The following is a 57,671-nucleotide window of genomic DNA, read 5'->3' on the forward strand; positions in this document are numbered from 1 at the left end:
GGAGTCCCCCGACGCCCCCGGTGCCACCGGCCCGGACGTGCTCACGGTCAGCTACGGCGGCGCGCTGTCCGCCGGGGCCGTCCCCGGCGGCGGGGGTGCGCCGGACGTGGCCGTCAACGGGCCGCTGGGCGCCCAGTTCCTGGCCTGGGAGTACGCCACGGCGGTGGCCGGCGCGGTGCTCGGGGTGAACCCGTTCGACCAGCCGAACGTCGCCGAGAGCAAGGAGAACACCACCCGGATCCTCGCCTCCGGGGCGCCGTCGCAGACGCCGTCGGCCACCGAGGGCGCGATCGAGGTGTACGCCCCGGCGGGCAGCCCGGGCGACCTGACCGGCGCGCTGCGCCACCTGCTCGACGGCGTCGACGGCGACGGCTACCTCGCGGTGCTGGCGTACCTGGACCGGTTCGCCGACGCCGACACCGCCCGGCTGCGGCCGGTGTTCGCCGCGCTCACCGGCAGGCCGGTCACCTTCGGCTGGGGGCCGCGCTTCCTGCACTCCACCGGGCAGTACCACAAGGGTGGTCCACAGGTGGGCAGCTTCCTTCAGGTGACCGGTACGGTCGACGATGATCTGCCGGTGCCCGGGAAGCCGTACTCCTTCGGGGAGCTTCAGGCCGCCCAGGCCGCCGGCGACCGGAAGGCCCTGACCGGCCGGGGCCGACCGGTGCTGCGGTTGCACCTGACCGACCGGTCAGCAGGGGCTGCCCAGCTGCTCGATACGGCCCGAGACCTGCGGACGTGACGATGGACGATGTGACACCAGCGAACCGAGGTAACACCGTGAGTGCGAGGAGTGAGCCGAACTTGCGAGCCCCGCAGTCGCGAACCGAGGTGACACCGTGAGTGCGAGGAGTGAGCCGAACTTGCGAGCCCCGCAGTCGCGAACCGAGGTGACACCGTGAGTGCGAGGAGTGAGCCGAACTTGCGAGCCCCGCAGTCGCGAACCGAGGTAGTCCGGTGAACCCGCTGCGCGACGCGCAGGACCGACGGCTGCCGCGGATCCCGGAGCCCTGCGCTCTGGTGATCTTCGGAGTGACCGGTGACCTGGCGCGGAAGAAGTTGCTACCGGCGGTCTACGACCTGGCGAACCGGGGGTTACTGCCACCCGGTTTCGTGGTGCTGGGCTTCGCCCGGCGCGACTGGGGCGACGGCGACTTCGAGTCGCTGGCCCACGACGCAGCCAAGCAGCACGCCCGGACACCCTGGCGGGAGGAGGTCTGGGCCCGCCTGTCCGGCAACATCAGGTTCGTCGGCGGCGCGTTCGACGACGACGCCGCCTTCGACCAGCTCAACGCGACGCTGGACGAGCTGCGCGACACCCACGGCATCCACGGCAACGCCGCGTTCTACTTCTCCATCCCCCCGGCGGCGTTCCCCGTGGTGCTCAAGCAGCTCGCCCGCACCGGGATGGCCGACAACGACACCTCCGGCGGCTGGCGCCGGGTGGTGGTGGAGAAGCCGTTCGGCAACGACCTGCCGTCGGCGAAGGCGCTCAACGAGCTGGTCGACGACGTGTTCACCGGGCAGGACGTCTTCCGGATCGACCACTACCTGGGCAAGGAGACGGTCCAGAACATCCTGGCCCTGCGGTTCGCCAACAGCCTGTTCGAGCCGCTGTGGAACTCCAGGTACGTCGACTCGGTGCAGATCACCATGGCCGAGGACGTCGGCATCGGCAGCCGGGCCGCCTTCTACGACTCCGTCGGCACCGCCCGGGACGTCTTCCAGAACCACCTGCTCCAGCTTTTGGCGCTGGTGGCGATGGAGGAGCCGACCAGCTTCGACGCCGACGAGATCCGGGCCGAGAAGCTGAAGGTCCTCAAGGCGATCACCCTGCCGAAGGACGTCTCCCGGGGCACCGTGCGCGGGCAGTACCTCCCGGGCTGGGTCGCCGGACAGCGGGCGGTCGGCTACCTCGACGAGGAGGGTGTGCCGGCGGACTCGACCACGGAGACGTACGTGGCCGTGCAGCTGGGCATCCAGAACCGCCGCTGGGCCGGGGTGCCGTTCTACATCCGGGCCGGCAAGCGGCTGCCCCGACGGGTGACCGAGGTCGCCATCATCTTCAAGAAGGCCCCGCACCTGCCGTTCCAGGCGGCCGACATGGAGATGCTCGGCAACAACCAGCTCGTCATCCGGGTGCAGCCGGACGAGGGCGTGGTGCTGAAGTTCGGCTCGAAGGTGCCGGGCACCACGATGGAGGTCCGCGACATCGCGATGGACTTCCAGTACGGCGAGGCGTTCACCGAGTCCAGCCCCGAGGCGTACGAGCGGCTGGTGTTGGACGTGCTGATCGGCGACCGCACCCTCTTCCCCGACGCCTCCGAGGTCGAGCAGAGCTGGGCGGTGGTGGACCCGTTGGAGCACGCCTGGGAGGGCACGACGCCGCAGCCGTACCGGGCCGGCGAGTGGGGTCCCCGGGCCGCCGACGAGATGCTGGCCCGCGAGGGCCGCTCGTGGCGGCGGGCGTGAGCGGGCACAGCGAGCGAACCAGGAGGTTCCATTGATCGGGCTCTGGGACACCACCGGCAACGAGGTGGTCAAGGCGCTCTCCGCCGAACGACGCAGCGCGGGCGGGGTGGCCAGCGGCATGGCGCTGACCCTGATCGTGGTGGTCGACGAGAAGCGGGTCCGCGAGGCGGAGGCGGCGGCGACCATTGCCGCAGCCGCCCACCCGTGCCGGCTGCTCGTGGTGGTCCGCGCCGACATCGAGCGGGACCGCACCCGGCTGGACGCGGAGATCGTCGTCGGCGGCCGGCTCGGCCCGTGCGAGGCGGTGGTCACCCGGATGTACGGCCGGCTGGCGCTGCACGCCGAGTCGGTGGTGATGCCACTGCTGGTGCCGGACGTGCCGGTGGTGACGTGGTGGCACGGCGAGCCGCCGGCGGAGATCGCCACCGACTTCCTCGGCGTGGTTTCCGACCGGCGGATCACCGACACGGCGCAGGCAGGTGACCCGATCGAGGCGCTGCGCCAGCGGGCCCGGGACTACGCCCCGGGGGACACCGACCTGGCGTGGACCCGGATCACCCCGTGGCGCACCCTGGTGGCGGGCGCGTTCGACACCACGGAGGCCCGGGTCACCGAGGCCCGGGTGGTGGCCCCGCCGAGCGACCCGACGGCCGCGCTGATGTGCGGCTGGCTGGGTAGCCGGCTCGGGATCACCCCGCGCTGGGAGCCCAGCGACGAGTCCCCCCGGATGCGGGAGGTGCAGTTGATCTGCGCCAACGGCGATGTGCTCACCCTCACCCGGGAGGACAGCCTGGCCACGTTCCGGCGTACCGGTCAGCACGACCGGAAGCTGCCGCTGGTCCGCCGGCCGCTCGGCGACGAGCTGGCCGAGGAGCTGCGCCGGCTGGACGCCGACCAGGTCTACGCGGAGGCGTTGGGCGCGATGGCCGGCGTCTCCGGGCTGGACGAGCGGCCCGCCCAGCGGGTGCACGTCTGGAAGGACCCGATGACCGCGAAGCGGGCCGAGGCGGGGGTCACCGCCCACGCCGGCACGAGCGCGACGCCCTGACGACTGCGCCGGCGGGCCGGAAACGGCCCGCCGGCCCGGCCCGACGGGACCGCGCGACGGGAGGCCACCGGCCCCCGGGCTCGACGAACACCGACCGCGCAGGCGGTCCGGAGCGGCTTGGAGGTGGTCAAACGCTATGCCGAGAACCAGCGCAACGCGTAAAGCGGTCCCTTACCTCCCCACGGCTAAAGCCGGGGGTTTCCCGGGACCAATTCGATGAGCGAGGCGAGTGTCGCCGTCCACGCCGATGCCGACCTGCTGGCGCAGGCGGTGGCGGCCCGGTTGCTGGTGAAACTGCTCGACGCGCAGGCGGATCGCGGTCAGGCGTCGGTGGTGCTGACCGGGGGGCGGATCGCCGCCGCCGTGTACCGGGCGGTGGCCGCGCTGCCGGCCCGGGACGCCGTCGACTGGGCACGGGTCGACGTCTGGTGGGGCGACGAGCGGTTCCTGCCCGCCGGCGACCCGGAGCGCAATGAGACGCAGGCCCGGGCGGCGCTGCTGGACGCGGTGCCGCTGGACCCGGCCCGGGTGCACCCCATGCCGGCGTCCGACGGGCCCGCCGGGGCCGACCCGGAGGCCGCCGCCGCCGGGTACGCCGCCGAGCTGGCCCGGGCGGCCCGTCCGGGAAACGCCGAGCTCCCCCACTTCGACGTGCTGATGCTCGGGGTGGGCGAGGACGGGCACGTCGCCTCGGTCTTCCCGGAGCACCCTGTGCACCACGACACCCGCCCGGTCAGCGCCGTGCGGGGCAGCCCCAAGCCGCCCCCGGTGCGTACCACGCTGACCCTCCCGGCGATCAACACCGCCGAGGAGGTCTGGCTGGTGGCCAGCGGGGCGGACAAGGCCCGCTCGGTCAGCATGGCGCTGGCCGGGGCCGGGGCGATGCAGCTTCCGGCGGCCGGGGTGCAGGGCGTCAGCCGTACCCTCTGGCTGCTGGACCGGGCGGCGGCGGCCGACGTCCCGCCCCGCCTGCGCAGCCTCCGCTGAGAGGTAAGGAGGGGCACCCTGTTAAGCCTCTGGTATAGCAGGGTGTCCTTCTTGACGCCCGGAGGCCGCCGAGCCACGTCCGTGGGTGGTCGAGCCCGCCGTGCCCGTGCTGCCCGTGCTGCCGGTGACGGTGCTGTCGGTGACGGGTCGGCGCGGTCGGTCAGGCACGCCCCCGGCGACGGCGCAGGGCGGCCAGGGCCTCGGCGAGCAGGGCCTCGCCCTGCTCCGGGGTACGCCGCTCCTTCACGTACGCCAGGTGTGTCTTGTACGGCTCGGCGCGCGCCCGGCCCGGCGGGTTGCCCGGGTCCTGGCCGGCCGGAACCCCACAGCGGGGGCAGTCCCACAGCGTCGGCGGCGCGGCGTCGGCCGCGATGGGCACGTCGACGTGGTGGTCGTTGCGGCACCAGTAGGTGACCGACCGGCGGGGGGCCGGCACATGCCGCTCGCTGAAGCGTTCCGGGCCGGATCCGGTCCGGGCGCTCCGGATGAAGTTGCCACTCGCCACGGCTGCTCGCTTCTGTCGTCGGAGGGGACCGCAGCTCGGGCGAGCGGCGGGCGACGCGGTGCAGCGGGGAAAACACCTGCGCGCGGCCCGTCGGTGACGGACCGCGCGCAGATTGTACGGCTTGACGGGCTCGCTATCAGGCCCCGCCGTCGAGCTGAAGGCGCAACCAGAGCCCCAGACCGACGATGCAGGCGAACCAGACGATGCCCACCAGCACGGTGTAGCGGTCCAGGTTCTTCTCGGCGACCGAGGAGCCAGCGAGGCTGGAGCTGACCCCACCGCCGAACATGCTCGACATCCCACCACCCTTACCGCGGTGCAGCAGAATGAGCATGGTGAGCATGACGCTCGTGATGACCAGCAACACGATCAACGTGTATGCGAACCAGATCGGCATGGCTGGGGTCAGTCCTCTCGTAGCGATCCTCGCCCGGACAGGTCGGGCACTGCGGCACCGGCCGACGGACGGGCGGAGTCAAGGATAGCGAGCCGTCAGCGGGTGATGTGCTCCGGGAACCGGCAGATCTTGGCGAATTCCTCGCCGTCCAGGCTCGCACCGCCCACCAGGGCCCCGTCCACGTCCGGCTTGGCCATGATCGAGGCGATGTTCGAGGACTTCACCGACCCGCCGTAGAGGATCCGGACCTGGTCCGCGGTGGCCTGGTCGAAGGTCTCGGCCAGCCGCTTGCGGACCTCCCCGCACACCTCCTGGGCGTCCTCGGGGGTGGCCGTCTTGCCCGTCCCGATCGCCCAGACCGGCTCGTACGCCACGACGACCTTGGTGATCTGCTCCGCGGTGAGCCCCCGGAGCGCGCCGTCGAGCTGGTCGCAGCAGTGCGGCACGTGCCGAAGCTGCTCGCGGACCTCCAGGCCCTCACCGATGCAGAGGATCGGGGTGAGCCCGTTGGCCAGCGCGGCGGTCACCTTGTCGTTGACCAGCGCGTCGTCCTCGTGGTGGTACTGCCGCCGCTCGGAGTGGCCGACCGCCACGTAGGTGCAGCCGAGCTTCGCCAGCATCGCCCCGGAGATGTCTCCGGTGTAGGCCCCCGACGGGTACGGCGACAGGTCCTGCGCGCCGTAGCCGATCAGCAGCTTGTCGCCGTCCACGGCCGTCTGCACGGTACGCAGGTCGGTGAAGGGCGGCAGCACGACGCACTCGACGTCGGTGAGCTGCTTCTCGGTGAGGCTCGCGGCCAACTTCTGCACCAGCAGGTTGGCCTCGAAGTGGTTCAGGTTCATCTTCCAGTTGCCGGCCATCAACGGCCGGCGGGTGTTCGTCGCCATCAGTCCTCCAGCGCCGCGATGCCAGGGAGGGTCTTGCCCTCGAGGTATTCCAGGGAGGCGCCGCCGCCGGTGGAGATGTGGCCGAAGGACGACTCGTCCAGCCCGAGCGCGCGCACCGCCGCGGCGGAGTCGCCACCGCCGACCACGCTGAACGCGTCGGCGGAGGTGATCGCCTCGGCGACGCCCCGGGTGCCGCCCGCGAACGCCGGCATCTCGAACACGCCCATCGGCCCGTTCCAGAAGATCGTCTTCGCCTCGGCCAGGGCCGCCGCGAAGCCGGCCACCGTCTCCGGGCCGATGTCCAGGCCCACCCGGTGGCTCGGGATGGCGTCGGCACGGACCGTGTCGTGCGCCGCGTCGGGGGCGAAGGCGTCCGCCGCCACCACGTCGACCGGGAGCAGGATCTTGCCGTCGGCCCGCTCCAGGAGGTTGCGGCAGGTCTCGACCATCTCCTTCTCCAGCAGCGAGGTGCCCACCTCGTGGCCCTGGGCCTTGAGGAAGGTGAAGCACATCCCGCCGCCGATGAGCAGCCGGTCGACCTTCGGCAGCAGCGTCTCGATCACCGCCAGCTTGTCGGAGACCTTGGAGCCACCGAGCACCACCACGTACGGCCGCTCGGGCTCGCCGGCGAGCTTCGCCAGCACCTCCACCTCCCGCAGCACGAGGCGGCCCGCGACGTGCGGCAGCCGGGCCGGCACGTCGAAGACACTGGCGTGCTTGCGGTGCACCGCGCCGAACGCGTCGTCGACGTACGCCTCGCCGAGGGCGGCGAGCTGGTCGGCGAACGCGCCCCGCTCGGCGTCGTCCTTGCTGGTCTCCCCCTTGTTGAAGCGGAGGTTCTCCAGCAGGGCGACGTCGCCGTCGGCGAGCGCCTCGACCGTGGACCGGGCGGAGTCGCCGACGGTGTCCTCGGCGAACCGGACCTCGGCGCCGAGCAGCTCGCCGAGGCGGGCCGCGACCGGGCGGAGGCTGAACTGCGGGTCGGGCGCGCCCTTCGGGCGGCCCAGGTGCGAGAAGACCACGACCTTCGCGCCGGCCCCGGTCAGGGCGGTCAGCGTCGGCAGCACCGCACGAATCCGACCGTCGTCGCCGATGGCGCCGGTCTGCTTGTCGAGCGGGACGTTCAGGTCGGCGCGTACCAGCACGCGCCGACCCGACACCCCCTCGGCGAGCAGGTCGTCGAGGTTGCGGATCGTCACCGAGCTAGCCCTCCGTTCGTGACTGCGGGGCTCGCAAGCTCACTCCTCGCACTCACAGGGACTGACCCACCAGCTTGACCAGGTCGACGAGGCGGTTGGAGTAGCCCCACTCGTTGTCGTACCAGCCGACGACCTTGACCTGGTTGCCCACGACCTTGGTCAGCGGCGCGTCGAAGATGCACGACGCCGGGTCGGTGACGATGTCCGAGGAGACGATCGGGTCCTCGTTGTAGACCAGGATGCCCTTGAGCGGGCCCTCGGCGGCGGCCTTCAGCGCGGCGTTGACCTCCTCCACGGTGGTCTCCCGGTTGACGTTGACCGTGAGGTCGGTGGCCGAGCCGGTCGGGATCGGCACCCGCAGCGCGTACCCGTCGAGCTTGCCCTTCAGCTCCGGCAGCACCAGGCCGATGGCCTTTGCCGCGCCGGTGGAGGTCGGGACGATGTTCAGCGCAGCGGCCCGGGCCCGACGCAGGTCGGAGTGCGGCGCGTCCTGGAGGTTCTGGTCCTGGGTGTACGCGTGGATCGTCGTCATCAGGCCGTGCTGGATGCCGAACGTGTCGTGCAGCACCTTCGCCATCGGAGCGAGACAGTTGGTGGTGCAGGAGGCGTTCGAGATGATCGTGTGCTTGGCCGGGTCGTACTGGTCGTGGTTCACGCCCATGACGACCGTGACGTCCTCGTTCTTCGCCGGGGCGGAGATGATGACCTTCTTGGCCCCGCCGGCGACGTGCGCCTTCGCCTTGTTGGCGTCGGTGAAGAAGCCGGTGGACTCGATGACCACGTCCACGCCGGCCTCGCCCCACGGCAGCTTCGCCGGGTCCTTCTCGGCGTAGGCCTTGATGGCCTTGCCGCCCACGATGATCTCGTCGGCGGTCGCCTTGACCTCGTGCGGCAGGCGACCCAGGATGCTGTCGTACTTGAGCAGGTGGGCGAGCGTCGCGTTGTCGGTCAGGTCGTTGACGGCCACGACCTCGATGTCCGCGCCGGACGCCAGCACGGCCCGGAAGAAGTTGCGGCCGATACGGCCAAAGCCGTTGATGCCAACCCGGATAGTCACAGGTTCCGTCTCCTCAAGTTCTGATCCGCCAGCGTCAGCAGTGGGCCGGCGAGGTGATGTGCGCCGACCGTTGGAGCCGGCCGATTCCAGATGATGTCGGCCACCCCGCCACGGTCTTCAGAGACCTGACCGCCGGAGGCGGTGAGCACGGCGAGGAGCGCCGGTGCCGGCTCCCTTGCCGTACCCAGCGACCCTATCCGAGCGACCGGCGGCACGCTGCGCCGGGTGGTGATCCTCTTCGCGTTCCCGGGCCGCCGCCCACCCCGGCGACACCCGGCGGGGGCGGGACGGCCACTGCTGTGCGCGCTGGGCGTCCCGCCGATCGTCACCGTCCTATCAGACCACGAGCATGTCGGGCGTGACGGCCGCTTCCGTATCCGGGATCCCCAGGTCGCGGGCCCGCTTGTCGGCCAGCGCCAGCAGCCGGCGGATCCGCCCGGCGATGGCATCCTTGGTCAGCGGCGGGTCGGCGAGCGCGCCCAACTCCTCCAGGGACGCCTGCCGGTGCTCCAGGCGCAGCTCGCCGGCGGAGGTGAGGTGGTTGGGGGCGTCCTCGGCGAGGATCTCCAACGCCCGGGTGACCCGGGCGGCGGCGGCCACGGCGGCCCGCGCCGAGCGGCGCAGGTTGGCGTCGTCGAAGTTGGCCAGCCGGTTGGCGGTGGCCCGCACCTCGCGGCGCACCCGGCGTTCCTCCCAGGCCAGCACGCTGGAGTGGGCTCCCACCCGGGTGAGCAGCGCGGCGATCGCGTCGCCGTCCTTGATCACCACCCGGTCCACGCCGCGCACCTCGCGGTTCTTCGCGGTGATGCCGAGCCGGCGGGCCGCCCCGACCAGGGCGAGCGCGGACTCCGGGCCGGGGCAGGTGATCTCCAGAGCGCTGGAGCGGCCCGGCTCGGTCAGCGAGCCGTGCGCTATGAACGCCCCCCGCCAGGCGGAGACCGCACAACAGACATTGGCGGCCACCACGTGCGGCGGCAGGCCGCGCACCGGGCGGCCCCGTACGTCGAGCAGCCCGGTCTGCCGGGCCAGGGCCTCACCGTCCTTGACCACCCGGACGATGAAGTGGCTGCCCTTGCGCAGCCCGCCGGAGGCGAGCACGTGGATCTCGCTGGAGTAGCCGTAGACCTCGGCGACCTCACGGCGCAACCGCCGGGCCGCCGCCCCGGTGTCGAGCTCAGCCTCCACCACCACTCGACCGGAGACGATGTGCAGCCCTCCGGCGAAGCGCAGCAGCGCCGCCATTTCCGCCCGTCGACAACAGGGCTTGGGCACGTCGACCCGGCTCAGCTCGTCCTTGACCGCAGCCGTCATCGCCATTGTGCGCCCCCTCACGGACCGGTTCCGGCGTGTCGCCGGAGATTACGTACGTGCTTAACGATCGGCGCCCAGGACAGGCACCAGGGCAGCGCCCAGGGCAGCCGGATCGTGACGGGGCTCGCCGTCGGTGACGGCGACCGGAGCGAGGACCAGCCGGGCACCAAGCGATTCTGCCGCACGCTCGACCGGCCCGGGATCACCCACCGCCTTGACGTCGGCGAGCACCAGGTCAACCGTCAACTCGGGCAGGTAGTGCCGCAGGGTGGCGACGTGGTCGGCCAGGGAGAGCCCGAGAGTCTCCTTCTCGGACGCCAGGTTGAGCGTGACCAGCCGGCGGGCCGGGCTGGCCACGATCGCGGCGGCCAGCCCCGGCACCAACAGGTGCGGCAGCACACTGGTGTACCAGCTCCCCGGCCCGAAGATCAGCCAGTCCGCCTCGAGGGTCGCCGTCACCGCCTCCGCGCACGCGGCCGGGGCGGTCGGGGTGAGCCGCAGCGACTCCACCCGCCCGCTGATGACCGCTACCTGGTGCTGCCCGCGCACCGTGCGCATCTCGTCCGGGTACGCCGGGTCGGCGCCCCTCACCCGGGCCTCGATGCCGACCGGCTGGCGGGACATGGGCAGCACCCGGCCCACCGCGCCGAGCATCGCCCCGGCGTGCTCCAGGGCGGCGACCGGGTCGCCGAGCAGCTCGGTCAGCCCGCACAACACCAGGTTGCCGACCGCGTGCCCGGCGAGCCCGTCGTCGGTGTCGGTCGGGTCGCCTGCGGTGCCGGCGAAGCGGTGCTGGAACAGCCCGGCGCTGCGCCGGGTGGCCGGGTGGTCCCCGGCGAGGGCCACCAACGCCTGCCGCAGGTCCCCCGGGGGCAGGCCGCCCCGCCGGGCCCGCAGCCGGCCGCTGGAGCCGCCGTCGTCGCCGACGGTGACCACGGCGGTAATGTCCAGATCGAGCTCCGGGGAGCACCGGCGCAGCGCCCGCAGGGACACCGAGAGGCCGTGCCCACCGCCGAAGGCAACCACCCTGGTACGGTGCCCGGCATCCCCACTGCGCAGCGGCGCTGCCGTCGCCGTCATTCCCGCCCCAGGTCGCGGTGCTGGGCGTTGGCGGCAAGGCCGGAGTGGCGCAGCCGGGCGGCCAACTCCTCGGCGATGGCGACGCTGCGGTGCTTGCCGCCGGTGCAGCCGACCGCCACCGTCAGGTACCGCTTGCCCTCCCGCTCGAACCCGGCGGTGGTGGCGTTGACCAGGTCGGCGTACGTGCCGACGAAAGCCTCCGCCCCCTCCTGGCCCAGCACGTACGAGCTGACGGCCTCGTCCCGACCGGTGTTCTCCCGCAGCTCGGGCACCCAGTACGGGTTCGGCAGGAACCGGGCGTCGAGGACGAAGTCGGCGTCCGGGGGGAGGCCATACTTAAAGCCGAAGGAGAGCACGGTGAGCCGCAGCCGGCGGGCGTCCTCGCCGCCGAACAACTCCTCGATCCGGCGACGCAGCTGGTTGACGTTGAGGTGGCTGGTGTCGATGATCACGTCGGCCTGGTCCCGGGCCTCCTCCAGCAGGCCCCGCTCCACGGCGATGCCGTCGGCGAGCCGCCCGTCGCCCTGCAACGGGTGCGAGCGCCGCACGCTCTCGAACCGGCGGATCAGCACCTCGTCGTCGGCGTCGACGAAGACCACCCGGGGGGAGAAACCCCGGTCCTTCAGCTCCCGGATCGCCCCGACCAGGTCGGTGGAGAAGGCGCGCGAGCGAACGTCAAGCACCATCGCGGTACGCCGGGCCGCGCCGCCGGCCTTGGCGGCCAGCTCGGCCATGTCGAGCATCAGTGCCTGGGGCAGGTTGTCGACCACGTAGTAGCCGACGTTCTCCAACGCCCGCGCCACGGTGCTGCGACCACCACCGGACACCCCGGTCACCACCACGAGGGTGGTCTCCGCGGTGCCCTCCGTCGTACCCTCGGACGCTGTCCCCGCCCTGCTCGCCGCCGTACTATCCGCCGCTGTCCCCGCCGCTGTCAGGCCGCCGGAGACCGGCGCCTCGGGCATCCGCGCCTCGTTCACTGCCTACCCCCCACGGGTGACGTCACGGTCGAAGTGACCGAGCATGGCCGATCTGCGACTCTATCCCGCCGACCCCCGTCGATCAGCGCACTCCCGCCCCACCCCACCCGCGCCCCACCCCCGAGCCCCCACCCCACCCCACCCCGCCCCGCTTGCGTCGATCTTGCACTTACGGCCCGGACAGAGGGCGCAAAAGGAACAGGTCAGGGGCCGCAAGTGCAAGATCGCGGGGATAGCGGGGGTTGGGGTGGGTTGGGGTGGGTGGGGTGGGTTGGGGTGGGTGACGTTAGGGGCGGTTCCGGAGCGTCTTGACGCGGTCGTGGCCGAGCACGCCGAGGTAGTCCCACGGCTCGTCGAGGCAGGAGTCGACCTCGGCCGCTTCGATGATCTCGGTCAGCCGCTCCGCCAGCTCGTCGGGATCCGGTTGGACCTGCTCGCAGAGCTGGACGTGGACCGCCCGCAGCACGCCGCCGATCTCGCCCGGCTCCTCCTCGTACGTCTCCCCGGTGTCGAGAAGGGGCGGGACGATGCGGTCCCAGGCGCGGGCGGCCCGCTCGACCACCAGCAGGCTCGCCTCCGTCGCCGGCCGCTCGGCCAGCACCCGCACCTCTTCGACGATCGCCCGGCCCGCCTTCTCGACGTCGTGCAGATCCCAACGCTCACCGCTGGTCGCCTCGTGGGCGAGATCGTCGATGGTGCGGCCGACCGCATCCAGCTCGGCGGTGGTCAGGGGCGCGAGCCGGCCCGCGTACGCCAGCAACCTGGTCTCCAACACCCGATCCGTGACCGCCCACTCGGCGACCAGCAACGCCAGTCGCCGGACGGGGATGCCGCACGCGAGTTCGGCCAGTTCGGCGATCCTGGGATCGCTCTCCGGAGCCGACGCAGAGGTCGCCGCGGCCGAGGACCAGTCGAATCCGTCCTCCACGGCGGCGACGGTGAGGGCCACCGCGTGGGCGCAGAGTTCCGCACTGGAGCGGCAGTCACACTCGGTGGTGAAGCCGTCCGCCGTGATTCCCACCCAGACCTCGTACGGCGGCTGCCCGGCCTCCCGGATCACACCGGATGCTCCCCCGTCAGCCGAAATGATCACCGCCGGCTGCCCGGCCGCCCGAAGCTTTTCTGCCGCGTCACAGGCCACGGCCCCGGCCTCGCCCCGCAGGGCCTCGATGTCGATGCGTACCGCCATCCGGCCATCTAACCGGGCGGGGGCGACCCCGTCGGCATCAGGGCAGAAGCCAACCCGCCGGGCCGCGTCAGGCGCACGGGACACCGAGCCGTACCGGGCATGGTCGAACTTCACGTTCACCGCCGAAACCGGGCATGTCCACGAGGTCGACCTGCTGGTGGCCACCCCCAGCGGGATCTACGGGGCGGTGGTCGGCGATCCCGAGGTCGGGTTGAGGACGGCGGTGATCGCCTCGGCGGTGCGCCGGCCGACGCCGGGAACCTCCATCATCTCCTCCACCGACGCCGCCGCGAGCCGCTTGGGCGAGCCGAAGTGGCGCAGCAGCGCCTTGCGCCGCACCTCGCCGAGACCGGGCACGGTGTCCAGCGCCGATTCGGTCATCCGCTTGGAGCGGCGCTGTCGGTGGAACGTGATGGCGAACCGGTGCGCCTCGTCGCGGACCCGTTGCAGCAGGTAGAGCCCCTCGGAGGTGCGCGGCAGGATGACCGGGAACTCGTCGTCGGGCAGCCACACCTCCTCCAGCCGCTTGGCCAGGCCGCACAGCGCCACGTCGTCGATGCCCAGCTCCGCGAGGGCCTGGGCCGCCGCCGCGACCTGCGGCGCGCCGCCGTCGACCACCACCAACTGCGGCGGGTACGCGAACTTCCGTGGCCGCCCGGTCGTCGGGTCGATGCCCGGCCGGTCCGGGTCGGCGGCGGTCTCCTCCCCCAACTCGCCGGTCTCGGCGCGGACGTCGAGGTAGCGGGCGAAGCGCCGGCGCAGCACCTCCGACATGGCGGAGAGGTCGTCGGTGGCGCCCCGGACGATGAACCGGCGGTACTCGCTCTTGCGGGGCAGACCGTCCTCGAAGACGACCATGCTGGCGACCACGTCGGTGCCCTGGATCTGGGAGATGTCGAAGCACTCGATGCGCAGCGGCGAGGTACGCATGTCGAGGGCGTCGCTGATCTCGTCGAGGGCCTTGCCCCGGGTGGTCAGGTCGCCGGCGCGCTTGAGCTTGTGCCGGGCCAGGCCGTCCTTCGCGTTGCGCTCCACGGTCTCCAGCAGGGAGCGCTTGTCGCCGCGCTGCGGCACCCGCAGGGACACCCGGCTGCCCCGGCGACCCGACAGCCAGTCGGCGAGGGCCTCGGCGTCGGCGGGCAGGGCTGGCACCAGCAGCTCGCGGGGCACGTCGGCCTCGCCCTGCTCCTCGCCGTACACCTGGGTGCAGAAGTGGTGCACCAGGTCGCCGGTGGTGAGGTCCTCGGTCTTCTCCACCACCCAGCCACGCTGGCCCCTGACCCGGCCGTCACGGACGTGGAAGACCTGGACGGCGGCCTCCATGGGGTCGTCGGCGAACGCCACCACGTCGGCGTCGGTGCCGTCGCCGAGCACCACGGTCTGCTTCTCCATGGCCCGGCGCAGCGCCGCCACGTCGTCGCGCAGCCGGGCCGCCTTCTCGAACTCCAACTGCTCGCTGGCGTCGGTCATCTCCCGCTGGAGCCCGCGGACCATGGCATCGGTGTGCCCGCCCATGAAGTCGCAGAAGCCCTCGACGATGTGCCGGTGCCCCTCGGCGGAGACGCTGCCCACGCAGGGGGCGGAGCACTTGCCGATGTAGCCCAGCAGGCAGGGGCGGCCGACCTGACCGGCCCGCTTGAACACCCCGGCCGAGCAGGTCCGCGCGGGGAAGACCCGCAGCAGCAGGTCCAGGGTCTCGCGGATCGCCCAGGCGTGCGAGTACGGCCCGAAGTAGCGCACGCCCTTGCGCTTGGCGCCGCGCATCACCTGGAGGCGGGGGAACTCCTCGCCGACGGTGACCGCGAGGTACGGGTACGACTTGTCGTCGCGGTAGCGGACGTTGAACCGGGGGTCGTACTGCTTGATCCAGGTGTATTCGAGCTGGAGGGCCTCGACCTCGGTGCCGACGGTGACCCAGTCGACCGACTCGGCGGTGGTGACCATCTGTTGGGTGCGCTGGTGCAGCCCCCACAGGTCGGCGAAGTAGGAGTTGAGGCGGCTGCGCAGGTTCTTCGCCTTGCCGACATAGATCACCCGGCCGGTGCCGTCGCGGAACCGGTAGACCCCCGGGGCTTCGGGGATGGTGCCGGACGCGGGACGGTAGGTCGAGGGGTCAGCCACGCTCCGAGACTAGCCGCTGGCCCCGACAGGCCAGATCACCCCGAGCTGGTCCACCTCGCCCCCGGCCCGACCGAAGAAGCCGGCGAGCCGCCCGCCGGGCGGGGCGGTGAAGGTCACCGCCGCCGTGGGTGCGGGTGACGCCGACGGCGTCGAGGCGGGAGCCGCCGCGCAGCGAGACGGTGGTGACCCGGGGCCCGGCGGCGTCCGCGTCGGTGAACGGGGTGCCGTGCGGGCCGCCCCCACGGGGGCCAGCAGGCAGGCGGGTCTCATCCGACGTCCCTTCTCGACAGCGGGACCGGGTCCGGCCGACACCGACTCGGGGGATCGAAGGGTATCGAATGAATCCGGGCGGCTCAACACTCGCGGACAACCGGCGGCCGATCCGCTGATTGACATCTTCCAATATCGAGGCGGGGAGATTACCATCCGGTAACTGAATGTTCTTCATGTAATGATCCCCGCCCGGTCCCACGTCCTGATCCCCACCCTCCGGAGGATCGCCATGCCCCGTTTCGCCACCCCACGCCAGCTGCTGGCCGGCGCGACCGCCGCCATCGGCGTCGCGGCGCTGCTCGTCGCCACGCCGGCCCCATCCCCCGCAGTCGGCGCGCCGGCCACTACCGTCGCCACCAGCGCGTTCACCGCCGAGGACCACTGCCTCGGCGAGTGCGCCGACATCGTGCCGCCCGGCCAGAACGGCAACGCCACCCTCGTCGAGATCCTCGCCCACCAAGCGGCGGGCACCCTGCCCCGGCACTCCGCCGACCAGCTCGGCAAGTACGCCGACCTGGTCTACGGCTACGCCGGGCTGCGCGAGGAGCAGATCGGCAGCTTCTTCAACGACGCCTCCTTCGGCGTCCCCTCCGGACAGGTCGAACGCGACTACTCGCCCCGCTCGGACGTACGGATCGTGCGGGACCGGGCCACCGGCGTCCCGCACGTCACCGGCACCACCCGCGGCGGCACCATGTACGGCGCCGGCTACGCCGGGGCCGAGGACCGACTGTTCACCATGGACCTGCTGCGGCACGTCGGCCGGGGCACCCTCACCCCGTTCGCCGGCGGGTCACCGGGCAACCGGGCCCTCGAGCAGAGCGTCTGGCGCAACGCGCCGTACACCGACGCGGACCTACAGACCCAGGTCGACGCGCTGCGCACCAAGGGGCCGAACGGCGAGCGGCTCTACACCGACGTGCAGGAGTACATCGCCGGCATCAACGCCTACATCGGCACCTGCATGGCCAACCGCAACTGCCCCGGCGAGTACGTGCTGACCGGGCACCTCGACGCGATCACCAACAAGGGCGGCCCGGAGCCGTTCAAGACGACCGACCTGATCGCCATCGCCGGCGTGGTCGGCGGCCTGTTCGGCGGTGGGGGCGGCAACGAGATGCAGTCCGCGCTGGTGCGCATCGCCGCCCGGGCCAAGTACGGCCCGACCGAGGGCGACCGGGTGTGGACGGCCTTCCGCAGCCAGAACGACCCCGAGGCCGTGCTGACCCTGCACGACGGGCAGAGCTTCCCGTACGGCTCCGCCTCCGCCGACGCGGCGAGCGTGGCGCTACCCGACGCCGGCTCCACGAAGGCCGAGCCGGTCTTCACCGACCCGACCGGCTCCGCCACCAGCACGGCCGGCAAGAGCTCCGAGCTGGCCGCAGCGCTGTCCGGGCTGACCATCGACCCGGCGCACCGGGGCATGTCCAACGCGGCCCTCGTCTCCGCCGCCAACTCCGCGACCGGTCACCCGATCGCCGTGTTCGGCCCGCAGACCGGCTACTTCTCCCCGCAGCTGCTGATGATCCAGGAGTTGCAGGGCCCGGGGATCAGTGCCCGGGGCGCCGCGTTCGCCGGCCTGAACCTCTACGTGCTGCTCGGTCGCGGCCAGGACTACGCCTGGAGCGCCACCTCGTCGGTCCAGGACATCACCGACACGTACGCGGTGCCGCTCTGCACCACCGACGGCAGCGCGCCCACCCTGGCCAGCACCAGCTACCTCTACCGCGGTCAGTGCCTGGCGATGGAGCAGCTCGCGCACACCAACAGGTGGAACCCGACGGTTGCCGACACCACCCCCGCCGGGTCGTACAAACTCACCGCCTGGCGGACGAAGCTCGGCCTGATCGCCTGGCGCGGCACCGTCGGCGGTCGGCCGCACGCGTTCACCCAGCTCCGCTCCACCTACCGGCACGAGGCCGACTCCGCGATCGGCTTCCAACTGTTCAACGACCCGGCCCAGATGGGCTCCGCCGACGCCTTCATCAACTCGGCGAACAACGTCGAGTACGCGTTCAACTGGTTCTACGTCAACTCCACCCAGTCGGCGTACTTCAACTCCGGGCTCAACCCGGTGCGGGCCGCCGGGTCCAACCCGAACCTGCCGATGAAGGGTGAGGCCGCCTACGAGTGGCCGGGCTACCAGCCGGCGACGAACACCGCCACGTACGCACCGCTGGCCGCCCACCCCCGCTCGGTGAACCAGGACTACTACATCAGCTGGAACAACAAGCAGGCCAAGGACTTCGGCGCCGCCGACGGCAACTTCAGCTTCGGCGCGGTGCACCGGGGCAACCTGCTGGACCGGCCGCTGAAGGCGGCCATCGCGTCCGGGAAGAAGTTCGACCGGGCGTCGCTGACCAGCCTCGTGGAGCAGGCCGGGCTGACCGACCTGCGCGGGATCGAGGTGCTCGACGAGCTGATCCGGGTGCTGGAGAGCCAGCCCGTCGGCGATGCCACCCTGGCCGCCGAGATCGGCCGGCTGAAGGCGTGGCGGCAGGCCGGCGCGCTGCGGGTGGAAACGGCCAAGGGCTCGAAGGTGTACCAGCACGCCGACGCGATCCGCACCTTCGACGCCTGGTGGCCGCTGCTGGTCCAGGGGATGTTCTCCGCCCCGCTCGGCCCGGACCTGTACCAGTCGCTGGTCAACACCATCCAGATCAACGAGGCCCCCTCCGAGGCCCAGTCGCACAAGGGCTCGTCGTTCCAGCACGGCTGGTGGGGGTACGTCGACAAGGACCTGCGCACGGTGCTCGGCGACCCGGTCTCCGGCGGCCTCGGCCGCACGTACTGCGGCGGCGGCACCCTCGCCGGGTGCCGGCAGATCCTGCTCGACTCGCTACGTACGGCGGCGGCGACCCCGGCCGCCCAGGTCTATCCCGGCGACGCCACCTGCGCCGCCGGCGACCAGTGGTGCGCCGACGCGATCATCCAGTCGCCGCTGGGCGGGATCAAGCACGCCACGATCGCCTGGCAGAACCGGCCCACCTACCAGCAGGTGGTCTCGTTCCCCGCGAAGCGGGGCGACGACCTGACCAACCTCGCCGCCGGTAAGGCGGCGACCGCGTCGAGCACCCAGTTCCTCTACCCCGCCGCCAGGGCCGTCGACGGGAACCTCGGCACCCGGTGGGCCAGCTCCCACAACGACAACCAGACGCTCACCGTCGACCTGGGCTCGGCCCGAACGGTGAGCCGGGTGGTGCTGGCCTGGGAGGCGGCGTACGCGCGGTCGTACCGGATCGAGGTCTCCGCCGACGGGACCACCTGGCGTACGGCCTGGTCGACCACGGCCGGCGACGGTGGCACCGACGTGGCGGCCTTCCCCGCCGGCACCGCCCGCTACGTGCGGATGCGCGGGGAGACCCGGGCCACCGAGTACGGCTTCTCGCTGTGGGAGATGTCGGTGTACGCCCACTGACGCCGCGACCGGCTCAGGCGAGGCTGATCCGGTCGCCGTCGACAGTGATCTCCTTGGCCGCCAGCGGCTTCGTCGCCGGGCCCTGCTTCACCGAGCCGTCGGTGATGGAGAATTTGCTGTTGTGGCAGGTGCAGTTGATCGTGCCGCCGTCGACGTTCGACACCGGGCAGCGCTGGTGGGTGCAGATCGGGTCGAACCCCTTGAAGGTGCCGGCCTCGGGCTGGGTGATCACCACGCCCTTGCTGGCGTACACCGCGCCGCCGCCGACCGGGATGTCCGTGGTCAGGGCGAGCGCGCTGGAGGAGCCCGGGGTGTCGCCCGGGCCGGTCGCGCCCGGGCCGCCGCTGGTCGGGGCGGAGCCGCTGTCGGTGTCGTCGTCGCCACCGCACGCCGACAGGACAACCGCCGCGCCCACCGCCCCGGCACCGGCGAGGAGGGCACGGCGCGTCTGCGCGCCCGGCCCGATCTGCACCTTTTCATCGCTCATATCTGGCCCTTCTCTCGACTGCCGCCGCCCGTCGTGGCCTGCGGCCATACCTACCTGTCCACGGGCCACGGCGCCCAAGGGTTCAACGAATCGACCACCGTGATCGCCTCGGGTCGGCGAGGTGACGGACTCCCGACAACGGGCAGCCGTCGGTCGCCGACCCGGCGTCGGTCGGTCGTTCAGCGCGCCCCGGCCGGGACGTTGCGGGCGGCCCGGGACCGGGTGGTGGCGCCGTTGGCCTTGGCGGCCCGGCCGGTGGCCGCCTTGGCGCCCCTGGCCGGGCCGTCGAGCTTGAGCACGTGGCGCAGGAACTGCCCGGTGTGGCTCTCGGACACCTCGGCGACCTCCTCGGGAGTGCCGGTGGCCAGCACACTGCCGCCCCGGTGACCGCCCTCCGGGCCCATGTCGATCAGCCAGTCGGCCGTCTTGATCACGTCGAGGTTGTGCTCGATGGTGATCACCGTGTTGCCCTTGTCGACCAGGCCTTCCAGGACCATCAGCAGCTTGCGGATGTCCTCGAAGTGCAGGCCGGTGGTCGGCTCGTCCAGCACGTAGACCGTCCGGCCGGTGGAGCGCTTCTGCAGCTCGGAGGCGAGCTTGACCCGCTGCGCCTCACCGCCGGAGAGCGTCGGCGCGGGCTGTCCGAGCCGCACGTAGCCCAGGCCCACGTCGACCAGCGTCTTGAGGTGCCGGTGGATGGGCGGGATGGCGGAGAAGAACTCCGCCGCCTCCTCGATCGGCATCTCCAGCACGTCGGAGACCGTCCGGCCCTTGTAGTGCACCTCCAGGGTCTCCCGGTTGTACCGGGCGCCCTTGCAGACCTCGCACGGGACGTACACGTCGGGGAGGAAGTTCATCTCGATCTTGAGGGTGCCGTCGCCGGAGCACGCCTCGCAGCGGCCACCCTTGACGTTGAACGAGAACCGGCCGGGGCCGTACCCCCGGACCTTGGCCTCGGTGGTCTCGGCGAAGAGCCTGCGGACGTGGTCCCAGACCCCGGTGTAGGTGGCCGGGTTGGAGCGCGGGGTGCGGCCGATCGGCGACTGGTCGACGCCGACGACCTTGTCCACGTGCTCCAGGCCGGTCATCCGGGTGTGCCGGCCCGGCACGTGCCGGGCGCGGTTGAGCTGGTTGGCCAGCACCGCGTGCAGGATGTCGTTGACCAGGGTCGACTTGCCCGAGCCGCTGACCCCGGTGACCGCGATGAGCTGGCCGAGCGGGAACGACACGGTGAGGTTGCGCAGGTTGTGCTCCCGCGCACCGTGCACCACCAGCTCCCGGTCGGGGCTCCGCGGCCGGCGTCGGTCCGGCGTCGGGATCTCCCTGCGCCCCGACAGGTACGCCCCGGTGACCGACTCCGGGTTGGCCAGCAACTCGGACACCGAACCGGAGTGCACGATCTCGCCGCCGTGCTCCCCCGCGCCCGGGCCGATGTCGACGATCCAGTCGGCGGCGCGGATGGTGTCCTCGTCGTGCTCGACCACGATCAGCGTGTTGCCCAGCCCGCGCAGCCGGACCAGGGTCTCGATCAGCCGGTGGTTGTCCCGCTGGTGCAGGCCGATGGACGGCTCGTCGAGCACGTAGAGCACACCGACCAGGCCGGAGCCGATCTGGGTGGCCAGCCGGATGCGCTGGGCCTCGCCGCCGGAGAGGGTGCCGGCCGGCCGGTCCAGGGAGAGGTAGTCCAGCCCGACGTCGAGCAGGAACGTCAACCGGGCGTTGATCTCCTTGAGCACCCGCTCGGCGATCATCTTCTGCCGGTCGGTCAGCTCGATGCCGGCCAGCAGGTCGGCGCACTCCCCCACCGACAGGTTGCACAACTCGGCGATGCTCTTGCCGGCCAGGGTGACCGCGAGCACCTCCGGCTTGAGCCGGGCCCCGCCGCAGGCCGCGCAGGGCACGTCGCGCATGTAGCCCTCGTACTTGTCCCGCGACGACTCCGACTCGGTGTCGGTGTGCCGGCGCTCGATCCACTGCACCACGCCCTCGAAGCCGGTGTAGTAGGAGCGCTCGCGGCCGAACTTGTTGCGGTAGCGCACGTGCACCTGATCGCCGGAACCGTGCAGGATCGTCTTCTGCGCCCGCGACGGCAGGGCCCGCCACGGCGTGTCCACGTCGAAGTGCTCGGTCTCGCCCAACGCCTCCAGCAGGCGCAGGAAGTACTCCAGGTTGTGGCCGTTGGACCAGGGCTGGATCGCGCCCTCACGCAGGCTGCGCTCCGGGTCGGGGACGACCAGCTCCGGGTCGATCTCCTTCTTCGTGCCCAGGCCGGTGCACTCGGGGCAGGCGCCGTACGGGGCGTTGAAGGAGAAGACCCGCGGCTCCAGGTCCTCGATCGCCAGGGGGTGGTCGTTGGGGCAGGCCAGATGCTCCGAGTAGCGCCGCTCCCGGTCCGGGTCACCCTCGGCGAGGTCGACGAAGTCGAGCAGCACCAGGCCGCCGGAGAGGCCGAGCGCCGCCTCGACCGAGTCGGTCAGCCGCTGCTTGGCGCTGGGTTTGACGGTGAGCCGGTCGATCACCACCTCGATGGTGTGCTTCTCCTGCTTCTTGAGCTTCGGCGGCTCGGTCAGCGGGTAGACCACGCCGTCGACCCGGGCCCGCGCGTATCCCTTGCCCTGGAGTTCGGCGAAGAGGTCGACGTACTCGCCCTTGCGGCCGCGTACGACCGGGGCGAGCACCATGAACTTGGTGCCCGCGGCCATCGCGAGGACCCGGTCGACGATCTGCTGCGGGCTCTGCTTCGAGATCCGCTCACCGCAGACCGGGCAGTGCGGCTCGCCCACCCGGGCGAAGAGCAGCCGCAGGTAGTCGTAGACCTCGGTGATCGTGCCGACGGTGGAGCGCGGGTTGCGCGAGGTGGACTTCTGGTCGATGGAGACGGCGGGGCTGAGCCCCTCGATGAAGTCGACGTCCGGCTTGTCCATCTGGCCGAGGAACTGCCGGGCGTACGAGGAGAGCGACTCGACGTAGCGGCGCTGCCCCTCGGCGAAGATCGTGTCGAAGGCCAGGCTCGACTTGCCGGAGCCGGAGAGCCCGGTGAAGACGATCAGGGCGTCCCGGGGCAGGTCGAGACTGACGTCACGCAGGTTGTGCTCGCGCGCGCCACGGATGATCAGTCGATCGGCCACGGTCCGTGTACTCCCGGGTGAAAGAAGGCGAGGATGTTCTGTCCGCTCCGGCGCGGTCCGGGAGGTTCCGGGACGGCCCTGAACGGTGGTGCGGGCGCAGTCCAAGCGCCTCGGCAACTCTAGCTCCGAGGTACGACAACTTCCCGCGCCCGCGCATTCCCCCAGCTCACTCCAGTCGCGCCGGACCGGTTCCCGACCACCGCCGGCCCCATCGACGACGGGGTACCCCGCCGCCGGTGGCCACCCGCGACGCCCGACGACGCGCCCCACCCCGCCGCGGCGACGAGCAACGCCACGACAACGGTGCGTGACGGGAGCGGCACCGGTCACCAACGGGTATCCGCCGGCTACGGACGGGGCCGCACCGGCTACGGACGGGGTGTCCGGCGGCGGGCACTGCGCCAGCCGCTCCGGCGCTCGGCGGCCGACCGGGCCTCCCGACGGCGGGTCTCGAAGGTGACCTCCCGCCCGAGCCTGCGCCAGCTGTCGTACCGGCGGGCGGTCAGTTCCCCGGCGGCGAGAGCGTCGCGGACCGCGCAGCCCGGCTCGGCGTCGTGGGCGCAGTCGGCGTACCGGCAGCCGTCAGCCAACTCGGCGATGTCGGCGAAGGCCCGGTCCAGGCCGGTGGCACCGTCGAACAGGCCGACCGCCCGCACCCCCGGGGTGTCCAGTACCGCGCCGCCGCCGGGAACCGGGACCAGCGCCCGCCAGGTGGTGGTGTGCCGGCCCTTGCCGTCGACCCGGCGGATCGCCTGGGTCGGCATCACCACCGCCCCCGCGAGGGCGTTGACCAGGCTCGACTTGCCGGCCCCGGACGGCCCGAGCAGGGCCAGGGTGCGGCCCGGGGCGACGTGGGCGCGCAGCGGGTCGAGGCCGACACCCCGCTCCGCGCTGATCGGCAGCACCGGCACCCCCGGCGCGGCCCCGGCGAGTTGCCGGGCGATCGCCGCGGGGTCGGCGGCAAGATCGACCTTGGTGAGCACCACCAGCGGGGTGGCGCCTGACTCGTGGGCGAGGGCGAGCAGCCGCTCGATGCGGGCGACGTCCGGCTCCGGGTGCACCGGCTCGACGACGGCAGCGGTGTCCAGGTTGGCGGCGAGGAGCTGGCCGCTGGCATCCTTGCCTGCGGTGCGCCGAACCAGCGCGGTACGCCGGGGCAGCACGCACTCCACGGTGACCGGCCCGTCCGGCCAGGTGCGCAGGAGTACCCAGTCCCCCACGCAGGGCAGCCGGGTCAGATCGCCGGCGGCGGCGGCCAGCATCGCCGGGCCTAGGGTGGCGCGGAGCGGGCCGTCGGCGCCGAACACGGTGCACACGCCGCGGTCGACCCGGGCCACCCGGCCCGGCCGCCGGCCGGGGTGCCTACGTGCGTGGACCGCGCGCTCGGCGTCCCAGCCGAGGGCGGTCAGGTCGATGGTCATGGGAACCTCTCCGGTTTCGGGGTGACTGGTGGCACGACTCGTGTGCTCGACCGGCATGGACACCACCTCCTCCGCCGCCGTCCCGGTGCCGCGTACGACGCCGACGGTAGGGGGCGGGCCGACGCGCCGAAAGCGATTTCCACGGCGACGCCGGGGGTGGGGACCGTTAGGGTCGGGGCGTGACCGCGGATCGCCACCCGCGGCGGCGCCCACCATCACCGGCCCCGCCCCGAGCTCGTGGCCCGGCCGGCCGCGCCGCCGGGTGAACACTCGCCGTCACCCCCGCCGAACCCACCGGAATGGATGTGGAACGACCATGACCTACAGCGGAGACGTCAGCCCCGGCGGCCCACCGGCCGTACGCGAACTCGACGGGCTCACCATCACCAAGGTGTCGGTGGGGCCGATGGACAACAACGCCTACCTGCTGCGGTGCACGGGCACCGGCGAGCAGCTGCTGATCGACGCGGCCAACGAGGCGCCCCGGCTGCTGGAGCTGGTCGGCGACGCCGGCCTGGCCACCGTGGTCACCACCCACCAGCACATGGACCACTGGGTGGCGTTGGAGGAAGTGGTGGCCAAGACCGGTGCCCGGCCGCTGGTCCACGCCGACGACGCCGCCGGCCTGCCGATCGGGGCGGAGTCCCTCGCCGACGGCGACACCGTCACGGTCGGAGACCGCACGCTGGAGGTCATCCACCTGCGCGGGCACACCCCGGGCTCGATCGCCCTGCTCTACCGGGACCCGGCCGGCACCCCGCACCTGTTCACCGGGGACTCGCTATTTCCGGGTGGCATCGGCAACACGGACCGGGACCGGGAGCGGTTCGGGCAGCTCATCGACGACGTGGAGCACCGGCTGTTCGACCAACTGCCGGACGAGACGTGGTTCTACCCGGGTCACGGCGGGGACAGCACGCTGGGCGCGGAACGCCCGTCGCTGCCCCAGTGGCGGGCGCGCGGCTGGTGACCGGATCCGGCGCGCCGCCCCCGGGTCGGCGCGCCGGACGGGCACCGTGAGCGGGGACGCAGCACCTCGACGCCCGGCGCACCGGGCCGGCCCCGTCAGCGGGGACGCAGCACCTCGACGCGGCGCACCGGGGTGTCGACGGCGGGTTCGGTGGTGGGCACCAGATAGCTGGCCACCATGTCCAGCCGGCTGCGCGGCAGGTGGCCGCGGCCGGGGTCGCCGACCAGCACCTGGCTGCCCCGGTCGGCGGCCCGGCGCAGGAACGGCAGCATCCGTGCGGCCAGGCCCTCGTCGTAGAAGACGTCCCCGGCGACCAGCAGGTCCGCGTCACCGGGGTCGGAGTCGAGCAGGTCCTCCCCGGTGGCGGTGACGGTGACCCGGTTCACCTGGGCGTTGAGCGTGACGGACGCCACCGCGTACGGGTCGATGTCGTTGGCGACGACCTGAGACGCGCCGGCCAGCGCGGCGGCGATCGCCACCAGCCCCGAGCCGGCGGCCAGGTCCAGCACTCGCCGGCCGGCGACCAGCTCGGGGTGGTCGAGCAGGTGTCGGGCGAGGGCCTGTCCGCCGGGCCAGACCGACGCCCAGTACGGCGCGGGCAGGGGGTGGCCGGCGGCGGCCTCCAGCCTGGCCCACCAGACGATGGGATCCTCGGCGAGGTGCAGTCGCACCTCGGGGACGAACGGGGTGGAGACCAGCCGGAGCCGGTCCAGCCCGGCACCGGGCGCCTCGATCTCCCGCTTCAGGTCGGTCAGCGCAGCGGCTGCGGGAGTCTTCACCGGGGCAAGCATGCCGTAGCGGCCGACGCTTCGCGTGGCTTTCGGCCCGGTTCGGCGCGCCCCCGCAGGTTTTACCTGAATCCCTACGGCACTTCGCACAGCAGATCGGGGTTTTGCCGGTTACTGTCAAGGAGGTAAAGGGCGATCATCGGCCGGCGGTCGGTGGTCACCCGCATTGAACAGGGAGAAAAGCATGGCTACCGGCACGGTCAAGTGGTTCAACTCGGAAAAGGGCTTCGGCTTCATCGAGCAGGACGGCGGAGGTCCGGACGTGTTCGTCCACTACTCGGCCATCGCGTCGAGCGGCTACCGCGAACTCAACGAGGGCCAGAAGGTCGAGTTCGAGGTAACCCAGGGGCAGAAGGGCCCGCAGGCGGACAACGTCCGTCCGATCTAGTTCCGTGCCGGTGGGGGGGGGGGGGGGGGGCCCCCCCCCCCCCCCGCAACCGCGCACCCCCGGGGGCCGCGCCATGCGCGGCCCCTCTCGCGTTCCCCATGGAGTATCGGCCCATGGAGTGTCAGCCCGCGCCGCCGCGACCCTCTCGTCCGGCCCGCGCCGCCGCGAGTGGGCAGGTCCAGACGCCCCTGGTCGGTGCCGGTCCTTTCTCAGGCGGCTGTCCGCCGGGCGATCTCGCCGACCACCTGCCTGGCCAGTTCGGGCGGCAGCGCGGCGGCGATCTCCTCCGGGGTCAGCGCGGCGAGCACGCCGGCCGGTTCGGTGGCGAGCCCCTTGGTCGACAGGGTGGCGAGCTGGGCGATCACCGCGTCAAGGCGGTACATCGTGTAGTCCAGCTTGGCCACGACGCTGTTGGACTCCGGCGCGGGGCCGGCGCCGTCCGGGTCGACCCGGCGGCCCATGCTGGAGCCGCCGTTGAACATGGCACTGAAAATGCTGTTGATCTGCATCTCGGCCTGGGCGCTCATGTCGTCCTCCTCTTCGATGAGACCGATGGTGGTGAGGTAGCGGCGGAACAGCCCGGTCTGGGCCCGGCCCGCCTTGGTGGAGTCGCGGAAGAAACTGAAGTGGGTGTGCCACAGGTGGCTCGTGTCGCCGGTGGTGCGCCGACCGAGCCGGTCCCAGCGCCGGACACTCGCCCCGTCCGGGGAGTAGATGATCTCCCGGATGTCCTGGGTGTCGGCCGTGCCGGCGACGCACTGCGCGACGCACCAGAGGGAGAACGAGCGCAGGTCATGGGTGCGACCGCCGGACGCGACGGCGAAGCCACCGACGTCCAGGGCGGAGGCGTCGAGGGTCAGCCCCGCCCGGTCCCGGGGGGACTCGACCACGGAGTAGTCGCCGGTCACCACCCGGTCGGAGCCGCAGTGGTAGCCGCCAAGGTGTGCGGCGTCGCCGACGATGCCGACCTCGGCCGGTTCCAGGTCCTGGGGGCGCGAGGTGCGGGGGTCGACGTCGAGGTAGGTCAGTAGAAGGCTTCGGACGGTCAAGAGATTCGCTGGGGCCCGAGTCATCGGGGCCACCCTCTCCTCGCGGGAAGACCAACCAGGGGCAGTCACATCGCGTGATGTATTGCGGTGTTCGGACCAGGCCGGCCAGGTGTGCACGAGAGCGTGCAACTTCCGTGAGCGTAGCGACACTTTCGAGTGTTTTGCCAGCTCAGAGCCCTGCATTTCGGATAGGGCACGCACGGTCGGAACGTACTATCGCATCCGGTTCCGCACTCGATGGAAGGTGTACCCTCTGTCCGCACAACGCAGGGTGATCACCGCCGGTGCCGTAACGACGCTGGTCGGTCACTCCCCGGGGTGCGGCAAGGACTCCGATCCTTCGGCCCGCACGTCGTCGCGGTGCTCGCGCATGGACGTGACCATCGCCGTCATGAACCGGTGGACCACCTCGAGCTCGTCGTCGCCGAAGCCGGCCATCACCTGGTCGGTGCGACGCCCCAGCGGCTGGAAGAACTCCTTGGCCAGCGTGGCGCCCCGGTCGGCGTAGTGCAGGAACACCTTTCGCCGGTCGACGGTGTCGCGGTCCCGGCGGATGTGCCCGGTCCGCTCCAGCCGGTCGACCAGCGCGGTCACCGAACCGGAGGAGAGGTTGAGCTGCTTCCCCAGCCGGCCCGGGGTGATCGGCGCGCCGGCGAGTTCGGCGTCCATGACGGCGATCAGGGCGTGCAGGTCGGTGGCGTTGAGCCCGTGCAGCCCGGCGAAGGCGTGCCCGATGTGCTGGGCGTCGACGGAGTACCGGCGCAGATCGTTGGTGATGTCGGCGACGAGCCGGTCGCGCCGGCTGTCGCGTCGCCGAAACATCCCGTGCGCTGCCACGCCGTCGCTTCCTCCCCCCGGTCCGGTCTCGTTTGCAGCATAGAGGAACGACAGATAATCTCGCTTATCAAGATACTCGACAGCCTGCCATATGTGTCGTCGCGCGGCTCCGCTGAGCTGGCCTTCCACACCTGGGCACCTTCCCGACAACCATGAGGAACCCATGTCTGTGTTCACCCGAGTCGCCCGGGGGCGGCTCGCCGCCTGGCTCACCGTGGTCGCCGCGATCGTCCTCGGTGCGGCCGTCTTCGGGCTCCCCGAGCCGAACAACCCCACCCCGGTGTCGGCCACCGGCCTGTCGGCCGAATGGCAGTCGACCCAGGTCGAGCGGCTCCAGGACGAGCTACCCGAGAGCGATGTCCAACCGGCGATCGTCGTCGTCAGCCGCGCCGACGGCGGGCCGCTCACCGAGTCCGACCGGGCGGCGGTCACCGGCGCCTCGGCCGAGCTCAACCGGTTCGCCGTCGGCGGTCGGGTGAGCCCCCCGCAGACCTCCCCGGACGGGACCGTGGCCCTCATCGCGGTCCCGCTGTCCACCGCCGGCGGTCAGGACGCGGTGTCGACCACGGTGGCCGACCTCCGCACGACCCTGGACGGGCTGCCCGACGGACTCACCGCGGAGGTGACCGGAGCCCCGGCGTTCACCGCCGACCTCACGAAGGTCTTCGACGGCGCCGACATCACGCTACTCGCCGTCACCGCCGGGGTCGTCGCCCTGCTGCTGCTCATCACCTACCGCAGCCCGTTCCTGTGGATCGTGCCGCTCGTCGTCGTCGCGGCCGCCGAACAGCTCACCCTGCGCGCCGTGGACACCATCGTCCCGGCCTTCGGCATCCACCTTCAACAGGGCCAGGTCACCGGCATCGCCAGCGTGCTGGTCTTCGGCGCCGCCACGGACTACGCCCTGCTGCTCATCGCCCGCTACCGGGAGGAACTGCGCCGCGAGGAGGACCGCTTCGCCGCGATGCGCGCCGCCCTGCGCCGCACCGCCGAACCCATCCTCGCCAGCGGCGGCACCGTCGTCCTCGGCGTTCTCACCCTGCTGCTCTCGGAGCAGGAGACCAACCGGGCCCTCGCCGTGGCGTGCGCCACCGGCGTGATCTTCGCCATGCTGTCGGCGCTGTTCGTCCTGCCCGCCGTGCTGGTGCTCTTCGGCCGAGGGCTGTTCTGGCCGTTCGTGCCCCGGGTCGGCGGCCCCGTCCGCGAGGGCCGGCTCTGGGGCCGGCTCGGCGCCGCCGTCGTACGCCACCCCGCGCCCGTCGCGGTGCTCTCGACGCTGCTGCTCGCCGGCCTCGCCCTGGGCGGGCTCGGCATCCGCACCGGCCTGTCGGAGACCGAGCAGTTCCGGGTCAAGCCCGAGGCCGTGGCCGGCGCGGAGACCCTCGCCAAGGCCTTCCCCGCCGGTACGACGCAACCGGTCGCCGTGCTCACCACCCCTGCCGCCGTGACGGCCGTCATCGACGCCGCCAAGGGCACCCCCGGTGTCGCTTCCGCCCGGCCGGGGGACGCGGGCGGAGGAGTCGCCCAGGTCAACGTGGTGCTGGAGGCCGAACCGGGCACCGCCGCCTCGGACCGGACGGTTAGGGCGCTGCGGGACGCGGTCGTCGCGGTTCCCGGCTCCGCCCCGCCTGCCGTCAACGGCGTCGGCCCCTTCGACGGGGCCGTGGTGGGCGGCACGATCGCCGCCACGTACGACTCCGGCAAGGCCGACGCCAAGGACCTGCAGCTGATCCTGCCGATCATCCTGCTGCTCGTCGGCGCGGTGCTCGTGCTGCTGCTGCGCGGCCTGGTCGCGCCGGTACTGCTGGTGCTCACCGTCATCGCGTCGTTCTTCGCCAGCCTCGGCGCGGCGTGGCTGCTGTTCGACCACGTCCTCGGTTTCCCGGCGCTGGACAGCGGCGTCCTGCTGCTCGCCTTCGTGTTCCTGGTGGCCCTCGGCGTGGACTACAACATCTTCCTCGTCACCCGGGCCCGCGAGGACGCCCGGCGGACCGGCACCCGCGACGGCATGCTGTCCGCGCTGCGGGTCACCGGCGGCGTGATCACCAGCGCTGGCATCCTGCTCGCCGCGGTCTTCGCCGTCCTCGGCGTCCTACCGCTGCTCACGCTGACCCAGATCGGGATCATCGTCTGCATCGGCGTCCTGCTCGACACCCTGCTGGTGCGCACGGTCCTCGTCCCGGCGCTGGCGTTCATGCTCGGCGACCGCTTCTGGTGGCCGGGCCGCATCGACCGGGCGCCCCACGGGGACGCCCCGGCGGACCCGGACCGCGGGCCCGGCGAACCGGACACCGCACGCGGCTGAGACCGCCGTACGGGACGAACCGGGGGTCGCGGCGCCACGCCGTGGCCCCCGGCCGCCCACCCGCACGCCGGTCCCCAGCCCTCACCCACTGCGGCCGGTACCGACGACCCTCGCGGAACGCCACCGCGTCACCGGTCACCGCTGCGAGAATCATCACCAGCAGCGCCGGCTCCCACCGGAGGGCGGCCACGGCAGCCAGCGGGCCAACCCGGGCACGCGGGGTGAACAGCGGTTCGGACGCGGATCCGGCAGGCGTCGGGGGGTGACCCCGATTTCGCCCCCATCGGCACAGGCTGGAGGATGGAGCCCATGCAGCTTCGCACCGACCTCCGCAACGTCGCCATCATCGCCCACGTCGACCACGGCAAGACCACCCTGGTCGACGCCATGTTGCGGCAGGCCGGTGCCTACGGCGCCCGCGGTGAGACGACCGAGCGGGTGATGGACTCGGGGGACCTGGAACGGGAAAAGGGCATCACCATCCTGGCCAAGAACACCGGCGTACGCTACCTGCCGGCGGACGGCTCCGACCCGGTCACCATCAACATCATCGACACCCCCGGGCACGCCGACTTCGGCGGCGAGGTCGAGCGGGGCCTAACCATGGTCGACGGCGTGGTGCTGCTCGTCGACGCGAGTGAGGGCCCTCTGCCGCAGACCCGCTTCGTGCTGCGCAAGGCGCTACGCGCCCGGATGCCGATCATCCTGGTGATCAACAAGGTGGACCGCCCCGACGCCCGGATCAAGGAGGTCGTGGACGACACCTACGAGCTCTTCCTCGACCTCGACGCCGACGAGGAGCAGATCGACTTCCCGATCGTCTACGCCTGCGCCCGCGACGGCATCGCCTCGCTCACCCAGCCCGCCGACGGCTCGGTCCCCAGCGACAGCACCAGCCTGGAGCCGTTGTTCCGCACCCTGCTGGACACCATCCCGCCGCCCTCGTACGACGAGGGCGCGCCGTTGCAGGCGCACGTGACCAACCTCGACGCCTCGCCGTTCCTCGGCCGGCTGGCCCTGTGCCGGGTCCGGCAGGGCACCATCGCCAAGGGCCAGACCGTCGCCTGGTGTCGCACCGACGGCAGCAACCAGCGGGTCCGCATCTCCGAGATGCTGATGACCGAGGGCCTGGAGCGCAGGACGGCCGAATCGGCCGGACCGGGCGACATCATCGCGGTCGCCGGCATCCCGGAGATCATGATCGGCGAGACCCTGGCCGACGCCGAGAACCCGATCGCGCTGCCACTGATCACCGTTGACGAGCCGGCCATCTCGATGACCATCGGCACCAACACCTCGCCGCTGGTCGGCCGGGTCAAGGGCTCCAAGGTCACCGCCCGGATGGTCAAGGACCGGCTCGACAAGGAACTGGTCGGTAACGTCTCCCTGCGGGTGCTGCCCACCGAGCGGCCGGACGCCTGGGAGGTGCAGGGCCGCGGCGAGTTGGCCCTGGCCATCCTGGTCGAGCAGATGCGCCGCGAGTCCTTCGAGCTGACCGTCGGCAAGCCGCAGGTGGTCACCCGGGAGATCGACGGGAAGACCTGCGAGCCGGTGGAGCGGTTGACCATCGACGCCCCCGAGGACTACCTGGGCCCGATCACCCAGCTCCTGGCCACCCGCAAGGGTCGGATGGAGCAGCTGGTCAACCACGGCACCGGTTGGATCCGGATGGAGTGGCTGGTGCCGGCGCGCGCCCTGATCGGCTTCCGCACCGAGTTCCTCACCGACACCCGGGGCACCGGCATCCTGCACCACGTCTTCGAGTCCTACGAGCCGTGGTTCGGCGAGCTTCGTACCCGTAACAACGGCTCGCTCGTCGCCGACCGGTCCGGCGCGGTCACCGCCTTCGCGATGATCAACCTTCAGGAGCGCGGCCAACTCTTCATCGAGCCGACCACCGAGGTGTACGAGGGCATGATCGTCGGGGAGAACTCCCGCTCCGACGACATGGACGTCAACATCACCAAGGAGAAGAAGCTCACCAACATGCGGGCCGCGAGCTCCGACGAGACCGAGAAGCTCATCCCGCCGCGCAAGCTCTCCCTGGAGCAGGCCCTGGAGTTCTGCCGCGAGGACGAGTGCGTCGAGGTGACCCCCGTGGCCGTCCGCATCCGCAAGGTCGTCCTCGACCAGACGCAGCGGGCCCGCGCGACCGCCCGCCGCAAGCACACCGGCTGACGGCACCGCACCAGCTGACCGACGCGCCCGAGGGCCGGGAGGAACCCCCTCCCGGCCCTCGGGCGCACCCGGGGCGCGGGGCGCACCCGGATGGGCTACGGTCACCGGCATGATCTGGGACGACCTCGACGCCCACCTGGACACCCTGCCGGGCACCATCTCGGCGTACGTGGGCCGGCTCGACGCCGCCCCCGCCTGGACCCGCCACCCCGACGCCACCCACTACGCGGCCAGCACCATGAAGGTCGCCGTGCTGCTGGCCCTGCACCGGGCCGCCGAGGCCGACGCCCTCGACCTGGCCGCCCCCGTCGAGGTGCGCAATGAGTTCGACTCCGCCCGGCCCGACGCGCCCCGGTTCTCCTGCGCCCGGCACTACGACAACGACGAGGCCGTCTGGGATCGGGAGGGCCACGGCGCGCCCCTGCGCTGGCTCGCCGAACGGATGATCGTGCGCTCCAGCAACCTGGCCACCAACATCTGCCTCCGCCACGTCGGTCTGCCGGCCGTGGCCGACGCCTGGGCGCTCGCCGGCGCCCGGCACAGCGTCACCGGGCGCGGCATCGAGGACTTCGCCGCCAGGGAGGCCGGGATCACCAACCTGGTCACCGCCGCCGACCTGGCCGCCCTGCTCGGCGGTCTGGCCGCCGGGGCGACCCGACCCGGCCCGCTGGCCTCCCCGGCCGGCTGTGCCACCATGCTCGACGTCCTGTTCGCCCAGGAGTTCCGCGAGGACCTCGCCGCCGGGCTGCCCGACGGCGTCCGCATCGCCCACAAGAACGGCTGGGTACGTGGCGTACGGCACGGCGCCGGGGTGGTCTACCCACCCGACGCCCCGCCGTACGTGCTGGTCGTCTGCACCACCACCGACCTGGCCGACGGGGGCCCCAGCGGCGACGGAGACGCCGACGACGCCTGCGAGGTGCTCGCCGACGTCTCCGCCCGGGTCTGGGCCGCCCGCCACGACCTGTCCCCCGCCGGATAGCCGAACGGCCCGCCCGCCCCGATCGCCCCGAGCGGCTGCCCGCCCCGGAACCGGCCTCAGTCGAGCAGGTTGTCCCGCAGCGCCGCCAGGTGCCCGTCGGTCAGCCCCAACCCGTCCCGCAGGTACCCGTCGAACGAGCCGTGCACCCGCCGGATCTCGGCGTACGCGGCGTCCAGGTACTCGCCGCGCACCTCCATCAGCGGCCGGATCGCCGCCTCCGCCATCTCCGGCTGTCGGGCCCGCATCGCCTGGAGGACGACCTCCTTGAGGCTCTCCGTCCGCGCATTGGTCAGCAGGTAGTCCGCCCGGATCTCCGCCTCGTCGACCCCCAGCGCGGTGAGCAGCACGACCGACAGCCAGCCGGTGCGGTCCTTGCCGGCCGAGCAGTGGAACAGCAACGGCAGGTTCCGTGCGTCGGCGGCCAACCGCACCGCCGCGCCGAAGCCGGCCCGGGCCACCTCCCCGGTGACGAACCAGCGGTAGATCGCCGCCATCGCCGCCGGGCTGCCTTGCAGGGCCAGCTTCGCCTCCGCGTTCAGGTCATGCCCGAGCAGCACCTCCGCCACCGCCGTGAAGACCGGGTGTGCGGGGTCGTACACCGGCAGGCGCACCACCCGGGGCTCGCCGGCCAACCGGTTCGGCGGCGCCACCGCGATCTCCGAGTCATCGCGCAGGTCCACCACGCAGGCCGGGGCGATCTTCCCCAGCACCGGCAGGTCCTCGTCGGTCAGCCGCCCCAACGCCGGGGTCCGGATCAACCGGCCGGCCCGCACCCGCCGCCCGTCCGCCCCCACCATGCCACCGAGGTCGCGCGCGTTCGGCGCACCCACCAACTCCCAGTCCCGCACCGTCATCCGGCCTCCCCTGTCGTCGCCGCCGTTGACGTATAGGGTGCCGCACATGACGATCGCCGCGGTACACACCCACCGGCTTTCCGCACCCCTGCACACCCCGTTCGTCACCGCGCTGCGCCGCACCACCACCACCGACACCCTGATCGTGGAGCTCGTGGACGACGACGGGCGGTCCGGATTCGGCGAGGCGCCGCAGGTCTGGCAGGTCACCGGGGCCTCGCTGGCCGGCACCGAGGCGTGCGTCCGGCAGATGCTCGCGCCGAGGTTGGTCGGGCGGGACGCCGACGACCTGGTGGCCCGCTGCACCGAGGTGCAGCGCACGGTCGTCGGCAACGAGGCCGCCAAGGCCGCGGTGGACACCGCGCTGCACGACCTGGCCGCCCGCCGGCTCGGCGTACCCCTGGTGCGGTTGCTCGGCGGCACCGCCCTGCGGGTGGCGACGGACGTCACCCTGGCCGCGGGCGACGCCACCGACCTGGCCGCCTCGGCCCGGCAGCGTCGGGCCGAGGGGTTCTCCGTGCTGAAGCTGAAGGTGGGCACCGACGCGGCGGGCGACCTGGAACGGGTCCGCGCGGTGCGGGCTGCGGTCGGCCCGGACACGCTGATCCGGCTGGACGCCAACCAGGGCTGGACGCCCCGCGAGGCGGTCCGGGTGATCCGCGGCATCGAGGACGCCGGGCTCGACGTCGAGCTGGTGGAGCAGCCGGTGGCCGGCTGGGACCTCGACGGGCTGGCCTGGGTCAGCGACCGGGTCGGGGTGCCGATCCTGGCCGACGAGTCGGTGTTCGGGGTCCGCGACCTCGTCGAGGTGATCCGCCGTCGCGCCGCCGACATGGTCAACGTCAAGCTCGCCAAGTGCGGGGGCCTGCACACCGCCCGGACGCTGCTCGACCTGGCCGCCGCGCACGGCGTCGGCACCGTCGTCGGCTCGATGATGGAGAGCCAGGTCGGGCTGGGTGCGGCGGCCAGCCTGGTGGCCGCGTACCCGACCACCGCCGTGTCCGACCTGGACGCCGCCTGGTGGCTCGCCTGGTCGCCGGTGCGCGGCGGCCTCCGATACGAGGGGGCGACGGTGCTGCTGCCGGACGCACCCGGCCTCGGCATCACCTCGGTCACTGAAGCGAACATGCAGCCACGCGGTTGAGGCTTGGCGGTTTCTTTCATAGGGTCACGGCAGATTACGCCATGAGCTGGGGGTCGACGTGCAACTACAACCGGGCCGCGAGGCCATCGTCCGGGTCGCCGTCGCGACCCTGTGGAGCCGCCCCGAGGCGGTACGCCCTGTCGACCGGCCCGCCCTCGATCGCCGCGCCGACATCGCCGCATGGGTCTCCGGCATGGACGCCGACCAGCAGGTCGGCGACTGCGTCCTGAGCCAACTGCTGTTCGGCGAACGGGTGCTGGTCACCGAGCTGCGCCCGGACGGGTGGGCGCAGGTGGTGGCCGTCGAGCAGCCGGCGGCGACGCTCGACCCACGGGGCTACCCGGGGTGGCTGCCGACCGCCCAGCTCGTCGCGGCCCCGGCCGACGACCCGGAGCCCCCGGCCCCCTGGGTCGTCGACGCGACCGTCACCGACCTGCGGGCCACCCCGGACGGCGAGCCGGTCGTCACCGGCGTCGTCCTCGGCACCTGGCTGACCCCGGCGGGCCCACCGGCCGACGGCTGGCGCCCCGTGCACGCCCCCGGGCACGACCGGCCGCTCTGGCTGCCCGACGGCCACCTCGTGCCCCTGCCGACCGAGCGACCCTCCGCGCGGGACGTGCTGGCCGTGGCCGCCCGGCTCCGCGACGTGGTCTACATCTGGGGCGGGGTGTCGGCGCACGGGATCGACTGCTCGGGCCTGGTGTACCTGGCATGGCGGCGATTCGGCGTGGTGCTGCCCCGCGACGCCGCCGATCAGGCCCGGGCGACCACCCCGCTGCCGCTGGGCGCCGAACGCCCCGGCGACCTGTACTTCTTCGCCCGACCCGGCCGGGGGATCCACCACATCGGCTTCGTCAGCGCCGAACCGGGCATCGACGCCAGCCGACGCCTCCTGCACTCCTGCTACCAGCACCGACGGGTGCTGGAGGAGACGATGCCGGCGGAGCGGACGGCCACCCTGGTCGGCGTACACCGGGTCTGACCCGACCGGCCTGAAGAAGGGGCGCTCCCAGCATCGGGAGCGCCCCTTCTTGTGGTCTGCCGCCTCAGCCGCGGGCGTCGGTCAGCTCGCGCCGTCGGTCCCGGGCCGACTTGATCAGGCTGGCCACGGTCGCCACCAGCAGGGTGCCGAGGATGACCAGCAGGGAGAGCCAGATCGGGATGTGCGGGGCCCAGCCCACCGGCTCACCGCCGTTGAGGAACGGAAGGTGGTTGTCGGCGAGCGCTTCCAGCACCAGCTTCACGCCGATGAAGCCGAGCACCACGGACAGCCCGATGCTCAGGTAGATCAGCCGGTTCAGCAGCCCGCCCAGCAGGAAGTAGAGCTGACGCAGCCCCATCAGCGCGAAGACGTTCGCGGTGAAGACCAGGTACGGCTCCTGGGTGATGCCGAAGATCGCCGGGATCGAGTCCAGCGCGAAGATCAGGTCGGTGGTGCCGATCGCGATCATGACGATCAGCATCGGGGTGAACAGCCGACGGCCGTTTTCGTGCGTGGTCAGCTTCGCGCCGTCATAGTCCTTGGAGATCGGCAGCGCCCGTCGGCTCCACCGGATCAGCAGGTTCTCGGAGAAGTCGTCCTCGCCCGGCTCGCCCTGCCGGAACAAGTTGATCGCCGTGTAGATGAGGAACGCGCCGAAGATGTAGAAGACCCAGGAGAACTGGGAGATCAGCGCCGCGCCCGCGGCGATGAACCCGCCGCGCATGAACAGCGCCAGCACGATGCCGACCAGCAGCACCTTCTGTTGGTACGGCCGGGGCACGCCGAACCGCGCCATGATGATCACGAAGACGAAGAGGTTGTCCACGGAGAGGCTGTATTCCGTGAGCCAGCCGGTGTAGAACTCCCCGGCCACCCCGGCGCCGAAGGCCAGCCAGAGGCCTGCGCCGAAGAGCAGGGCCAGCCCGACGTAGAGGGCGACCCAGAGGCTCGACTCGCGGACGCTCGGCTCGTGCGGCCGGCGACCGATGATCAACAAATCGACGACCAGGACCACCGTCAGTGCGACGAGGGTTCCCGCCCACACCACTCCGGACACGTTCAATCCAATCCTCCGGCAGACACAGGGCGTCGGGCACACCGTACGCCCCGTGCGGGCGGGCGAAATGCTACAACGCGGACACTGATGACTGACGGAGGTCTCTTCCGCCAGCGGCCCGACGAGCGGGCTGCTGACCGGCGGAGCCGGGTCGGGCCACCAATGACCGGTGATCGACCGTGCTGACGACTCCGTCGCGGGGGAATACTCCCCTCCTTCGACCGCCATTGTTCACCATCGGGGTGCCCTACCGCATCTCCGGGGGCATCCCGCGACGATTTCACTTCGTCTTCCGTGCGGAGGGCCTCCATCCGTACGGCTTCCTAGGAGGCCATCCCGATAACTGGCGAGGGGAGATAGGCGCAAGACCGCCGGATACGGTGCGTCGGTCCGATCCCCGGGACGGTCCCCCCGCGCCGCCCCGGCCCCACCGGGGACATGACAAGCTCCGGACATGGTGCTTGAGGTCGCGCTCATCGACGTGATACCCGGACATGAGGACGAGTTCGCCGCCGCGTACACGCAGGGGCATGAGGTCCTCGCGACCGCGCCGGGCTGCCGCTCGGTCCGGATGACCCGCGGCATCGAATCGCCGTCGCGGTTCGTGCTGCTGGTCGAGTGGGAATCCGTGGAGGCACACGAGAAGAACTTCCGGGCCACCGAGCGGTTCACCCGGTGGCGGGAGCTGATCGGCCCACACTTCGCCGGCCCGCCCCTGGTCGAACACTTCGTCGACGTCCCCGCCTGAACAGCCCGCCCCACCGCCCTGCGGTCTCGGCGGCTACCGGTGGCTCCGGTGGCTCCGGCCTGATCGCACCCGCGCGGCGCCCGTCTCCGCCGGGGAGTGCACCCCGGGCGACGCCGAGGGCCACACCGCCCGCGGCGGCCGGCTGATTGTCGTACCCCTCATCTATCGTGCGCCTGACGCGCCGGCCACCGGTCCCGACGGGCCCGGGGGCGCCGGGCCCGGTGGCCGCGCGGCGGCAGGGCGCTGGCATCCGCCCGACGGCGGCTCAGTCCCGGGGCTGCCGGGGCCGGGGCACCACCGCCGTCTCCTCCGGCCGGCCCCGCACAGTCAGCGGGTGGCCACCCAGGCTGGCCGGCCCCGGTAACGCCGGGTCTTCGGCCAGCCGGGCCAGCAGCGTCGTCGTCTCGGCCGCCGGGAGGGCGGCGTCGAGCATCCGGTCGACCACCGCGTCGTACCAGGCGAGGTCGGCGGCCGAGACCAGCCGGACATCGGCGGTCAACGCCTCGAGCATCACCGTGCGCGGGTCCGCCGGGTCGGGGAAGGAGTACCGGGAGAACGGGGTCAGCGGGTGCGCGCCAGCGGTCGTGACGCCGGGCGGCAACACCCGGATCGTCACGTCCGGCTTACGGGCCAGGGTCACCAGGTGACGAAGCTGCTCGCGCCAGACACCCTCCGGCACCCCGCCCGGGTCGCAGGCGGTGAACTCCAGCAGCGCCGTGTAGTGGGGCGGCTCGGCCCGGTGCAGCACCTCCTGCCGGACCAGCCGGGCCCGCACGTCGGCCTCCACGTCCACCTCCGGGTCGAGCAACCGGGCGACCCCGAGCCGCAGCCGGGCGTAGGCCGCAGTCTGCAACAGGCCCGGCACAACGGCGGGCTGATACTCCACCACGGTCGCCGCCCCGGCCTCCAACTCGGCGTACGCGCGCTGCCGCTCGCCCATTCCGCCGAGCGTCTTCCACCAGCCACGGCCGGTGGCCGCGTCCCGGGCGATGACGATCAGCGCGTCGCGGTCCTCGGCGGCGACCCGGTAGACGTCCAGTAGGTCGAGCACGTCGGCGAGGTCTGGGCGGCTCTGCCCCAGCTCGATGCGGGACAACTTGGATGTTGATGCCCAGCCGAGCCGCTCGCAGACCTGTTCAAGGGTGAGCTCCTCCCGCCTGCGCAGCTGGCGCAACTCGGCACCGAGTCGCGCACGTCGAATCACCGGACTCGTTGGCAACGGCATCCCCGCCTCCCCAGAACGGAGAGTACGCAAATTGATCACACGCTGCAATACCTCGCTCGCGTTGCGCAACGGGACACCGCGCCACGCGCCGACCCCGCCGGTTCTCCGGGGCGGTAGGTGCCGAACGACCAGACCCCGTAGGCCGACCGCCCGGCGTCGCGCGGGTCGACGACGTCCAACGGGGCGCCGGCCGAGGACGACCACCACGAACGCCCGAGCGGTCTCGCAGCGCCGCAGCTTTAAGGTCGGCACGCTGCCGGTAGCCGAGGTAGTGACCGACGAACGGGCGCAGTGCCGGGGCGGGCAGCCCCACGACGGCCTCATCGAGCGGATCGGCCAGGACGACCACCCGCGCCGGGGCCGCCTGCTGCTGCTGGACAACGGGCTGCACCGGGTCGGCCGTCACGGCCCCTTCCCTCGCCCTGCGCTGCGCTGCGCGGTCATTTCACGCCGGCCGCGTCCATCCCCCGCAGTTCCTTCTTGAGGTCGGCGACCTCGTCACGGATCCGACCGGCCAACTCGAACTGCAACTCCCGGGCAGCGGCCAGCATCTGGTCGTTGAGTTCCCCGATGAGCTGGGCCAGGTCGGCCCGGGCCATTCCCTCCCGGGACGGCCCGGTCGCGCCGGCCCGGCTGCGACTGCGGGTCTCCTTGACCGGGGCCTTGCCCCGGGAGAGCTGCCGGGCCGCGCCGCCGATCCGGGAGTGCTCCGTGTCCTCCGCCTCCCGGTAGATGTCGTCGAGGATGTCGTGGATCTTCTTGCGCAGCGGCTCGGGGCTGATCCCGTGCGCCTCGTTGTGGGCGACCTGTTTCTCCCGGCGCCGGTTGGTCTCCTCGATCGCCTCCGCCATCGACGGAGTGATCTTGTCGGCGTACATGTGCACCTGGCCGGAGACGTTCCGGGCGGCCCGGCCGATGGTCTGGATCAGCGACCGGGCGCTACGCAGGAAGCCCTCCTTGTCGGCGTCGAGGATCGCCACCAGGGACACCTCGGGCAGGTCCAGGCCCTCCCGGAGCAGGTTGATGCCGACCAGCACGTCGTAGTCGCCCTTGCGCAGCTCGCTCAGCAGCTCCACCCGGCGCAGCGTGTCCACCTCCGAGTGCAGGTAGCGCACCCGGATGCCGTTCTCCAGCAGGTAGTCGGAGAGGTCCTCCGCCATCTTCTTGGTCAGCGTGGTGACCAGGACCCGCTCGTCCCGCTCGGTGCGCAGCTTGATCTCGTGCATCAGGTCGTCGATCTGGCCCTTGGTGGGCTTCACCACCACCTCGGGGTCGATCAGGCCGGTCGGGCGGATCACCTGCTCGACGAACTCGCCCTGGGCCTGCTTCATCTCCCACGGGCCGGGCGTCGCGGAGAGGAAGACCATCTGCCCGACCCGCTCCAGGAACTCGTCGAAACGCAGCGGCCGGTTGTCGCCGGCGCTGGGCAGCCGGAAGCCGTGGTCGATGAGCATCCGCTTGCGGGAGGCGTCGCCCTCGTACATGCCGCCGATCTGCGGGATCGTCACGTGCGACTCGTCGACGACGGTGAGGAAGTCGTCGGGGAAGTAGTCGAGCAGGCAGTGCGGCGGGCTTCCGGGCAGCCGGCCGTCGATGTGCATCGAGTAGTTCTCGATGCCGGAGCAGAAGCCGACCTGGCGCATCATCTCGAGGTCGTAGGTGGTGCGCATCCGCAACCGCTGCGCCTCCAGCAGCTTGCCCTGCCGCTCCAGCTCGGCGAGGCGCTCAGCCAGCTCGGCCTCGATGTCCCGGGTGGCCCGCTCGATCCGTTCCGGGCCGGCGGCGTAGTGCGTGGCGGGGAAGATCATCAGGGTGTCGACCTCGCGGACGATGTCACCGGTGAGCGGGTTGAGATAGTAGAGCTTCTCCACCTCGTCGCCGAAGAGCTCGACCCGAACGGCCAGCTCCTCGTACGCCGGGATGATCTCCAGGGTGTCGCCGCGGACCCGGAAGGTGCCCCGCTGGAAGGACATGTCGTTGCGGGTGTACTGGATGTCGACCAGGCGGCGCAGCAGCTGGTCACGGTCGAGCTCCTGCCCGACCGCGACCCGGACGGCCCGGTCCAGGTACTCCTCCGGGGTGCCCAGGCCGTAGATCGCCGAGACGGTGGCCACCACGACCACGTCCCGGCGGGTGAGCAGCGACATGGTCGCCGAGTGCCGCAGCCGCTCGACCTCCTCGTTGACCGACGAGTCCTTCTCGATGTAGGTGTCGGTCTGCGGGATGTAGGCCTCGGGCTGGTAGTAGTCGTAGTAGGAGACGAAGTATTCCACCGCGTTGTTCGGCAGCAGCTCGCCGAACTCCTTCGCGAGCTGGGCACAGAGCGTCTTGTTGGGGGCCAGCACCAGGGTGGGCCGCTGCAACCGCTCGACGAGCCAGGCCGTGGTGGCGCTCTTTCCCGTGCCGGTCGCGCCGAGCAGCACGGTGTTGCGGTCACCCCGCCGCACCCGGCGCTCAAGGTCGTCGATGGCAGCCGGCTGGTCGCCGGCCGGCTGAAAATCACTGACGACCTGGAAGCGATTGTCGAGCCGGGGAATGTCGAGCGCCATGACCCCCACGGTACGCCGACGGTCCGACAAACCGGACCGACCGCCGACGGCCGTGATCGGCTTCAATATTTACATTGTGTGTCGCATCTCACCGCGTTAGGGTATGGCCGTAGGCCGCTCGCGGCGGCCGTCCGGGGCGGTGGCCAGGCCCACAGCGGCCAGCACACCCCGGCGCAGGGGTCGCAGCACCCGGACATAACCGGCGTGCGCACCCGACGTGGTCGCGCGACGCGCAGACCGGCCGCCGCGAGCGCCCCCAGCAGGGGGCGAATCCCGAGCGTCACCTGTCACACACGCCGGGAGTTCATCCTGCCGTGGACAATTCCCCCGAGCCGACGCCCCGACCAAGACCCTCGGCCCGCCAGGCGGCCACGGCGCCCGACCGGAACCGCCACCGAACGGGTGCCGGCGACGTGATCGACCGGAGCGGCAGCCGGCGTACCACCGTGATCGCCCTGGGGGTGATCGCCGTCGCCGCCGCCGCGGGCCTGGCCGCCGTGCTGCTGACGTGGGCGCCGCCGCCCCGGGAGCACTCCCGGCCACTGACCCCCGCCGAGACGGAGCGGCTCGCCGCGGTGCGGGTCACCAACCACCGCGACGTGCGGTCCGGCCTGCGGATGACCATCGGCACCACCGCCGCCCGCACCGATATGGTGGGCTGGGTGGACTGGTCCCGGCCGCTGGCCTACCTGGACATCGGCGGTCCCGGCGCCGGGGCGGCCCGGGGCCTGGTCCAGGCCACCCCCGGGCTGGTGCTGCTCCGGCCCGACCCCGCGGCGGTGCCGGTTCCGGCTGCCCCACCGCTCGTGCCCCCGGCCGACGGTTGGCGGGTCGGCAGCGGGTCAGCCGCCCGGCCGCTGCGCCCCGTGCTCGACCTGATCTTCGCGCTCGCCGCCACCCGGCCCGAGCCGGCCGGGGCGATCCCCTCGGGCGCCACCCGCTGGCTGGCCAACGCCGAGGTCAGCGGGCAACTGGTGGACGTCCTCCAAGCCCCCCTGCCCGGTGAAACCGGTCGACGGGGGGCCGCCGACGCCCCGGGGGCACCCACCGACACCACACCCCGTACCGCCACACCCGGCCCGGCACGACCGACCGCCACCCGGTCGGCAGCCCCGGCCACCAGCCGTCGGGGCTGGCCCGGCCCGACGGTCAGCCTGCCAGCCGCCGGTGGTGGCGGGCCCCTGGACGGGGCCGCGCGCTGGTGGGTCGACCGGGACGCCCGGCTGCACCGGCTGGAGGGACGCCTGCCGGGAGGTGCGCCGGTGACGGTGGAGCTACAGCGGGCCAACCGGCCGGTGCTGTGGCCGGTGGCGGCGCTGGGTGGTCGGGCGGGGCTGCCCCGGGCGCTCACCGCCGCCGAGGAGGACCGGTTGGCGCGGCTGGCGGCCCGGACGCGGGCCGGGGGCGGCGCCACCGTGACCCTCACCGCGCCCGTCGGCCCGGGCGCCACCCTGCGGGGTACGGGCTGGATCAGCTGGACGCAACGGGCGGCGTACCTGTCGGTCGGCGACGTGCCCGGCGGGCGGACCCTGCGCCGCTACGACACCGCCGGGGTCTGGTCGACGTCAGCGCCGGGCGACGCGCTCCTCCCGCCGCCACTGCCGCCCCCGCGCACCGGGCACGTCTGGGAACGCGGCGCAACCGGCACCGACGAGGTCGGCGAGCTGCTGAGCGCCGCGCTGCGGGTCGGCGTGGCGGGCAGGGCAGCCGGACCGTCGACCCGGATCCGTGGGGACCGGCTCGCCGACCGGACCGTCGACGTCATCGAGGTGGGTGCCCGGCACGGCCGGCTGCGCTACTGGATCGACCGGGCCGGCCTGCTCCGCCGGCTGGAGCTGCGCACCCGGCTGGGCACCTACGCCCAGCTCGATCTCGTCCCGGGGCGGGTGCCGGCGCTGCCGGCACCGGTCCCGGACGCCCGCGAGCCGCGACGCTGACGGGTGGCGCGCGGAGTGACCCGGCTCTCCCCGGAACGCGGCGTCGGGCGGCTCGTCAGGGCCGCCAGCCGCTCCGCGCAGCCCATTCCTCGGCCCGGTGGCACTCCTCGTCGAACCACAGGTCCTCGGCGGCGGGGTCTAGGACGCCGGACACCAGCTCCCGCTCGAGCGCCAGGTACGCCGCGCGCCGGCCCGGGTCGGCGCGCAGGTGGTCGCGCATCAGCAGGGCGTGGCGCCAGCCGGGCGACCCCTGCGGACGCAGGTGCAGGCGCACCGGGCGACCCGGGTCGGCGCTGCTGTGCAGACGCTTCTCCCACCGGTCGTTGTCCGCGGATCGGGGGCTGTCCCACCACTGGCCGGTCAGCCGGGGGAACCCGGCGGCGGCGAGGCGCTCCTTCAGGGGACCGTCCGCCTCGGCGAGGCTCGACACCGTGAGTTGGATGTCGATGACGTCCTCGGCCGCCAGGCCGGAGACGGCGGTCGCACCGATGTGGTCGATCCGCAGGTCGGCGGGGGCGATAACGTGCCGGATCCGGGCGGCCAACCGGGCGTACTGCTCGGGCCGGGCGGGGTCGGCCTCGGCCACCGTCGTCGGGTCGGGTCGGGCCGCGCGGCGGTCGCGCACGTTCGCCTCGTACGGCAGCAGCCGGTCCCGCCACAGCCGGTCCACCGCGGAGTGCAGCTCGTCGAGGGTGCCGTCGTTGGAGAGGAGCACGTCGGCTGCCGCCCGGCGGCGGGCGTCGTCGGCCTGCGCGGCGATCCGCCGCTCCGCCTCCGCCCGGTCCATGCCCCGGGTGCGCTCCAGCCGCGCCAACCGGGTCGCCAGCTCCGTCTGCACGACGACGACCAGGTGGTACGTCGGGGCGAGCCCGACCTCGACCAGCAGCGGCACGTCGTTGACGACGACCGCGTCCGGGGCCGCCGCCGCGACGAGCTCGCCGGTCCGGGCCCGGACGCGGGGATGGGTGATCGCCTCAAGCCTGCGACGGGCCGCCTCGTCGGCGAAGACCACCGCGCCCAGCGCGGCCCGGTCCAGCGCGCCGTCGGGACCGAGCACCCGGTCGCCGAAGGCGGCGACGATCTCCGTCAGGCCCTCGGTGCCCACGGCGACCACTTCCCGGGCGGTCCGGTCGGAGTCGACCACCACCGCGCCGAGGGCCGCGAGCCGCGCCGCGACGGCGCTCTTGCCGGATCCGATTCCGCCGGTCAGTCCCACCATCAACACCCGACCAGTCAACCGGATCCCGCCCGCCGCGCCAAGCCCACCCGCCGCAGCCGGCTCCGCCACCGCCGCCGAAGGCGGGCCCGAACGAAACGCGGGCCCCGCCCCCGGCGACCCGGGGTAACCGGATCGCGGGGGCGGGGCCCGTCGTTGTCAGCGGGTCACTTGCCGCCGGCGAGCTTCTCCCGCAGAGCGGCGAGCGCCTCGTCGGTGGCCAGGGTGCCGGCCGGCTCCTCGCCCTGCCGGCTCGGGGCCGAGCTGGTCGAGGAGGAGGTGGTGGTGCCACCGCCGCCGCCGGTGCTGGACACGGGCGGAGCCGGGTTGGCAGCGGCCTCGGCGTCGGCGGCGCGGGAGGTCTGCACCTGCTTGGTGTGGGCCTCCCAGCGCAGACGCGCCTCGGCGTACTGACCCTCCCAGGTCTCGCGCTGCTTGTCGTACCCCTCGAGCCACTCGCCCGTCTCCGGGTCGAAGCCATCCGGGTAGATGTAGTTGCCCTCGGTGTCGTACGTCGCAGCCATGCCGTAGAGGGTCGGGTCGAAGTGCTCCTCGCCCTCGACGAAGCCCTCGTTGGCCTGCTTGAGCGACAGCGAGATCCGGCGACGCTCCAGGTCGATGTCGATGACCTTGACCATGACCTCGGAGCCGACCTGGACGACCTGCTCCGGGATCTCCACGTGGCGCTCGGCCAGCTCGGAGATGTGGACCAGGCCCTCGATGCCGTCGTCCACCCGGACGAAGGCGCCGAACGGCACCAGCTTGGTGACCTTACCCGGCACGATCTGCTGGATCGCGTGGGTGCGGGCGAACTGCCGCCACGGGTCTTCCTGGGTCGCCTTCAGCGACAGCGAGACCCGCTCGCGGTCCAGGTCGACGTCCAGGACCTCGACCTCGACCTCCTGGCCCACCTCGACGACCTCGGACGGGTGGTCGATGTGCTTCCAGGAGAGCTCGGAGACGTGCACGAGGCCGTCCACGCCGCCCAGGTCGACGAAGGCGCCGAAGTTGACGATCGAGGACACGACGCCCTTGCGGACCTGGCCCTTCTGCAGCTTGTTGAGGAACTCGGTGCGCACCTCGGACTGCGTCTGCTCCAGCCAGGCCCGGCGGGACAGGACCACGTTGTTGCGGTTCTTGTCCAGCTCGATGATCTTGGCCTCGAGCTCACGACCGACGTACGGCTGCAGGTCGCGCACCCGCCGCATCTCCACCAGGGACGCGGGCAGGAAGCCGCGGAGCCCGATGTCGAGGATGAGACCACCCTTGACGACCTCGATGACCGAGCCGCGGACGACACCGTCCTCGTCCTTGATCTTCTCGATCGTGCCCCAGGCCCGCTCGTACTGCGCCCGCTTCTTGGAGAGGATCAGACGACCCTCCTTGTCCTCCTTCTGGAGAACCAGGGCCTCGATGTGGTCACCGACCGAAACAACATCGGCGGGGTCCACGTCGTGCTTGATCGACAACTCACGAGAGGGGATGACACCCTCGGTCTTGTAGCCGATGTCGAGCAGGACCTCGTCCCGATCGACCTTGACGACGGTGCCTTCGACAATGTCGCCGTCGTTGAAGTACTTGATGGTCTCGTCGATCGCGGCGAGGAAAGCCTCCTCGGAACCGAGATCGTCGTGGGTGACCCGGGTGGCGCTCGAGGGGGCCTCGATGCTGCTCGTCATGTGGGCGGTTGCTCCGGTCGGATGGGTTTTGGGTTGTCACAGCAGGCTGGTGTCGCAGTGACCTGTTCGCGCCAGCGAATCCGTCGCCGGGCACACCGAGCGATCGCTCAATGGGATGCTGATGTGGCTCCGTCGACCGCGCGCCTCTCCCTGCCGAGGCACACGATTCGCGAGCGCATCGTCTAGCCTACCGTGCGCATTACCACAGCGTGCAAGCCCCGGGGTAAGTGATTCAGCCCGCTTTCACGATGCGCCGTCACATTCCTCCCGGCAACGGCGCTTCGGCCGGTCCTCCGCGCTCTCCGCCGAGGCGCCAGAGCCACCGCGCCCCGTGACCGCAGAGCTCGTTCCTCGTTGACAGACACGTTCGGACCCGACGCCCGGGGACCGGCCCCGCCGAGAAGAAACGAGCCACGACGTGCCACGTCCCACGATCACCCAGCGGGTCCGGGCTCGGATACCGGGGGTCCCGCGCACCGGTCGCGAAGCGCTCTCCTCGCTCCAGGTGCTGGCGGTGCTGCGGAACCAGGGCTGGCACCGCACGGTGAACGGCGGCACCCCGGCCGACGCGGCCGGCCGGCCGGTGCCGTGGCTGACCTACCCCGCCGTCGACCTGCTGGACCGGATCCTCACCCCCGAGACCAGGGTCTTCGAGTACGGCTCGGGCGCGTCGACCCGGTGGTTCGGCGCCGGGCGCGCCGCCGAGGTGGTGGCGGTGGAGCACGACCCGGACTGGTTCGCCCGGCTGCCCCAGCCAAATAACGGCCGGATCATCCACGTCCCCGGCGACGGCGCGCGCTGGGACACCGACCCGAACGCACCCTACGTGCGGGCGGCCGCGGCCGGCGCACCCTGGGACATGATCGTCGTCGACGGGATGGCCCGCACCACGTGCGCCGCCGCCGCCCCGGACCACCTGCACCCGCACGGACTGGTCGTCCTCGACGACACCGACCACCCGGGGCTGGTTGACGCCCAGGAGGAGCTGACCCGTCGCGGCATGGGCCGGATCGACTTCTGGGGCTTCAAGCCGGGCATCGGGCTGCACGGCTGCACCTCCGTCTTCGCCTGGGACTTCAACCACTGGTTGGTCGCCGGCTCCCGGGCCCGGCGTGCCTGACCAGCGGGGGCGGTCGGCGATGCGGGAAACGGGAGCACCCGACGGGCCGACGGCGCGTCGACGCGTACTGATCATCAACCAGGGACACCAGGGGCATCCGCTGGTCTACGTCCGGCTCCTGGTCGACGCCGCGCTCGAACGCTCCGACGGGCCCGTGGTGGCGCTGCCCGACGCCGCGCTCCGCTCCCCGGAGTTCACCCTCCACCTCGGCGAGGTCGCCGACCGGTGCGAGATCGTCCGGTTGGCCGATCCGATCACCCCGGAGCTGGCCCGCCAACTCGCCGAGCGGCACGCCTGCGGGCGGGTGCTCGTCCCCGACGGCGACCAGTTCGCCACCCGCCTCGGCCTGGTGGGGTGGCGCGGCGCGGGTGATGTCGTCACGCTGGTCATCCGGGACCCGCGGCTCTCCGGCAACCACCGGCTGCGCCACCGGGTGAAGATGGTGCTGAAGGGTGCCCTGCTCCGGCGGGCGGGACGACTCCCCCGGGTACGGGTGCTGTTCCTGGCCGACCACGCCGAGACCGCGCGCCGGGGACGCGACGCGGTGGCGGACCCGATCCTCTTCGACGCCATGCACCTCGATCCGCTGGAGATCCGCCGCGATCTCGGGCTCTCCGAGGACAGGTTCTACTTCGTCGTGGCCGGCAAGATCACCGCCCGGAAGAACCTGGACATGGTCCTACGCGGCATCCTGCCGCTCGCCGACGCGAAGGTCGGCCTCTTCGCCTGCGGTGAGCTCTCCCCGGATGTGCGCACGGCGATCGCACCGTTGCTCGAGCGGGCGCGGCAACTGGACGTCGAGGTGGTGCTCAGCGACCGGTTGCAGAGCAACCACGAGTTGAACCGTGCCGTGCAGATGGCCGACTGCCTGGTCACCGCCTACTCGAACTCCGCGCCGCCGTCGACCACCACCAAGGGCGCCCGGGCGGGCCGCCGGGTCGTCGTCGCCGGGTCCGAGGTGACCCGGATGTGGGCGCGGAACCTGGGCATCGAGCTGCACTGCCCGCTGGAACAGCAGCCCCTCGACGCCCTGCTCCGGCGGGCGCTGAGCACCCCGGTGCCGCCGCCCATCCCCGGCGGCGACCCCCGCGCCTTCGCCGAGGCCTTTCTGTGCTGACCGCACGCGGGCCCGGCCGGTCGCGGCACCGGCCCGCACGGCTGGCGGGCCGCCTGCGGCCACGCGGGGCGCTGACCCGGCAGACGCTGGCGCTCGCCGGTTCCACGGCGGTCTCCCAGCTCATCTACGCGGGCCTGCTCACCGTCGTCGCGAAGCACGCCGGCCCCGCCGACCTCGGGGCGGCCGCGGCCGTCATCGGGCTGGGCAGCTTCCTGGGTGGGCTGCTGGACTACGGCTTCACCTCGTACTCCCTGCGAGAGTTGGCCGCCGGGCGGATGAGCACCGTCGAGTACTGGAGCCGGCTGCGGACCAAGCTGGCTCTGACCGTCGCCGTCGGCCTGGCGGCCGTGCTGGTCGCGGGGGTCACCCTGCCCGACCCCGGGCTCGTCGCGGGCGGGGCGGTCGTGGCGTTCGGGCGGATCCTGGTCCTCGGCGTGACGATCCCGAACCGGGCCGACCGCCGGGTGGGACGCATCGCCGTGGTGACCGTCCTGGAACGGGTGGTCGCCCTGGTCACCTACCTGATCGTCACCGCCGTCCACCCCGTGGACCCGGTCTCGGGCCTCTGGCTCTCGCTGGGACTGGGGACCCTGGTGGCCGGTCTCTGCGGCCTGCTGCTCACCGCCGGCGGCCACGAGTTGGTCACGTCGCGACGGCTGGTGAACCCCTGGTCGGCGGTGGCCGGGTTCGGCAGCTACGCCCTCGCGGTCAGCGCCTGCAGCCTGGACACCGCCCTGCTCGGCCTGGCCGGCGGCGGCGTGCAGGCAGGCCTCTACGGCGCGGTGAACCGGTGGACCCAGCCGGCGCAGATGATCGCCCAGTCGTACTCGATGGCCGCGGTCCCGCCCCTGTCCGCGGCGGAGTCCACCCGGGCGGCGGCCCGGATCGTGCGGAACTCGCTCGGGCTGCTGCTGCTCGGGATCGTGGCCTGCGCGGCGCTCGCCGTCGCCGCCCCCGCGCTGGTGCCGGTCCTGCTCGGGGACACCTACCGGGGGTCCGTCCCGGTGCTGGTCCTGCTGGCCGGGTCGGCGGCCGCGATGCTGCTGAACCAGCCGCTGCTGACCGTGCTGACGTCCCGGGGGCACGACCGGTTTGTCGGCCGGGCCGCCGTCGTCACGGTCGCGGCGCAACTGCTCGGGGTGTGGCTCCTCGCCGGCCCGGTGGGCGCGCTGGGGGCGGCGCTGGCCGCCCTGCTGTCGCAGGCCGCCCTCACCGTGGTGCTGGCGGTCGGTCTGGCAAGGCTGATCGTCAGGGAGACCGGCCCCGACGCCGACGCTGTCCCCCAGCCCGCCGCGCCGCGTGCCGGGGAACGGGCCGGGATGGCCACTAGACTGCCGCAGTGACCGACGACCGGGCGGGTGCCGTCCCGTACGCCGACGACGCCGACTCACCGGGCGTGGTGCGGCGCCCGGTCACCGACGCGGATGCCCGGTGGGCCAACCGCGGCTGGTGGGACGCCGACGCCGACGACTACCAGGCCGAGCACGGGACGTTCCTCGGTGACGTGGACTTCGTCTGGTGCCCCGAGGGCCTGCGGGAGGCCGACGCCCGGCTGCTCGGCGACGTCGCCGGTCGACGGGTGCTGGAGGTGGGCGCCGGTGCCGCCGCGGCGGCCCGCTGGCTCGCCACCCAGGGGGCCCGGCCGGTCGCGCTGGACCTCTCCGCCGGCATGCTGCGGCACGCCGCGACGGCGGCCGGACGCACCGGCGTACGCGTTCCGCTGGTGCAGGCCGACGCGCTCGCGTTGCCCTTCGTCGACGCGACGTTCGACACCGCCTGCACGGCGTTCGGGGCGATCCCGTTCGTGGCCGACTCGGCGGCGGTGATGCGCGAGGTGTGCCGGGTGCTGCGGCCCGGCGGGCGCTGGGTGTTCTCGGTGACCCACCCGATGCGCTGGATCTTCCTCGACGACCCGGGGCAGGGCGGCCTGACGGCCGTGCACTCGTACTTCGACCGCTCCCCGTACGTGGAGCAGGACACCACGGGCGCGGCGACGTACGTGGAGCAGCACCGCACCCTGGGCGACCGGGTCCGCGAGCTGGTCACCGCCGGGTTCCGGCTGGTCGACCTGGTGGAGCCGGAGTGGCCGCAGGGGCACGAGGCCATCTGGGGACAGTGGAGCCCGCTGCGCGGCCGGCTCTTCCCCGGCACCGCCATCTTCGTCGCGGAGAAGCCCGCCGACTGAAGCAAGCCGCCGGTCGCCGAGCTCACCTGCTGACCGGGCCCGTTTGGCCGGGGGCGCCCCGGGTAGCCAGGCGGATGGCCGAGCAGAAGTTCCGCGAGGGTGACCACGTCTCCTGGGCCAGCCACGGCAGTCGGGCACACGGGGTCGTACAGGAGGAACTCACCGAACGGACGCGGTTGAGCGGGCACATTGCGAACGCGTCCCCGGATGACCCGCAGTACCGCATCCGCGCCGACAGTTCGGGGCGGGACGTCGCCCACCGGCCGGAGGTGCTGCGCCATGAGCGGGGCTGACCGGGGCGGGGCTGACCGGGGGCGGGACACCTACCGGGAGTTCACCGAGGCGGTGAACATGAAGCCTCGCGAGCTCTCCACCTGGCTGGAGACCGACGAGTCGAAGCGGGTCGGCTGGCACAAGGGTGGCCGGGCCGGCGGCGGCGAGTCGGTCGGGCACTCCTCCGGCCGGCGGATCATCGACCTGCTGCGCCGCAGGCGCGCGGAGCTCTCCGAGGGCGACTACAAACACATGCGCAAGGTCGTCGGGTACGTCCACCGGCACCTGGCCCAGCGCCCCACGGGCGACGTCCGGAACACGAAGTGGCGATGGTCGCTGATGAACTGGGGCCGTGACCCGCTGAAGTGAACCTCCCCGCCGCGCCCCACCGGCGGGCAACGCCCACCGTCGAACGCCCACGGGTGGGGCCGGCGCGGCGCCGGCCGGCGGTCAGTGGTCGGCGCTGTTCCAGTCGCGGCCCTCGCCGACGGAGACCTCCAGCGGCACGGAGAGCGGGTACGCCCCACCCATCTCCTTGCGCACCAGCGCCTCCAGCGTCTCCCGTTCGCCCGCCGCCACCTCGAAGACCAGCTCGTCGTGCACCTGGAGCAGCATTCGGGACCGCAGGCCGGCATCGCGCAGCGCCGAGTCGACGTGCAGCATGGCCACCTTGATGAGGTCCGCCGCGGAGCCCTGGATCGGGGCGTTGAGCGCCATCCGCTCGGCCATCTCCCGGCGCTGCCGGTTGTCGCTGGCCAGGTCGGGCAGATACCGCCGGCGGCCCAGAACGGTGGAGGTGTAGCCGTCGTGCCGGGCCCGGGCGACCACCTCGTTGAGGTAGTCGCGGACCCCGCCGAAGCCGGCGAAGTAGTTCTCCATCAGCCCGCGCGCCTCCTCGGCGGTGATGCCGAGCTGCTGGGAGAGGCCGAACGCGCTCAGCCCGTACGCCAAGCCGTAGTTCATCGCCTTGATCTTGCGGCGCTGATCGGCCGTGACGTCGGCCACCGGCACCCCGAAGACCGACGAGGCGGTGGCGGCGTGGAAGTCGCGGCCGGAGTTGAACGCCTCGATCAGCGCGTCGTCCGACGACAGGTGCGCCATGATCCGCATCTCGATCTGGCTGTAGTCGGCGGTGAGCAGGTGATCGAACCCCTCCCCCACCACGAAGGCCCGGCGGATCCGCCGGCCCTCCTCGGTGCGGATCGGGATGTTCTGCAGGTTGGGGTCGGTGGAAGAGAGCCGGCCGGTGGCCGCCACCGTCTGCTTGAAGGTGGTGTGGATGCGGCCGTCGTCGGAGACGGACTTGAGCAGGCCGTCCACGGTCGACTTGAGCTTGGCCACGTCCCGGTGCCGCAGCAGGTGCTCCAGCACCGGGTGCGGATTCTGCGCGTGCAGCCACTGGAGGGCGTCGGCGTCGGTGGTGTAGCCGGTCTTGATCTTCTTGGTCTTGGGCAGGCCCAGTTCGCCGAAGAGCAACTCCTGGAGCTGCTTGGGCGAGCCGAGGTTGAACTCCCGATCCACCGCGGCGTACGCGCCCTGGGCGGCGGCCTTGACCTCGCCGGCGAAGTGCGCCTCCAACTCCTGGAGATAGTCCAGGTCGGCGGCGATGCCGACCTGCTGGATCGTGGCAAGCACCTCCGACAACGGCAGCTCGACCTCCGCCATCAACCGGGCGGACTGCTCACCGTCGCGGGACAGCTCGGCGTCGATCGCGTCGGCCAGGTCGAGGGTGGCCCGGGCCTGGAGCATCAGGTTCTGCTCGGCCTCGCCGTCGTCGCCGAGGCCGTCGAGGGTGAGCTGGCCGGTCTCCGGGGCGTCGACCCGCAGCTCCCGGTGCAGGTAGCGCAGTGCCAGGTCGGTCAGGTCGTAGGAGCGCTGGTCGGGGCGGGCCAGGTAGGCGGCGAGCTCGGTGTCGCGGACGACGCCCGCCAGGGACCAGCCGCGGGCGGCGAGCGCCAGCCGGGCCTGCTTGCTGTCGTGCACCACCTTCGGCCGCTGCGGGTCGGCCAGCCAGCCGGCCAGGGCCCGCTCGTCGGCCTCGGCCAGCTCCACCGGGTCGAACCAGGCCGCCGGCCCAGACGCCAGGGCCAGGGCCACGCCGTCGAGCTGTGGTTCGTATCGCTCACGGGGGGTCGTCGGCTTCGCCGGCGTCTTCACCGCCACCCCGACCTGGGTGCCGGTCGGTGCGTGCGTGTCGAGCCAGCCGGCCAGCGCCCCGGGCGCGGTGAGCTTCTCGCCGGCCAGGTCGAACCCGGCCTCGGCCTCCGGCTCGACGGCCTCCAGGTATTGGTAGAGCCGGTCGCGCAGGATGCGGAACTCCAGGGTGTCGAAGACCTGGTGCACCGCCTCCCGGTCCCAGCCGGCCCAGCGGGCGTCCTCGGGGCGGACCGGCAGCTCCAGATCGGAGACCAGACGGTTGAGCTCGTAGTTGCGGATCACGTCGGCGAGCCGCTCGCGCAGGCTCTCGCCGGCCTTGCCCTTGATCTCGTCGGCCCGCGCGATGACCCCGTCCACCCCGCCGTACAGGTTGATCCACTTGGCGGCGGTCTTCGGACCCACCCCGGGCACGCCCGGCAGGTTGTCGCTGGCCTCACCGACCAGGGCGGCCAGGTCGCGGTAGCGCTGCGGGCCGACACCGTATTTTGTCTCGATCGCGGCGGCGTCCATCCGGGCCAGGTCGGAGACGCCCTTACGCGGGTAGAGCACCGTGATGTTGTCGTCGATGAGCTGGAAGGCGTCCCGGTCGCCGCTGGAGATCAGCACCGTCATGCCCTGGTCGCGGGCCTGGCAGGCGAGGGTGGCGATGACGTCGTCGGCCTCGTAACCCTCCTGCTCCACCACCGGGATCTGCAGCGCCGCCAGCACCTCCTTGACCAGGCTGACCTGGCCCTTGAAGTCGGTCGGGGTCTCGCTGCGGCCCGCCTTGTACTCCGCGTATTGCTCGGTGCGGAAGGAGCGGCGGGACACGTCGAAGGCGACGACGATGTGGGTGGGCCGCTCGTCGCGGAGCACGTTGATCAGCATCGAGGTGAAGCCGTAGACGGCGTTTGTCGGCTGCCCCGTCGTGGTGGAGAAGTTCTCCACCGGCAGGGCGAAGAACGCCCGGTATGCCAGGGAGTGTCCGTCGACGAGAAGCAGGCGTGGCGTCGTAGCTGTCACGCGAGCGACTCTAGTCCGTACGCCCGACAACGCCGCCCGGCGGCACGGCCGGCGGCGCCGCGAATCGGACGGTCCGCCCCGGGCGTCGCGGACCGGCGAAAAAACCGGCGGCCGCCCGCCCCCGCGAGGGGACGGACGGCCGCCGACGGCAGGAACCTCAGGCCACGCCGAGGTACGCCTCCTTGACCGCCGGGTCGTGCAGCAGGTCCTGGCCGGTGCCCTCCTTGACGATCCGGCCGGTCTCCAGCACGTATCCCCGGTGGGCCCGGGAGAGTGCCTGCTGGGCGTTCTGCTCCACCAGCAGGATCGTGGTGCCCTGCTCGTTGATCCGGGTGATGATCTCGAAGATCTGCTGGATCAGCTTCGGCGCCAGACCCATCGACGGCTCGTCGAGCAGCAGCAGCCGCGGCCGGGCCATCAGCGCCCGACCCACGGCGAGCATCTGCTGCTCGCCGCCGGAGAGGGTGCCGCCGGCCTGCTTACGCCGCTCCGCCAGCCGGGGGAACAGGTCCAGCACCATCGCCAGGTCCTTGGCGATCTCCGCCTTGTCCCGGCGGGTGTACGCCCCCATCTCCAGGTTCTCCATCACCGACATGCCGGGGAAGACGCCCCGGCCCTCCGGCGCCTGCCCGATCCCACGGGTCACCCGCAGGTCGGCCCGCATCCGGGTGACGTCGGTGCCGTCGAAGACGATCGAGCCCTGGGCCACCGGGCGCAGCCCGGAGATCGCCCGCATGGTGGTGGTCTTGCCCGCGCCGTTGGCGCCGATGAGCGCGACCACCTCGCCCTCGTTGACCACCAGGCTGATCCCGTGCAGGGCCTGAATGCGCCCGTAGAGCAGGGTCAGGTCCTTGATCTCAAGCAGCATCGGTCGGCACCCCCAGATACGCGGCGATCACCTTCGGGTCGTCCCGGACCTCGGCCGGCAACCCCTCGGCGATCTTCTTGCCGAACTCCAGCACAACGATCCGGTCGGTCACGCCCATCACCAGCCGCATGTCGTGCTCGATCAGCAGCACGGTCGTGCCGTTGTCGCGGATCAACTGGATCAGGCCGAGCAGCTCCTCCTTCTCCGCCGGGGTGAAGCCGGCGGCCGGCTCGTCCAGGCAGAGCAGGGCGGGGTCGGTGGCCAGGGCCCGGGCGATCTCCAGACGACGCTGCTCGCCGTACGACAGGTTGCGGGACAGGTCGTTCGCGCGCCGCTCGATGCCGACGAAGCGCAGCAGCTCGTACGCCTTCTCTCGGCCCTCACGCTCCTCCCGCCAGTACCGCGGCAGCCGCAGCATGGCGGAGATGACGCTGGTCTTGTGGTGGACGTCGGCGCCCACCATCACGTTCTCCAGCGCCGTCATCTCGGGGAAGAGCCGGATGTTCTGGAACGTCCGGGCGATGCCGGCCTTGGTGATCCACGACCGCCGCTTGCCGTTGGTGCGCTGCCCCTTGAACCGGATCTCGCCCTCGGTGGGCCGGTAGACGCCGGTCATCGCGTTGAAGCAGGTCGTCTTGCCGGCGCCGTTCGGGCCGATCAGGCCGAGGATCTCCCCCTTGTAGAGGGTGAAGTTGACCTTGTCGAGGGCGACCACGCCGCCGAAGCGCAACGTGACGTTGTCGACCTCCAGCAGCGGCTCCCGGCCGGCAGCGTCCCGCGCCGCCGGGGTGACGCCGGTGGGCTCCCCGGAGCCCTTCGCCGGCGGCACGCCGACCGTGCTGCGGCCGTCGGCGGTGATGTCGCGGTCGCTGCTCGGGTCGCGTTCGCTCTTCATCTGCGGATCACTCACTGGACACCTTCTCCTGCGGAACCGCCTCCTGGCGTCGGTCGGCGAACTCCGCCGCCCGCCGCCGGTTGGGCACGATACCCTGCGGACGGAAGATCATCATCACGATGACGACCAGACCGAAGATCAGGATCCGGTACTCCGCCGCGTCGAACTCCACGCCGATCAGCCCGCCGACGCCACGCAGCCATTCCGGCAGGTACCAGGTGATCGCGCCGCCGACGATGGCGCCCTTGATGTTGCCGGCACCACCCAGGATGACCGCGGCGAGCACCAGGATGGAGCTCTCCAGCACGAACTGGTCGGAGTTGATGAACGTCTGCTTACCGGCGAAGACGGCCCCGGTCAGGCCGGCCACCGCCGCCCCGATGGCGAACGCCCACAGCTTGTACTTGAACGTCGGCACGCCCATGACCTCGGCGGCGTCCTCGTCCTCGCGGGTGGCCACCCAGGCCCGGCCGACCCGGCTGTTGGCCAGGTTCCGGACCAGCACGATCACCACGAGGATCAACGTCAGCAGGAGCCAGTAGTACGGCCGGGCGTCCACCACCCCGAACAGCGCCTTGCCGTCCGAGCCGGTGCCCGGCGGGTGCGGGATCGCCGGAATGCCCCGCTGACCCTGCAGCACGCCCTCGTTGCGGGCGGCGTAGAGGCGGATCATCTCGGCGAAGCCGAGGGTCACGATGGCCAGGTAGTCGCCGCGCAGCCGCAGCGTCGGGCCACCGAGGATGACGCCGGAGATCATCGCGACCATCACCGCGATCGGCACCGCCGCCAGCCACGGCCATTCTGTCCCCAGCCGGCTCTCCGGCGAGGTCAGCAACGCGACCGTGTACGCACCAAGCGCGTAGAAGCCGAAGTACCCCAGGTCGAGCAGGCCGGCGAAGCCGACCACCACGTTGAGGCCCACGGCCAGCAGGACGAAGACCGCGGTGTCGAAGAGCACGCCGGCGAAGTCCGAGCGGGTGGTGTAGAGCGCGAAGTACTCGTTGCCGATCGGAAAGCCGAGGTACTCGTAGAACCACTTGTTGGGCAGGATGTAGAGCAGGACGATCAGCGCCACGATCGCGGCCCAGCGGATCTGCTTGGGCATCGCCGCCCAGCGGCCCTTGAAGGCCGAGGCGCGGCCCTTGTCCACGGTGGCGGTCATGCGCGCGCCCTCCCGAGAGATTCGCCGAGCAGGCCGGTGGGGCG

General features: G+C 72.2%; 47 protein-coding genes and 1 pseudogene (2 of these 48 only partly in view). 20 read left to right on the top strand and 28 right to left on the bottom strand.

All coding sequences use genetic code 11. The features are described 5' to 3' along the window. From SNR22_RS13810 to pgl, 4 genes and pseudogenes are all read left to right on the top strand, one after another. Nucleotides 1–742, top strand: a pseudogene (locus SNR22_RS13810) (glucose-6-phosphate isomerase); its annotated part reaches 752 nt to the left of the window's first position; the annotation flags it as partial. Between the two features lie 215 nt (nucleotides 743–957). Then, nucleotides 958–2,472, top strand: coding sequence for a glucose-6-phosphate dehydrogenase (gene zwf / locus SNR22_RS13815; RefSeq protein WP_320066952.1), 1,515 nt, complete (start codon nucleotides 958–960; stop codon nucleotides 2,470–2,472). A 31-nt stretch (nucleotides 2,473–2,503) separates the two neighbouring features. After that, on the top strand, nucleotides 2,504–3,520 hold the full coding sequence (locus SNR22_RS13820; RefSeq protein ID WP_320066953.1) for a glucose-6-phosphate dehydrogenase assembly protein OpcA: 1,017 nt from the start codon (nucleotides 2,504–2,506) through the stop codon (nucleotides 3,518–3,520). A gap of 216 nt (nucleotides 3,521–3,736) precedes the next feature. Beyond that, nucleotides 3,737–4,507 (top strand): 6-phosphogluconolactonase, encoded by a 771-nt coding sequence (pgl, locus tag SNR22_RS13825; RefSeq protein ID WP_320066954.1) that lies wholly within the window; start codon nucleotides 3,737–3,739, stop codon nucleotides 4,505–4,507. A gap of 160 nt (nucleotides 4,508–4,667) precedes the next feature. Here the strand turns inward: pgl and SNR22_RS13830 are convergent, their stop codons facing one another. From SNR22_RS13830 to SNR22_RS29375, 11 genes are all read right to left on the bottom strand, one after another. Continuing rightward, nucleotides 4,668–5,012 (bottom strand): RNA polymerase-binding protein RbpA, encoded by a 345-nt coding sequence (locus tag SNR22_RS13830; RefSeq protein ID WP_320066955.1) that lies wholly within the window; start codon nucleotides 5,010–5,012, stop codon nucleotides 4,668–4,670. 136 nt (nucleotides 5,013–5,148) lie between these two features. Beyond that, nucleotides 5,149–5,409, bottom strand: a complete 261-nt coding sequence (secG, locus tag SNR22_RS13835) for a preprotein translocase subunit SecG (RefSeq protein WP_320066956.1) — start codon at nucleotides 5,407–5,409, stop codon at nucleotides 5,149–5,151. 95 nt (nucleotides 5,410–5,504) lie between these two features. Further along, entirely contained in the window at nucleotides 5,505–6,296 is a 792-nt protein-coding gene (gene tpiA, locus SNR22_RS13840) for a triose-phosphate isomerase (protein ID WP_320066957.1), read from the bottom strand. Continuing rightward, on the bottom strand, nucleotides 6,296–7,495 hold the full coding sequence (locus SNR22_RS13845) for a phosphoglycerate kinase (RefSeq protein WP_320066958.1): 1,200 nt from the start codon (nucleotides 7,493–7,495) through the stop codon (nucleotides 6,296–6,298). Before SNR22_RS13845 ends, tpiA begins: the two co-directional genes overlap by 1 nt. Before the next feature lie 52 nt (nucleotides 7,496–7,547). Then, nucleotides 7,548–8,552, bottom strand: coding sequence for a type I glyceraldehyde-3-phosphate dehydrogenase (gene gap / locus SNR22_RS13850; protein ID WP_320066959.1), 1,005 nt, complete (start codon nucleotides 8,550–8,552; stop codon nucleotides 7,548–7,550). Nucleotides 8,553–8,888: 336 nt separating this feature from the next. Further along, nucleotides 8,889–9,869, bottom strand: a complete 981-nt coding sequence (gene whiA, locus SNR22_RS13855; RefSeq protein WP_320066960.1) for a DNA-binding protein WhiA — start codon at nucleotides 9,867–9,869, stop codon at nucleotides 8,889–8,891. Nucleotides 9,870–9,923: 54 nt separating this feature from the next. Next, nucleotides 9,924–10,943 (bottom strand): uridine diphosphate-N-acetylglucosamine-binding protein YvcK, encoded by a 1,020-nt coding sequence (locus SNR22_RS13860; protein ID WP_320066961.1) that lies wholly within the window; start codon nucleotides 10,941–10,943, stop codon nucleotides 9,924–9,926. Beyond that, nucleotides 10,940–11,908, bottom strand: a complete 969-nt coding sequence (rapZ, locus tag SNR22_RS13865) for an RNase adapter RapZ (protein WP_320066962.1) — start codon at nucleotides 11,906–11,908, stop codon at nucleotides 10,940–10,942. The genes SNR22_RS13860 and rapZ overlap by 4 nt, the downstream gene beginning before the upstream one ends. Before the next feature lie 301 nt (nucleotides 11,909–12,209). Continuing rightward, the gene (locus SNR22_RS13870) at nucleotides 12,210–13,112 is read right to left on the bottom strand and encodes a hypothetical protein (RefSeq protein ID WP_320066963.1); all 903 of its coding nucleotides are present in this window, start codon (nucleotides 13,110–13,112) and stop codon (nucleotides 12,210–12,212) included. A gap of 177 nt (nucleotides 13,113–13,289) precedes the next feature. Beyond that, nucleotides 13,290–15,233, bottom strand: coding sequence for an excinuclease ABC subunit UvrC (uvrC, locus tag SNR22_RS13875; protein ID WP_320066964.1), 1,944 nt, complete (start codon nucleotides 15,231–15,233; stop codon nucleotides 13,290–13,292). 9 nt (nucleotides 15,234–15,242) lie between these two features. After that, a complete protein-coding gene (locus tag SNR22_RS29375) occupies nucleotides 15,243–15,350 on the bottom strand; it encodes a jacalin-like lectin (RefSeq protein WP_413775630.1) in 108 nt (35 codons plus the stop codon). 385 nt (nucleotides 15,351–15,735) lie between these two features. On the opposite strand from SNR22_RS29375, the gene SNR22_RS13880 reads away from it, so the two are divergent. Next, the gene (locus tag SNR22_RS13880) at nucleotides 15,736–18,924 is read left to right on the top strand and encodes a penicillin acylase family protein (protein WP_320066965.1); all 3,189 of its coding nucleotides are present in this window, start codon (nucleotides 15,736–15,738) and stop codon (nucleotides 18,922–18,924) included. Nucleotides 18,925–18,937: 13 nt separating this feature from the next. On the opposite strand, the gene SNR22_RS13885 is transcribed toward SNR22_RS13880, so the two are convergent. From SNR22_RS13885 to rsgA, 3 genes are all read right to left on the bottom strand, one after another. Further along, complete coding sequence (locus SNR22_RS13885; protein WP_320066966.1) at nucleotides 18,938–19,411, bottom strand: Rieske (2Fe-2S) protein; 474 nt, start codon at nucleotides 19,409–19,411, stop codon at nucleotides 18,938–18,940. A gap of 179 nt (nucleotides 19,412–19,590) precedes the next feature. Continuing rightward, entirely contained in the window at nucleotides 19,591–22,539 is a 2,949-nt protein-coding gene (uvrA, locus tag SNR22_RS13890) for an excinuclease ABC subunit UvrA (RefSeq protein ID WP_320066967.1), read from the bottom strand. A gap of 368 nt (nucleotides 22,540–22,907) precedes the next feature. Continuing rightward, nucleotides 22,908–23,960 carry a ribosome small subunit-dependent GTPase A gene (rsgA, locus tag SNR22_RS13895; RefSeq protein WP_320066968.1) on the bottom strand — a complete coding sequence of 351 codons (1,053 nt, stop codon included), beginning with the start codon at nucleotides 23,958–23,960 and terminating at the stop codon, nucleotides 22,908–22,910. Between the two features lie 316 nt (nucleotides 23,961–24,276). On the opposite strand from rsgA, the gene SNR22_RS13900 reads away from it, so the two are divergent. Then, complete coding sequence (locus tag SNR22_RS13900; protein WP_320066969.1) at nucleotides 24,277–24,930, top strand: MBL fold metallo-hydrolase; 654 nt, start codon at nucleotides 24,277–24,279, stop codon at nucleotides 24,928–24,930. Between the two features lie 95 nt (nucleotides 24,931–25,025). Here SNR22_RS13900 and SNR22_RS13905 read toward each other — a convergent pair whose 3' ends face one another. Beyond that, nucleotides 25,026–25,721 carry a class I SAM-dependent methyltransferase gene (locus SNR22_RS13905; RefSeq protein ID WP_320066970.1) on the bottom strand — a complete coding sequence of 232 codons (696 nt, stop codon included), beginning with the start codon at nucleotides 25,719–25,721 and terminating at the stop codon, nucleotides 25,026–25,028. Nucleotides 25,722–25,902: 181 nt separating this feature from the next. Here SNR22_RS13905 and SNR22_RS13910 point away from each other — a divergent pair, with 181 nt between their 5' ends. Beyond that, complete coding sequence (locus tag SNR22_RS13910) at nucleotides 25,903–26,106, top strand: cold-shock protein (RefSeq protein WP_229400095.1); 204 nt, start codon at nucleotides 25,903–25,905, stop codon at nucleotides 26,104–26,106. A gap of 209 nt (nucleotides 26,107–26,315) precedes the next feature. On the opposite strand, the gene SNR22_RS13915 is transcribed toward SNR22_RS13910, so the two are convergent. Then, a complete protein-coding gene (locus SNR22_RS13915; protein WP_320066971.1) occupies nucleotides 26,316–27,155 on the bottom strand; it encodes a hypothetical protein in 840 nt (279 codons plus the stop codon). Between the two features lie 306 nt (nucleotides 27,156–27,461). Next, a complete protein-coding gene (locus SNR22_RS13920; RefSeq protein WP_320067162.1) occupies nucleotides 27,462–27,977 on the bottom strand; it encodes a MarR family winged helix-turn-helix transcriptional regulator in 516 nt (171 codons plus the stop codon). 178 nt (nucleotides 27,978–28,155) lie between these two features. On the opposite strand from SNR22_RS13920, the gene SNR22_RS13925 reads away from it, so the two are divergent. The 3 genes from SNR22_RS13925 to SNR22_RS13935 all read left to right on the top strand — a co-directional run bounded on the left by SNR22_RS13925 (nucleotide 28,156) and on the right by SNR22_RS13935 (nucleotide 33,457). Next, the gene (locus tag SNR22_RS13925) at nucleotides 28,156–30,297 is read left to right on the top strand and encodes an MMPL family transporter (protein WP_320066972.1); all 2,142 of its coding nucleotides are present in this window, start codon (nucleotides 28,156–28,158) and stop codon (nucleotides 30,295–30,297) included. Between the two features lie 309 nt (nucleotides 30,298–30,606). Beyond that, nucleotides 30,607–32,475 (top strand): translational GTPase TypA, encoded by a 1,869-nt coding sequence (typA, locus tag SNR22_RS13930; protein WP_320066973.1) that lies wholly within the window; start codon nucleotides 30,607–30,609, stop codon nucleotides 32,473–32,475. 109 nt (nucleotides 32,476–32,584) lie between these two features. Next, nucleotides 32,585–33,457 (top strand): serine hydrolase, encoded by an 873-nt coding sequence (locus SNR22_RS13935; RefSeq protein WP_320066974.1) that lies wholly within the window; start codon nucleotides 32,585–32,587, stop codon nucleotides 33,455–33,457. A 56-nt stretch (nucleotides 33,458–33,513) separates the two neighbouring features. Here the strand turns inward: SNR22_RS13935 and SNR22_RS13940 are convergent, their stop codons facing one another. Beyond that, nucleotides 33,514–34,311 carry a tyrosine-protein phosphatase gene (locus SNR22_RS13940; RefSeq protein ID WP_320066975.1) on the bottom strand — a complete coding sequence of 266 codons (798 nt, stop codon included), beginning with the start codon at nucleotides 34,309–34,311 and terminating at the stop codon, nucleotides 33,514–33,516. 46 nt (nucleotides 34,312–34,357) lie between these two features. Here SNR22_RS13940 and SNR22_RS13945 point away from each other — a divergent pair, with 46 nt between their 5' ends. Beyond that, the gene (locus SNR22_RS13945; RefSeq protein ID WP_320066976.1) at nucleotides 34,358–35,455 is read left to right on the top strand and encodes a dipeptide epimerase; all 1,098 of its coding nucleotides are present in this window, start codon (nucleotides 34,358–34,360) and stop codon (nucleotides 35,453–35,455) included. A 58-nt stretch (nucleotides 35,456–35,513) separates the two neighbouring features. Then, nucleotides 35,514–36,437 carry an NlpC/P60 family protein gene (locus SNR22_RS13950; protein WP_320066977.1) on the top strand — a complete coding sequence of 308 codons (924 nt, stop codon included), beginning with the start codon at nucleotides 35,514–35,516 and terminating at the stop codon, nucleotides 36,435–36,437. 64 nt (nucleotides 36,438–36,501) lie between these two features. Here SNR22_RS13950 and SNR22_RS13955 read toward each other — a convergent pair whose 3' ends face one another. Further along, nucleotides 36,502–37,500, bottom strand: a complete 999-nt coding sequence (locus SNR22_RS13955) for a TerC family protein (RefSeq protein ID WP_320066978.1) — start codon at nucleotides 37,498–37,500, stop codon at nucleotides 36,502–36,504. A 448-nt stretch (nucleotides 37,501–37,948) separates the two neighbouring features. Between SNR22_RS13955 and SNR22_RS13960 the strand changes: the two genes are divergently transcribed. Next, the gene (locus SNR22_RS13960) at nucleotides 37,949–38,242 is read left to right on the top strand and encodes an antibiotic biosynthesis monooxygenase family protein (protein ID WP_320066979.1); all 294 of its coding nucleotides are present in this window, start codon (nucleotides 37,949–37,951) and stop codon (nucleotides 38,240–38,242) included. A gap of 265 nt (nucleotides 38,243–38,507) precedes the next feature. Here SNR22_RS13960 and SNR22_RS13965 read toward each other — a convergent pair whose 3' ends face one another. Both SNR22_RS13965 and uvrB read right to left on the bottom strand, forming a co-directional pair. Next, the gene (locus SNR22_RS13965; protein WP_320066980.1) at nucleotides 38,508–39,467 is read right to left on the bottom strand and encodes a helix-turn-helix transcriptional regulator; all 960 of its coding nucleotides are present in this window, start codon (nucleotides 39,465–39,467) and stop codon (nucleotides 38,508–38,510) included. A 440-nt stretch (nucleotides 39,468–39,907) separates the two neighbouring features. Then, entirely contained in the window at nucleotides 39,908–42,016 is a 2,109-nt protein-coding gene (uvrB, locus tag SNR22_RS13970) for an excinuclease ABC subunit UvrB (RefSeq protein WP_320066981.1), read from the bottom strand. A 413-nt stretch (nucleotides 42,017–42,429) separates the two neighbouring features. On the opposite strand from uvrB, the gene SNR22_RS13975 reads away from it, so the two are divergent. Further along, entirely contained in the window at nucleotides 42,430–43,953 is a 1,524-nt protein-coding gene (locus SNR22_RS13975) for a hypothetical protein (RefSeq protein WP_320066982.1), read from the top strand. A 55-nt stretch (nucleotides 43,954–44,008) separates the two neighbouring features. Here SNR22_RS13975 and coaE read toward each other — a convergent pair whose 3' ends face one another. Continuing rightward, nucleotides 44,009–45,178 (bottom strand): dephospho-CoA kinase, encoded by a 1,170-nt coding sequence (gene coaE, locus SNR22_RS13980; protein WP_320066983.1) that lies wholly within the window; start codon nucleotides 45,176–45,178, stop codon nucleotides 44,009–44,011. A gap of 158 nt (nucleotides 45,179–45,336) precedes the next feature. Next, complete coding sequence (rpsA, locus tag SNR22_RS13985; protein WP_320066984.1) at nucleotides 45,337–46,848, bottom strand: 30S ribosomal protein S1; 1,512 nt, start codon at nucleotides 46,846–46,848, stop codon at nucleotides 45,337–45,339. 418 nt (nucleotides 46,849–47,266) lie between these two features. Here rpsA and SNR22_RS13990 point away from each other — a divergent pair, with 418 nt between their 5' ends. The 6 genes from SNR22_RS13990 to SNR22_RS14015 all read left to right on the top strand — a co-directional run bounded on the left by SNR22_RS13990 (nucleotide 47,267) and on the right by SNR22_RS14015 (nucleotide 51,912). Then, the gene (locus SNR22_RS13990) at nucleotides 47,267–47,968 is read left to right on the top strand and encodes a hypothetical protein (RefSeq protein ID WP_320066985.1); all 702 of its coding nucleotides are present in this window, start codon (nucleotides 47,267–47,269) and stop codon (nucleotides 47,966–47,968) included. A gap of 19 nt (nucleotides 47,969–47,987) precedes the next feature. After that, nucleotides 47,988–49,085, top strand: coding sequence for a hypothetical protein (locus SNR22_RS13995; protein ID WP_320066986.1), 1,098 nt, complete (start codon nucleotides 47,988–47,990; stop codon nucleotides 49,083–49,085). Continuing rightward, entirely contained in the window at nucleotides 49,079–50,428 is a 1,350-nt protein-coding gene (locus SNR22_RS14000) for a lipopolysaccharide biosynthesis protein (RefSeq protein WP_320066987.1), read from the top strand. The genes SNR22_RS13995 and SNR22_RS14000 overlap by 7 nt, the downstream gene beginning before the upstream one ends. After that, nucleotides 50,425–51,270, top strand: coding sequence for a class I SAM-dependent methyltransferase (locus SNR22_RS14005; RefSeq protein ID WP_413775631.1), 846 nt, complete (start codon nucleotides 50,425–50,427; stop codon nucleotides 51,268–51,270). Before SNR22_RS14000 ends, SNR22_RS14005 begins: the two co-directional genes overlap by 4 nt. A 74-nt stretch (nucleotides 51,271–51,344) precedes the next feature. Then, nucleotides 51,345–51,563, top strand: a complete 219-nt coding sequence (locus tag SNR22_RS14010; protein WP_320066988.1) for a DUF2945 domain-containing protein — start codon at nucleotides 51,345–51,347, stop codon at nucleotides 51,561–51,563. Further along, nucleotides 51,550–51,912 (top strand): DUF3140 domain-containing protein, encoded by a 363-nt coding sequence (locus SNR22_RS14015; RefSeq protein ID WP_320066989.1) that lies wholly within the window; start codon nucleotides 51,550–51,552, stop codon nucleotides 51,910–51,912. The genes SNR22_RS14010 and SNR22_RS14015 overlap by 14 nt, the downstream gene beginning before the upstream one ends. Nucleotides 51,913–51,993: 81 nt before the next feature. Here the strand turns inward: SNR22_RS14015 and polA are convergent, their stop codons facing one another. From polA to SNR22_RS14040, 5 genes are all read right to left on the bottom strand, one after another. Next, a complete protein-coding gene (gene polA, locus SNR22_RS14020; protein WP_320066990.1) occupies nucleotides 51,994–54,702 on the bottom strand; it encodes a DNA polymerase I in 2,709 nt (902 codons plus the stop codon). 157 nt (nucleotides 54,703–54,859) lie between these two features. Further along, nucleotides 54,860–55,570, bottom strand: coding sequence for an ABC transporter ATP-binding protein (locus SNR22_RS14025; protein WP_320066991.1), 711 nt, complete (start codon nucleotides 55,568–55,570; stop codon nucleotides 54,860–54,862). Next, nucleotides 55,560–56,480, bottom strand: a complete 921-nt coding sequence (locus SNR22_RS14030) for an ABC transporter ATP-binding protein (protein ID WP_320066992.1) — start codon at nucleotides 56,478–56,480, stop codon at nucleotides 55,560–55,562. The genes SNR22_RS14025 and SNR22_RS14030 overlap by 11 nt, the downstream gene beginning before the upstream one ends. Beyond that, nucleotides 56,473–57,627, bottom strand: coding sequence for a branched-chain amino acid ABC transporter permease (locus tag SNR22_RS14035; protein ID WP_320066993.1), 1,155 nt, complete (start codon nucleotides 57,625–57,627; stop codon nucleotides 56,473–56,475). The genes SNR22_RS14030 and SNR22_RS14035 overlap by 8 nt, the downstream gene beginning before the upstream one ends. Beyond that, nucleotides 57,624–57,671, bottom strand: partial view of a branched-chain amino acid ABC transporter permease gene (locus SNR22_RS14040; RefSeq protein WP_320066994.1) — the 3' end only. Its footprint extends 903 nt past the window's final position; 48 of the gene's 951 nt are visible here — the last part of the coding sequence; the start codon falls outside the window, past its right edge; the stop codon is at nucleotides 57,624–57,626. Before SNR22_RS14040 ends, SNR22_RS14035 begins: the two co-directional genes overlap by 4 nt.

This window comes from Micromonospora sp. RTGN7, assembly GCF_033804645.1.
GTDB lineage: Bacteria > Actinomycetota > Actinomycetes > Mycobacteriales > Micromonosporaceae > Micromonospora.

Excerpts from the sequence above, each read along its gene's own strand:
- SNR22_RS13910 (WP_229400095.1), top strand. The coding sequence starts at position 25,903 with ATGGCTACCGGCACGGTCAAGTGGTTCAACTCGGAAAAGGGCTTCGGC.
- SNR22_RS13935 (WP_320066974.1), top strand. The coding sequence starts at position 32,585 with ATGATCTGGGACGACCTCGACGCCCACCTGGACACCCTGCCGGGCACC.
- SNR22_RS13905 (WP_320066970.1), bottom strand. The coding sequence starts at position 25,721 with ATGCTTGCCCCGGTGAAGACTCCCGCAGCCGCTGCGCTGACCGACCTG.
- SNR22_RS14035 (WP_320066993.1), bottom strand. The coding sequence starts at position 57,627 with ATGACCGCCACCGTGGACAAGGGCCGCGCCTCGGCCTTCAAGGGCCGC.
- SNR22_RS13960 (WP_320066979.1), top strand. The coding sequence starts at position 37,949 with ATGGTGCTTGAGGTCGCGCTCATCGACGTGATACCCGGACATGAGGAC.
- SNR22_RS13860 (WP_320066961.1), bottom strand. The coding sequence starts at position 10,943 with ATGACGGCGACGGCAGCGCCGCTGCGCAGTGGGGATGCCGGGCACCGT.
- SNR22_RS13965 (WP_320066980.1), bottom strand. The coding sequence starts at position 39,467 with ATGCCGTTGCCAACGAGTCCGGTGATTCGACGTGCGCGACTCGGTGCC.
- whiA (WP_320066960.1), bottom strand. The coding sequence starts at position 9,869 with ATGGCGATGACGGCTGCGGTCAAGGACGAGCTGAGCCGGGTCGACGTG.
- SNR22_RS13945 (WP_320066976.1), top strand. The coding sequence starts at position 34,358 with ATGACGATCGCCGCGGTACACACCCACCGGCTTTCCGCACCCCTGCAC.
- rpsA (WP_320066984.1), bottom strand. The coding sequence starts at position 46,848 with ATGACGAGCAGCATCGAGGCCCCCTCGAGCGCCACCCGGGTCACCCAC.
- SNR22_RS13940 (WP_320066975.1), bottom strand. The coding sequence starts at position 34,311 with ATGACGGTGCGGGACTGGGAGTTGGTGGGTGCGCCGAACGCGCGCGAC.
- SNR22_RS14010 (WP_320066988.1), top strand. The coding sequence starts at position 51,345 with ATGGCCGAGCAGAAGTTCCGCGAGGGTGACCACGTCTCCTGGGCCAGC.
- SNR22_RS13885 (WP_320066966.1), bottom strand. The coding sequence starts at position 19,411 with ATGAGCGATGAAAAGGTGCAGATCGGGCCGGGCGCGCAGACGCGCCGT.
- SNR22_RS14015 (WP_320066989.1), top strand. The coding sequence starts at position 51,550 with ATGAGCGGGGCTGACCGGGGCGGGGCTGACCGGGGGCGGGACACCTAC.
- SNR22_RS13880 (WP_320066965.1), top strand. The coding sequence starts at position 15,736 with ATGCCCCGTTTCGCCACCCCACGCCAGCTGCTGGCCGGCGCGACCGCC.
- uvrB (WP_320066981.1), bottom strand. The coding sequence starts at position 42,016 with ATGGCGCTCGACATTCCCCGGCTCGACAATCGCTTCCAGGTCGTCAGT.
- SNR22_RS13925 (WP_320066972.1), top strand. The coding sequence starts at position 28,156 with ATGTCTGTGTTCACCCGAGTCGCCCGGGGGCGGCTCGCCGCCTGGCTC.
- SNR22_RS13920 (WP_320067162.1), bottom strand. The coding sequence starts at position 27,977 with ATGTTTCGGCGACGCGACAGCCGGCGCGACCGGCTCGTCGCCGACATC.
- pgl (WP_320066954.1), top strand. The coding sequence starts at position 3,737 with ATGAGCGAGGCGAGTGTCGCCGTCCACGCCGATGCCGACCTGCTGGCG.
- rapZ (WP_320066962.1), bottom strand. The coding sequence starts at position 11,908 with ATGCCCGAGGCGCCGGTCTCCGGCGGCCTGACAGCGGCGGGGACAGCG.
- SNR22_RS13995 (WP_320066986.1), top strand. The coding sequence starts at position 47,988 with ATGCGGGAAACGGGAGCACCCGACGGGCCGACGGCGCGTCGACGCGTA.
- tpiA (WP_320066957.1), bottom strand. The coding sequence starts at position 6,296 with ATGGCGACGAACACCCGCCGGCCGTTGATGGCCGGCAACTGGAAGATG.
- SNR22_RS13900 (WP_320066969.1), top strand. The coding sequence starts at position 24,277 with ATGACCTACAGCGGAGACGTCAGCCCCGGCGGCCCACCGGCCGTACGC.
- rsgA (WP_320066968.1), bottom strand. The coding sequence starts at position 23,960 with ATGACCATCGACCTGACCGCCCTCGGCTGGGACGCCGAGCGCGCGGTC.
- secG (WP_320066956.1), bottom strand. The coding sequence starts at position 5,409 with ATGCCGATCTGGTTCGCATACACGTTGATCGTGTTGCTGGTCATCACG.
- SNR22_RS13870 (WP_320066963.1), bottom strand. The coding sequence starts at position 13,112 with ATGGCGGTACGCATCGACATCGAGGCCCTGCGGGGCGAGGCCGGGGCC.
- typA (WP_320066973.1), top strand. The coding sequence starts at position 30,607 with ATGCAGCTTCGCACCGACCTCCGCAACGTCGCCATCATCGCCCACGTC.
- SNR22_RS14025 (WP_320066991.1), bottom strand. The coding sequence starts at position 55,570 with ATGCTGCTTGAGATCAAGGACCTGACCCTGCTCTACGGGCGCATTCAG.